Below are 56,594 nucleotides of genomic sequence, written 5' to 3' on the forward strand. Positions count from 1 at the left end.
TCCGAGGATGTCGACCCAGTAGAACCGCGAGCCGTCCCACAGCGCGCTCTCGCCGAGCTCGCAGGGGATGTCGTCGAACACGGTCACGTCAGTCATGAGCCTTCTCCCGGCCGTAGGCGAACAGGATCGCGAGGATGACCAGGCCGTAGATCATGAGGCGGCCGTACTCGGGGACGCGCTGCGCCTGGAGGAACGTCGTCACCGCCACCAGGGTCAACGAGCCGGCGATGACACCGAGATAGTGGCCGCGCCCGCCGAGGATGGAGACGCCGCCGACCACGACGGCGGCGATGGACTCGAAGAGGTACGGGTCGCCGAGGCCCAGCGACGGCTGCCCGCCGTAGGCGACGAGCGCGATGCCGGCCAGTGCCGCGAAGACGCCGCTGAGTGTGTAGAGGGCGACGGTCACGCCGCGTACGCCGACGCCGGACAGGAACGCGGCGCGGGGGTTGACGCCCACGGCGTACACCCGGCGCCCGAAGGTGGTCAGGGTGAGCAGCACGGTCATGAACAGGCCGACGCCCGCCCAGAGGAACAGCTGCGCCGGCAGCGCTCCGTCGAACAGGCCACGCAAGGGCTCCGGTGCGTACGAGCCGCACGACGCGCACGTCAATCCCTTGGAGAGGCCCAACGTCAGGCCCTGCATCACGCCGTTCATGCCGAGCGTCATGACGACGGCCGGCACCCCGAGCCAGGCGACGCCCAGCCCGTTGCCGAGCCCGACCAGCGCGCCCACCCCCAGCGCCAGCACGATCGCCAGCGGTGCCCGCGAGGTCTGCCCGAGGCTCGACGTGGTGAGGACGATGGCGGCTCCATTGAGGACCCAGGGGATCGACAGGTCGATGCCGCCGACGAGCACCACGAGCATCTGCCCGGCCGCGACGAAGCCGGTGAAGCTGGCGACGACGAGCATCACCCGCAGGCTCGACCAGGACGCGAAACCGGGGTGCAGGATCGCGCCGACGAGCAGGACGGCGACGGTGCCGCCGAGGGCGTACAGGACGCGTCGGGTGCTCATGCTTGCCTCCGGCGGCGGGCGGCGAGGGCGGCGACGGTGCCGAGCAGGACCGCCACGACGAGGAACAGGCCCTGGAACAGCGACTGGTAGAGCGGGTCGATGCCGGAGAAGAACAGGATGTCGATGACGAGCGTGAGCGCCACGGCACCGGCGACGGCGCCGAGCGCGCTGCCCCGCCCGCCGGCGAACGCGACGCCGCCGACGACGACCGACGCGATCGAGGTGAGGATGAACGGGTTGCCGGCGTTGGCGTCGCCGGAGGTCGTGGTCGACACGTAGAAGACGGCCGCCAGGGCGGAACAGAGGCCCGAGAGCGCGTACACCTTGAGCTTCACGGCCGCCGCCGGCACGCCGACCGCGCGGGCGCTGGCCTCGTCGCTGCCGATGGCGTACACCCGCATGCCGAATCTCGTGCGGCGCAGCACGAGCCAGCCGACGACCGCGAGCCCGAGCCAGATCAGGCCTGTCGGCGTCGCCGGGTTGGTCAGGACCAGCCGCACCTCCTGCGGGATCGAGCCGCCGGGCACCGGCATCACCCGCAGCGCGAGGCCGGTGAAGATGGACAGCGTGGCCAGCGTCGTGAGGATCGGGGCTATCCGCCCGTACGCGACGATGAGGCCGTTGAGCGCACCGCAGGCGGTGCCCAGCGCCAGCACCACGACGAGCCAGAAGACGGACGACGACACCGTCGTGGCGGTCACGGCGACGCAGACGCTGACCATGCCGCCGACCGACAGGTCGATGCCGCCGGTGAGCACGACGAGGCTCTGGCCGATCGCGACGAACACGAGCGGCAGGGTGGTGTTGAGGATCGACAGGTAGTCGAACGAGGTGGGGAACCGGCCCAGCCGCGAGGTGTAGACGACGAGGTAGGCGACCGCGGTCGCCGCCAGCACCAGGTAGCCGATGCTCACCCGGCGCAACGCTTCACGCATCGTGATTCTCCTTGATGGACGCCGCGACGATCCGTTCCGCGTCGCCGACGGGCCCGGCCAGCTCGGCCGCCACGCGGCCCTCGCGCAGCACCAGGACCCGGTGGCACAGGTGGGCGATCTCCTCGGTCTCGCTGGAGTAGTAGAGGATCGCCCGGCCCTGCGCGGCGAGCTTCCCGACCAGCTCGTAGATGTCGTGCTTGGTGGCCGCGTCGACGCCGCGGGTGACGTCGAACAGCAGCAGGATCCGTGCGTCGGTGAGCAGCCAGCGGGCCATCACGACCTTCTGCTGGTTGCCGCCCGAGAGCGTGTCGACGGCCCGGTTGGTCGACCGCCCTTTCCCGATGCTGAGCTGGTCCACGATGGACCCGACGGCTGTTCTTTCGGCTCCTCGTCGGACGAACCCGGCCGTGTTGCGGCGCGACAGGGTGGCCGCCGCGATGTTGTCGCGGATCGACAGCGGCAGGAAGAGGCCTTCGGCCTTGCGGTCCTCGGGCACGTAGGCGATGCCGGCCCTGATCGCGTCCTTCGTCGAGCGGATCGCGACCGCCTTGCCGTCGAGCGTGATCGTGCCCTGCCTGGCCTTCTGGGCACCGAACAGCGTCAGGAACAGGTCCCGCTGGCCCTGGCCCGCGAGGCCGCCGACACCGAGGATCTCGCCGCGCCGCAGGTCGAGGTCGACCCCGTGCAGACGTCCACTATGGAGGCCCTTGACGCGCAGCGCGCTCTCGCGCTGCGGCACGGTCGTGAGCTCCGGGTACGCACCGGCGAAGGACCGTCCGCTCATCAGCGTGACCGCCTCCGCCTCGGACAGCGTGTCCCGGGTCGCGACGTGGGTGCCGTTGCGGAACACGGTCACCCGGTCCGCGAGTGCCTCGATCTCGCGCCAGCGGTGCGAGGTGAAGATGACGCAGCTGCCCGCGTCCCGCAGCTGCCGCATGTGCCCGGCGAGCCACTCGACCTGCCGGTCGGCCAGCGCGGCGGTCGGCTCGTCGAGGATGACCACCCGGGGTTCGCCGGCCAGCACCCGCACGAGCTCGACCACCTGCCGCTGGGCGACCGACAGGTCGGCGGCCGTGGCCCGCGGGTCGATGTCGTCGACGCCGTACCGGCCGAGGATCTCCTCGGCGGCCGGCCCCAGGCCGCGCCTCTTGACCAGCCCGAGCCGACCCCTCGGCGGGTTCTCCAGCAGCAGGTTCTCCGCGACCGTGAGGTCGGGGAGCAGCGACAGCTCCTGGAACGCCGTCGCTACCCCCATCCGGCGTCGGGCGGCCGGTTCGACAACCCGGCTGACCTCGGTGCCGAAGATCTCGACGGTGCCCCGATCGGCCTTGATGAGCCCGCACAGGACCTTGATGAGGGTGCTCTTGCCGGCGCCGTTCTCTCCCGCGAGGGCGTGGATCTCGCCGGGACGCGCCGCGAACGACGCGTCCCGGAGCGCCTGGACCCCGCCGAAGGCGCGGTCGACGCCGGATGCCCGTACCGCCAGGGTCTGGGAGCCGGACTCCTGCTGCGCCGGCGCCATCGACGAGGTCTCGGTCATGGTGTGCCGAGGTTGACGTCGAGGGTCTTGCCCGGGCACGGGGTGCCGTCCGTCGCCGCCTCCTGGCAGAGGATGACGGTGGCGTTGGGTCCCGAGTCGGTGAAGTCGGCGAAGAAGCTGTCCGGCAGGTCGGGGAAGACCGTCTCGCCGGGCACCATGTTGTCCGACGTCGCCACCGGGAACGGGATCGTGATGCTCTCCTTGGGATGCTCGCCCTTGACCACGGCGCGGGCGAGCTCGAGCGAGATGACCGACAGGAACGGGGGCTGCCCGATCGACATGCCGTTCACCTTCGGCGTGAGCAGGCCCGCCATGAACTTGCGGAACCCGTTCTCGGCCTCGCCGCCGACGACCGGCATCGGGCGCTTGGCCGCGACGAACGCCTTGATGACGCCGTCGGTGCCGCCGGACACCCAGACGCCGTGGATCTCGGGCAGGTTGGGCAACTGGGCGCTCGTCGCGCGCTGAGCGGTGGCCGAGTCCCACATTCCCGTGTACGTGGAGACGACCTTGATGCCGGGGTTGGCGGCGAACACGTCCTTGGCGCCCTTGTTGCGGTCGTTGTCGGCGCCGGTGCCGGCCACGCCGGTCACCATGATCACGTTGCCCTGCCCGTTGAGCTCGTCGACGATGAACTGCGCGAGCTGCTGGCCGAATTTGATCTGGTCGGTGTTGACGGTCAGGCCGCACTTGTTGTCGACGATGTTGTCGAACGACACGACCACGATGCCGCGATCGCACGCCTGCTGCACCACGCCGTTGAGGCCGCTGGTCGAGGCGGCGTTGATGACGATCGCGTCGACGCCCTGCGAGATGAGGTTGGAGATCTGGCGCGACTGCGTCGAGACGTCGTTGCCGGCGTTGAAGACGCTGCACTCGACCTGGTCGACGTACGGCGGCATGGCACAGGCGGCCTTGTAGACGTTCTCCATCTCGACGCGCCACTGGTTGCCGATGAAGGAGTTGGAGAGGGCAATCTTGATCTTGCCGGCTTTCTTTCCGCTCGCGGCCGGGGTGGCGGCGTCGCCGCACGCGCCGATCGCCAGCAGCAGCGTCGCCGCGATGGCCGCTCGTCCTAAGGATCGAGGTAGATTCATGGTTGCTCCACCGGGTGAAGGCGCGACGGGTCCGACCCGCGGCGCTTGGCGTTCGGCCTGCGGCTGCAACCGCCGGCCAAATGTGGTGTGAGTGCCCGCACTGGCGTGTGGCTGGGCGGCCAGGGCCGCGTTCGTGGTCCTGGCCGTTCGGGCTTGTTCTTACTGTTTTTTGCTGGGCAGCGGGAACCGTTCGGTGTCCCGCAGCACCGCCGCCGCGGCGCCCAGGACGACCACTGTGTGTTCGTCCAACGCGCCGACGACGACCGGAGGCAGCACTTCCCCGGCGTGGATCGCCCGCCGGGCCATCGACTCGCGCAACGGAGCCAGCAGGAGCTCGCCCGCCGGAGCGAGGTTCCCGCCGAGGACGATCAGCTCCGGGTCGAGCAGGTTGTACATGTTGGCGGACGCGAGGCCGATGTGCCGGCCGGCGTCCGCGATCACCCGCCGGCAGCCCACGTCGCCCATCTCCGCCATCTTGATCACTTCGGCGATGGACAGGCGGTCGCGGTGGCTGCGCCACAGGTTCTGGGTGATCGAGTCGGCGTTGGCGAGGGTGTTGAGGCAGCCGCGGCCGCCGCACTGGCAGACCTCGCCGTTCTCGTCGATCGTGGTGTGGCCGAGCTCGCCGGCCGTGCCGTTGGCGCCCACGTAGAGGGCGCCGCCGAGGATGAACCCGACGCCGATGCCCGACGCCGTGTAGATGTAGGCGATGTCCCGCATGCCGCGGGCGACGCCCCAGGTGGTCTCGGCCAGCGCGGCGAAGTTGGCGTCGTTGCCGACCAGCAGCGGCAGGCGAAAGGCATCGGACGCCGTCGCGTACGGGTTGACGTTGACCCACGGCTTGAGCGTCGTCGCCCGGCCGTTGACACCGGTGTTGCGCTGGATCGGCCCGGGCATCGCGACGCCGACGCCGAGCACGCGGTCCTTGCCGAGCCCGAGCCGGTCGAGCATGTGCTCGACGAGCGTGCCCGCCGTCTTGAGCGTCGCGGCGGGCGGGGTGTGGTCGTCCATCGGCACCGCGTCGTGCGCGAGGAGCTGTTGGGCGGTGTCGCAGACGGCCGCTCGCACGACGCCGTTGGCGATCTCGATGCCCACGGCCACGCCGAGATCGCCTTTGAGCCCGACGAGCGTGGGCGGTCGCCCGGTGCCCACCCGCCGGTCGGCGTCGGACACCTCCATGATCGTGCCGTCGTCGAGCAGTTCCTCGATGACGCTCTTGACGGTGGAGCGCGACAGCCCGATCTCGGCCAGCGCGCGGCGGCTCTGCGCCCCACGTTCCCGCAACGCACGAACGACCCGGGCCCGATTGGCCGAGCGCTGTGCGGAGGGGACCGGAGACGACATCGCACCTCATTCCCTTGGTGTTCCCTTGGGGTGGGACGAGTATCAGCGCGGATGCCGATAGCAGTCAATACTCGGGCGCGCTTGGCGCGAATTCGCCGTCTCATTAGGACTGGTCTATTCAAAAGGGCGCCCAATTTGCCGGCTAGGTTGGCTATTTGCGCCTGGCAAGATCCATCGTGGTACAGGATGGGCGTGGGTTTTGCCTGCTGCGGGCCGAACTGGCCTCCAGAGAGCGTGATCCGGCTGGCGTTATTGCCTGGTGCGGTGGCACGAAAAAGGGCCGGCGCTGTGCCGGCCCTTTCGCTCAGGCTCAGAGGATGACGACCGACCGGAGTACGTCGCCCTGGTGCATCTTGTCGAACGCCGCCTCGACGTCGGCCAGGCCGATCTCCTCGCTGACGAACGCGTCGAGGTCCAGGCGGCCCTGGCGGTAGAGGTCGACCAGCAGGGGGAAGTCGCGGCTCGGCAGGCAGTCGCCGTACCAGCTCGACTTGAGCGCGCCGCCGCGGCCGAAGACGTCGATCAGCGGCAGGTCGGGGACCTTCATGTCGGGGGTCGGCACGCCGACGAGGACCACGGTGCCGGCCAGGTCGCGGGCGTAGAACGCCTGCTTCCACGTCTCGGGGCGGCCGACCGCCTCGACGACGACGTCGGCGCCGTCCGCACCCTCGTACACCTGGGCGCAGATGCTCTTGATCTCCGCGACCGGGTCGGTGGTGGAGGAGTCGATCGTGTGGGTAGCGCCGAGGGCTTTGGCCTTCGCCAGCTTCTTCGCGTCGATGTCGACGGCGATGATCGGGCTCGCACCGGCCAGCGCGGCACCGGTGATCGCGGCCGCGCCGACACCACCACAGCCGATGACCGCGATGCTCTTGCCCCGGGTGATCGCACCGGTGTTGATCGCGGCACCGATGCCGGCCATCACGCCGCACCCGAGCAGCCCGACCGCCGCGGGCCGCGCCTCGGGGTCGACCTTCGTGCACTGCCCCGCGGCCACCAGGGTCTTCTCGGCCAGCGAGCCGATGCCGAGGGCAGGCGTGAGCTCGGTGCCGTCCTCGAGCGTCATCTTCTGCTTGGCGTTGTGGGTGGCGAAGCAGTAGTGCAGGTCGCCGCGCTTGCAGGCCCGACACTGCCCGCACACGGCACGCCAGTTGAGCACCACGAAGTCACCGGGCGCGACCTCGGTGACGTCGTTGCCGACGGACTCGACGATGCCGGCCGACTCGTGGCCGAGCAGGAACGGGAAGTCGTCGTTGATCCCGCCCTCGCGATAGTGCAGATCGGTGTGGCAAACGCCGCACGACAACACCTTCACGACGGCCTCACCGGGCCCAGGATCCGGCACATTGATCGTGACGATCTCGACCGGAGCGCCCTTCTTGCGCGCCACCACACCCTGCACCTGCTGCATGTCGCTGCTCCTCGCCCGCTAGTCCACCCGGCCGCTTCATTGAACAGGAACCCCCGTGCCACGCGCGACAGCCGAGGGTCAGCTGTCGCCCGCGCGGCGAGCGCGAAACTCCGCGAGCCAGCCGCGCACCTGCTCGTCGTCGTGGAGGAACATGCCGGTGCGGTCCACCTGCAGGTCGATGCCGTGCAGCAGGTCGAGCGCCCACCGGACCGCCTCGTCGTCGGCGTCCCACTTCGCGGCCCACCGGTCGGCGTCGTCGCGGGACCGGCTGCCGTCCAGCACCCCGACGAACCAGGCCTCGACGGCGTCGCGGGTCGGTCGGACCCGGTCGAGGAGGGCGGGAACCCAATGCGGGCCGTAGCGCGCCTGGAGGTCGGGTCTGGTCCAGTCGCGACCGGTGACGACGCCTCGGCAGGCGGCGGCTCCGCACCGGCAGGGCATCGTGAAGGCCGGGTCGCCGGTGCTCGTGGCGTAGTCGTTGGTCAGCTCCGTGCCGGCCGCGATGCGGCGGCGGGCGACCAGGGTGTACGGAGCGCCCCACCACAGGTTCGGGTCACAGCTGTGGTTTCCCTTGCCGTTGAGCTGTCCGGCCGGGAGCACGAGGTGCACGTCGTCGGCCACGGTGATGGTGTCGACGTAGTCGTGAGCGGCGTCCAGGAGCCACCGGAGTTCCTCCCCACTGACGAGGCGCCCTCCGATGCGGGAGACCACGGTGCCCGCCGGCAACGGCTCGCGGGCGAAGAGCCCTTGGCCGGCGAGGGAATCCGCGCGCACCTCGACCGCCGGGTGCAACCAGCAGTCGGGTTCGGGCGCGGGCCACGTCATCAGGACTCCAGGTCGGGGATCTGAGAGGCGCGGTCTTCCGGTCGGGCCGGTTCCATCGCGATCGCCCCGTGGGCGTCGACGAACGGAGGGCGGTGGCGGTACGTGAGCTCGGCGGGCGGCACGACCTCGGGCAGGTCGGCGCGCGGCTTGGGGGCTTCGCCGAGGCGCACCAGCCCTGGGCTGACCAGCGTCGCGTAGGGGCCGCCGTACCAGCTCAGCCACATGGGCACCGGCGGCAGGCCTTGCCAGTCGGTCCCGCGCAGGAAGTACTCGCCACTCTGCATCGAGTCGGTCTGCCACGGGCGGTTGCGGGACACGGTGTAGCCCGGCTCGTCCTGAGCCGCCGCGAAGAAGGCGCCGAACCGCTCCGCGCCGGTGGTGAACAGGTCGACGACGCCCTCCCGCCACCGATCGTCGGCCCGGACGAGGCCGCCGTCGAACGTCAGCGTGATGCGACCGACCGGGAACGCGCCGTCGCCGGGACCGTAAGCCCAGCCGCCGAAGCAGGGCCGCGTCGACCGCCAGAACACCTTCGGGCCGTGGACGGCTCGCGTGAACTGCCCCCGCTCGAACCGATGCGGCAGTGGTTCCCACTCGCCGTAGCGCGTCGGCAGCGCCTCCGGACAGAAACGCGCGAGGAGGTCGACGAGCCCGCCCGCGGTCTGAGCCCAACGGCTGGGAGCGACGAACCAGTCGAGCGTCAGCATCGAGGTCTCCCGCTCGCCGGCGGGAACCGTCGCCTTGCGCACGCCACGCGGCCAGATCAGCCCATCCTGACGCGGGTCGAACGCGGCGCCATCGGTCTGCTCCGCGAGGTGCCGCGCGAGGCTCCGCAGCTGGGCGATCGCCGCTTTCGGCGCCGTAGCGGCGGTCGAGACCTGAACCATCCACCGCGGTGCGAGACAAGCGGCGGCAAGCGCCTCTTCGAAGTCGTCGGCCTCGGCCGGATCCGGACCCCACACCTCAAGCTGCGCGCGGCCAGACTCGAGGACGAGGTGGTCCGGCTCGCGGGTCACCACCCAGGACCGCGCGGCGGCCCAGGACTCCACCAGTTCGACCGTCAACGCCCGATGCGCAGCGATCGTGATGTCGTAGCTCACGGGGCACAGGCTAGATCGCTACAGCCTGGCCACGGCGCCCCGAAGGACCCTGGTGCGACGTCCAGCGACTGATTCAGGAGCTCACCGATGCATCCCGATGTGCGCCGTGTGGTGCTCGTCCGCACGCTGCGCGGGTTTGCCGACGGGTTCGTCAGCGTCCTGCTCGCCCGCCATCTCGTGGAGGTCGGATTCACACCGCTGCAAATCGGCCTCATCGTCACGGGGACCCTGGTCGGCTCGGCCACGCTGACGCTCCTGGTCGGTCTCACCGGCGTGCGGCTGGGTTTCCGTGCCCTCCTGCTGGGCGCCAGCGCGCTCATGGTCGCGACGGGACTGGGCTTCTTCGCGATCACCGCGTTCGTCCCGCTCCTAGTGATCGCCTTCGTCGGCACCCTCAACCCGTCAGCTGGCGACGTCAGCGTATTCCTCCCCACCGAGCAGGCCTTCCTTGCCGACCACGCGGCCGGCGGGGCCCGCACCCGTATCTACGCCTTCTACAACGTCGGTGGGAACCTCGCCGGCGCACTCGGCGCGCTGGCATCCGGTGCCATCACCGGCCGGATCGGCTTCCTGCTCTACGTCGCCGTCGCCGCGATCATCGCGCTCGTTTACCGAGGCCTGCCACCCGACGAGCCGCCGCCGCCCACCCCCACCAAGCCCCTCGAACACTCACGGACCGTCGTCCTGCACCTCGCCGCGTTGTTCAGCCTCGACTCCGCCGGCGGCGGCCTGGTCGTGCAGTCGCTGCTCGTCGTGTGGCTCTACCTCAGATTCGACCTGTCGACCGCGTCAACCGCCACCGTGTTCTTCTGCGCCGGCACCCTGGCCGCCTTCTCACAGCTCCTGGCACCCCGCCTCGCCAGCCGCATCGGGCTGGTCCGCACCATGGTCTTCACCCACCTGCCGGCCAACGTCTTCCTCATCCTGGCCGCCCTCGTACCCCACCCTGCGCTTGCCATCGGGTTCCTGCTGCTGCGATCGCTGCTGTCTCAAATGGACGTACCCGCTCGCCAAGCACTAGTCATGGCCGCCGTACTCCCCGCGGAGCGGGCCGCCGCGGCGAGCGTCACCAACGTGCCCCGCAGCCTGGCCGCCGCCGCGACACCGGCCCTCGCCGGCTGGTTGCTCGCCAGCGGGTACCTCGCCGCACCACTGGTGCTCGCCGGATCGGCCAAAGCGGGCTACGACCTGCTCCTACTGTGGCGCTTCCGATCGACCGTCCTCGACCACGATCGAACGACCTGACCTGGTCCTACAGACGCGTTGCCACACCGAACGCCACCATCGGATGAGCATGTGCAGATCGTGCTGCGGTTCTCTGAGGTCGGCCGAGCTGCTCGATGTCTTTCGCCCACCGACGAATCAGCGCCGTCGCGCGGTGGCTAGCAGTGCGGCGAGCCAGTTGAGCAGGTAAGCGACGGCTAGGACCAGGAGGACGGCTCCGCTTCAGCCATCAAGCCAGGCGGGCTGGGGAACCGGGGTTACCAGGCCATCCGGCGACGGCCCAGCCTCCACGCACACTCAGCTGGCCGGATTCTTTCCTTCCCCGCTTGATCACGATGTCATGGTGACCTACGACCGCCATCCGGTCGGAACGCGACCACGGCGTCGTCGTAGACGGCGCCACGAGGCCAGCGTTCGCTGCCGCATGGCGCGTTGCGCATGTAGTTGGTGAGCGCGACCACGAGCCAGCCGGACGATCGGTGCACTCACCGGTCGGCGTGTCCTACAGGGTTGCGCACCTAGGCCAACGGACCTCGGCAGCAGCCGACGCCGAGATTCGAACCACCGTCTTCCAAAATGACGGTGCGGGTTCGATTCCCGTCGCCCCCTCTCCGCGTTTTGCCAGGTCAGGCCTGTTGCTCGCGGTTCGTGGTTGAACTCGCTCTAAGACTTTTCGATCTTGCGTGCCATTGGCGTGCCAGTAGAGCCGGCCTTGCGCCGTTGGCGCCTGATCCTCTTGTCCATGGCGTCCGCGATCTCGCGGTCGCCTTCGGTGGCCGTGTGTTGGTAGCCGAGTGCGACCCGCATGCTTGACTAGCCGAGGCGGGTCATCAGTTCCTTGGCGCTGGCGCCGGCCGCCGCCGCGAGGGTGTTGCCGGTACGGCGGAGATCGTGGAAGTGGAGGTCGCCGCCCGGGCTAGCCGCACGCGTCGACTCGGCCCAGCGGGTCGCACGCCGGAAGTTGCCGGACCGGAGCAGCGCACCTCTGTCACCGGTGAAGATCAACGCTTCCGGGTCGTCGAGGACGTATCCCGCGCGAAATGATCTCTGAGCGCGTCGACAGCGGCTCCCGGTAGGGCGACCGAGCGGACGCCCCCGATGGTGTTCGGTGGACCGAACTCCAAGATTGGTCCAGTAAGGACATTTGGACCAAGTCTACGGCGAAGTCACGACCCATTTCGGTGTCGACTAGGTCAACGTGCCGCGTCGACATGACCAAGTACCCCATACCTACTGGCCAGACCGTTGCCAGTCGTCGGACTCTGGCGGCGTGTCCGCCGGTCGCGAGCGAGATCATCTCCCAGATTTCTCCCCAACGAACGCGACCCTGCCCTCGGTAGTCGCCCTGGCTGTACGGCCGACAGGTGCCTCACATCGGGCCGAAACCTACCGTGGTGCCCAGACAGTTCATACTTCATTGACAAGTATCGGTCAAAAGACTGTACAAGGGTCAGCCCTCACGACATCGTCCGACGCGCACGGGCTGGCGGCTTCGTCTTGGCCGAGGCCCGCCGACGCCGACGGTCAATGAGGAAGCGTATGGCCCAGAAGATAAACTTTACGGGCGGCTGGCTAAAGGCTCTGTTATTGTCTCCCGTTGTCCTGCTCTTTGCCTCAGCCGTACGACTTCTGATCATATCGAATTACGACGTGGCAACCGCAACGACGATCGCGTCCTCAGGCGGTTTCGTAAATACTCTTCTGGGCACGACCATCCCACTCCTGCCGCCCTTCCTGCCCGCGTTGACCATACTCCTGACTATCGTGCGGAAATATGCGTTCGCGGCGCTTGCGGCGGGCGCAACGGTCGTTGTATCTCCAGCGTACGCGAAATTGACGGACGCTTGGGACACGACTTGGGAATCTGCAAATGATGTCCCAGCCTTACTGCAAGGCCAGGAGTGGCACACTATCTGGGTTGACTACCGGTGGGCGACGATTGCGGGCGGAGCGAGCTTGGTGCTGGCCTTCTGGGACCCACCAACTCGGCCAATCGGGCCCTTTAATGAGTGGGTGAAGGACACCAAGAAGAGGCCTGACAAGTTCTTCAAGTTCATACTGTTATGGGGACCTCTAAGGTTGATCGTAGTCGTCGCGATCGTTGTGGGTGCTACCTGCGTATGCATGCTTGCACAGAGCCTTTACAACATTCCGCGGGGCTCCGACACTGCCGCACAGATTGTGCGGCGCCCGTGGATGCCGCTGGAAAAAGTTGAAGTGGGGATGGACCCTCCTCGGATTGGCTACACAATTGCAACAAAGGATGGCTGGCACACCTTCCTGAGAGAGAAGGACCGGACCATCGAAATCCTCAAGGCTAATAAGGTTAGGTCAAGGACAATCTGCGTGCTGCCGACGCCAGGCGGTGGCGGACAGCCTTATCCAGCCAACACCAGGCGATATCCGCTACTCGGCATTGCTGGAGTGAGGTATGTGGACCGTCCATCGTGCCTCGCTTGATCCTAATCTGGCGTACAGGCCGAGGCGTCCGTCACCGTCCTGGCGTCCGCGCTGGTCACCATGGTTGAGCTGCAGTTTCGTACGACAGTGCTGGTCGACGTTGGTCGAAGTCGGGTGGCGTTTGACGGCCCAAATGACGGCCCGGGCTAGCACGGACGGCCCACGGGAGGTCGTATACATCGGCCTGCCGACGGGCCTTTGACCTTCGCGCTGGAGGCGGTTGTGGGGCTCGGTGGGCCATCCCGTCGCGCAGGCTCCCCCGCTAGTTGGGCTGCGGCTCCTGCGGGTGGCCGAGCTGCGCGATGTCTCTGCCCACTGACGAATCAGTGCCGTTGCCGCTGAGCGGGCCGTTAGCCGGCGCTGATGTGGCTGGTCGCTGCCCTGGTAATTCTCGCCAGGTGGGGTGCGAGCGGGGTGGGCGACGACCAACCAGCGGCCGGACACCGTTCGGCAAGGCCACGTCGCGGGGTGGCGAGCCAGTTGAGCAGGTAGCCGACAGCCAGCACAACGAGGATGGCCACCACGATGATCTCGAACGGCCCCTGAGCCCCGCTCCAGCCATCAAGCCAGGCGGGCTGAGGGGAACCGGGGACACAAGGCCAGCCGGCGACGGCCGAGCCGCCACACACTCAGCTGACCAGATTCGGTCCTTCCCCGCTTGATCACGACGTCATGATGAACCACGACAGCCAACCGATCGAACCGATGCGGCAGCAACGAGCGATGGCGGTTGAATGATCGCGTGGCAGAGCAGAGCTGGGAGTTCAAGCGGGCGACCGCCTCGTCGGAGGTTGGTCCTCGAGAGCCATGACATGTTCTGGTCCGACTGCCGCTTTCAGTCAGGCCCCCGGCTGGCCCGAAATCAGACCCCTCTTCGAAAGATCATGCGACGCGTGGCGGAGCGACGACAGCGACGCCGCGATCGAGGACTTCCTGCTGCGGATCAGCGGCGACACGGCCCGATTTCGTTGGTGATCAGCCCCGCGTCGACCGGAGGGTGTCCACGACCCCGCGGCGGGTGGCCAGTAGCGCCGGGACAGCGGTCAAGGCGGCGATCGCCAGCAGCACCCCGAACGCGGTGGCGAGCAGCCACGAGCCGGGTGGTCGCTGGACCTCGTCGCGGCTGATCAAGGTAAGGAGGGCGATGCCAGCCGGGATTCCCGCGGCGACGCCCGGCACCGCGGGCAGCAGTTGTGCCACCGCCAGGCCCACGCCCGCCTGGGCGGGCGTGGCACCCAGCGTTCGCGCGACCGCCAGCGGCTGGCGGGCGTCCAGGACCGCGGTCCAGGTGCTCACGACGGCGTTGAGCAGGGCCAGGGCGACCAGCACGACCATGACCACGAGCAGCGCCTGGTCCTGTCGTTCGCCGCGCGGGTTGGCGAGGTCCGTGTAGCCCAGATCGAAGTCCGGCTGCGCCCGGATGTTGAGCATCAGAGTTCCGACGATCGCCGTCGTGGTGATCAAGGTGTTGACCGTGACCAGGCGGGCCCGGCGCGGTCGGCGGGCGTTGATCCGCACTCCGATCAGCAGGGCCGTCGGTAACCGCCGAGACAGCCAAATGCGCCACCGCCGGCGGCGGGGTGGGGTCGCGGCGTCCGCCAGCGCGTGGACCGTGCTGGTGGTCGCGGCCCGCACCACCGGCACCACGGTCGCCGCGACGGCGATGGCCAACGCGAAGGCCGTCACCGCCAGCACGGTGCGCGCCGCGGGTGGCGCGGCGGTGATCGAGCCGATCAGGCCCGCGCTCGGGCGGATCAGCACCGGTGTGGCGAACCAGCTCGCGGCCAGGCCGGTGGTGGCGGCGGCCAACCCGATCACCAGGTACTCGGCCAGGTGGACGGCGGCGATCATCGCCGGCCCGGCTCCGGCGGCCTTGAGCAGGCCCACCCTGCGGCGTTGGCCGATGATCCGGCCCGCGACGATGGTCGCTACGCCCGCCAGGGCCAGGCCGCTGAGCAGCCAGCTTCCGACGAGCAACGTCGTCTGCGCGTCCCCGTACAGGCGGCTGTTGAGGTCGTCGATCGCCCGCCACGTGGTGAGTTGGTCTCCGACCCGGTACGCGGCGAGGGCGTTCGGGTCGGTGAGTTTCAGATTCAGGGTGTACGACAGCGGCTGGCCGCCGGCCAATGCGGCGATGTCGCGCTGGTCGACCCAGACCAGGCCCCCGCGTTCGACCAGGATGCTGCCCGGGTAGTGCCATCCCGCGTACGGGTACGTCGCCCGCGCGGCCGTGACTGCCGTCCCGGACACCCGCAGCGGATGGCCGTCGACGCTGACCGTGTCTCCCACACCGATGCCGAGGCCGTCGGCGAAGGCGCGTTCGACGACCACGCCGCCGGGGCGTACCCACGTGCCGGCGGTCACCGCCGGCTGGTCCACCGACACCGGTGCGGCGGACCGGCCCTCGACGACCACGTGCGCCGTCGTCTCCCCGGCGGTCATCGTCAGGTAGGCGATGGGAAACGGTCCACTGTGGTCAGCGACACCGGGCGCCGACACCCGCGATGCCAGCTCGTCCAATGCTGCCTGGCCCGTCGAACGGGGCTTGAGGATCACGTCCGGGCCCGCGGTGGCTGCCCGGGTCTGCGCGAACGGCCGGGCGGCGACGTCGTGCAGCGTGAGACCGACGGTCAGCGTGGCGGTCGCGGCGCTGACGGCGACCAGCAGCAGGACGGTCTCGGCCCGGCGGCGGCGCAGGTCCCGGACCAGCAGCCGGCAGACCAGCAGGAGGCGACCGGCCACGTCAGCGACGCCCGTCGTACACGGTGCCGACGAGCCGGTTGTCGTCGGCGAACGCGCCGTCGCGCATCGCGATCACCCGGTCGGCTACGGCGGCGATGCGGGCGTCGTGGGTGACCACCACGAGCGTCTGGCCATGGAGACGCAGGTCGTCGAACAGCCGCAGCACCTCCAGGGTGGCGGCGCTGTCGAGGTTGCCGGTCGGCTCGTCGGCGAACACCACCAGCGGCTCGTTGCTCAGCGCGCGGGCGATCGCGACCCGCTGCCGCTGCCCGCCGGACAGCGCCGACGGCAGGTGCGTGGCGCGGTCGGCGAGCCCGACGCGGTCGAGCAGGTACAGCGCCCGCTTGCGGGCCCGGCTCGGCGATCGGCCGGCCAGCAGCGCGGCGAGCTCGACGTTCTCCACCGCAGTGAGCTCGTCCATGAGGTGGAACGACTGGAAGACGAACCCGACGTCGTCTCGCCGCAGCCGGGCCAGGGCCCGCTCCGACATCGTGTCGATGCGGCGGTCGGCCAGCCACACCTCGCCGCGCGTCGGGCGTTGCAGCCCGCCGAGCAGGTGCAGGAGGGTGGACTTGCCGCAGCCGCTCGGCCCCATGATCGCCAGCGTCTGGCCGGTCGGCACATCCAGGTCGATCTCGTCGACGGCGCGCACGAGCGTGTTGTCCGAGCCGTACCGTTTGGTCAGCCCACGCGCCCGCAGCGCCGTCATGACGAGGCCTCCCGCTCACGCGCGGCCCACGCCAGTTCGCACGCCTCCAGCCACTCCAGGTCGGCCCGCAGCCGCAACACCACGCCCTCCAGCAGCAGCCCGGCGACCGGATCCACCGCGCGGTCGAGCGCCGCTCGCTGGGCGTCGCGCAGCCGCCGCAGCACCTCGCGCCGTTGCGCGTCGACCAGCGCCACCGGATCGGCCAGCCGGCCGGCCGCGGCGGCCACGAGCTTCAGGTGGAACTCCGCCAGGTCCGGCTTCGGCCAGCTCACCTCGGTCAGCCAGCCCGCCACCCGCTGCTGACCCGACGGGGTCAGGGCGTAGACCCGGCGGTCGGGCCGGTCCGGCAGGCCCTCGTCGCGCTCCGAGGTCACGAGCCCGGCCTTGGCCAGCCGGGCCAGCGTGACGTAGATCTGCCCCGCGTTCATCGCCTCGCCGAGCGGGCCGAGCGCGTCCCGCATCCGGGCGCGCAGGTCGTACCCGTAGGCCGGCTCTTTGGCCAGCATGGCCAACACGACGTCCTGCACGCCGTTATGGATAGCGGTTAGCTATGGCAGTGTCAACAGGCGCCCGCGCAGCCAGGCCGGGTCGGGGTTCACGTGCGGCTCGCCGTCGAGCACGACGGTCGGGACCGTCTCGTTGCCCCCGGCGACCGCCCGGACCGCCGCCGCGGCGGCCGGGTCGGTCCAGATGTTGACCCAGTGCGCGCGGCGCCCGTGCCGGCCGAGCCGGAGCCGCAACCGTTGGCAGTACGGGCATCCGGGCCGCCAGTAGATCACCGGTCGCCCGTCGGCAGCGCTGCGCTCGACCGCTGCCGCCGCACCGACAGAACGAGGGAAGGCCAACGGCGACAGCAGGAAGGCCAGCGCGGCGAACACGACGATTTTGGCGATCACGAGCGCGGACCAGCCACCCGCGGCGAACGAGGTGCCCGCTGCGAACACGCCGACAGCGAGCGCCACGCCGGCCCACCGCCAACTTCTCAACATGGGCGTCACGCTACGCGGCGGAACGAGAGCCTAACGAGGCTGGTGGTCCGCGAGCTCGTCGATCACCAGCAGGTCCGCGCGGTGCTCGCCCGACCGGTACGCGACCCGGCCGATCATGTGCGCGGCCACCGGCGCCGTGGCGAGCGCGAACACGCCGATCAGCACCAGCGTCGTGATGTCGACCGTGTTGCGGAACCGCAGCGCGCACCCGAGCAGCACCAGCAGCAGGCCGAGGACCTGGGGCTTGGTCGCCGCGTGCATGCGCGACAGGATGTCCGGGAACCGGGTCAGCGCGATCCCCGCCGCCAGGCTGAACGCGGCCCCGGCGATCAGGCACACCGACGCCACGACGTCGAGTGCGCTCACCGGTCGGTCCGGACGAAGCGGGCCACGCTCACCGACCCGGTGAAGCCGAGGATGGACAGCACCACGAGGACCGGCAGCGCCGTGGCGTCCAATGTGTACGCCGCTTCCGTGGCGATCGCCGCCACGATGATGGCCAGCAGCACGTCGGTGGCGACGACTCGATCCAAGATGGACGGTCCACGGACCGCGCGGATCAGGGCGAGCCCCGCGGCGGCCGCGAGGATGACGGTCACGGTGATGGCGACAGCGGTCATGGGCCTCAACTCTCGGATCGGTTGACAAGCTGGAACTCCGACGGTGAGCCGACCGCTGAGACGATCCGCCGTTCCAGGGCCAGCACGTCGCGCCGGAAGCGGTCGGCCTGGGCGCGGTCACTGACATCCAGGACGTGCACGTAGAGCACGCCGAGCGAACGATCCACTTCGAGGATCAGGCTTCCGGGTACGAGCGAGAGCGCCTCGGCGGTCAGCGTCAGGTTGAGGTCGGTGTTGACGCGCAGCCGTACCCCGATGATCGCGCTGTGGGGTTGGGGTCCGGGGCGGCAGGCCAGCGCGGCCACCTGGACGCTGGCCACCACCAGGTCGTAGGCGAACCAGCCGACGAACCGGGCCAGCGCGACCGGGCGGAGGCGCCCGCCGAACACCACCGGCGGCAGCGGGAACGCGATCAGCACGACGGCGGCGACGCCCAGGCCACCGAGCAGGTTCGCCCAGGAGAACGTGCCCCACAGCAGGATCCAGACGAGCGTCAGCCCGAGCAGAGCGAAGATGGTGCTGTCGCGGCGGGTCATCGCACGCCCTCGCCGCGCACCGCGTCGACGTAGGGCGCGCGCTCCAGGAGGTCAGCCGCGGCGTCACCGGTCAGGTCGAACAGCGGGCCCGCGATGCCGGTCAGCGCGATGCCGAGCACGACCAGCGCGATGGTCGAGCCGACCATCAGGCGGGGCAGCGCAGGAGCGTCCAAAGGGCCGGCCGCGGCGCGCATCGTCACCGGCTTGCGCCAGAAGGCCAGGTTCCAGACCCGGGCGACCGCGTACAGCGTCAGCAGGCTCGTCGCCAGGGCACCGGCGACCAGGGCCCAGCGCAGCCCGCCTCCCACGGCCGCGCCCGCCTCGATCAGGCCGAGCTTGCCGAGGAAGCCGGAGAACGGCGGAATGCCGGCCAGGTTCATCGCCGGCACGAAGAACAGCACCGCCAGCAACGGCGACAGCGCCGCGAGTCCGCCGAGCCGGTCCAGGGCGGTCGCGCCGCCGTACCGCTCGACCAGGCCCACGACGAGGAACAGCGTGGTCTGGATCGTGATGTGGTGCACCACGTAGAAGATCGCCGAGGACACACCGAGCTCGTTGGCCAGGCCGATCCCGAACAGCATGTAGCCGATGTGGCTGACCAGCGTGAACGACAGCAGCCGCTTGACGTCCGACTGCGCGATGGCGCCCAGGATGCCGACCAGCATGGTCAGGAGCGCGAGCACGAGCAGCAGGTCGCGGGTCGGCCCGCCGGGGAACAGCAGGGTCTCGACGCGGATGATGGCGTACAGGCCGACCTTGGTCAGCAGGCCGGCGAACACGGCGGTGACCGGGGCGAGCGCCGTGGGATAGCTGTCCGGCAGCCACGCCGAGAGCGGGAACACCGCCGCCTTGATGCCGAACGCGAGCAGCAGGACGCAGTTGAGCATCAGCCGCAGCCCGTCCGGCAGCGCGTCCAGGCGACCGGCGAGCTGGGCCAGGTTCAGCGTGCCAGCCGCGGCGTAGACCAGCCCGATCCCGGTCAGGAACAACACCGACGAGAGCAGACTGACGATGACGTACGTGGTGCCGGCGCGAATCCGGTCCTCGGTGCCCCCCACGGTGATCAGCACGTAGCTGGCCACCAGCAGGATCTCGAAGCCGACGTACAGGTTGAACAGGTCGCCGGAGAGGAACGCCGTGGTGACGCCGGCCGTGAGCACCAGGTAGCTGGGGTGGTAGATGGACAGCGGCGTGTCCTCGCTGCCGTCGGCCAGGCCCTGGCCGACCGAGTAGACGAGCACGCACAGCGTGACGGCGGCGGAGACGACCAGCATCAGCGCGGAGAAGTGGTCGGCGACCAGCACGATGCCGATCGGCACGGGCCACGCCCCGACGGCGACCACCTGGGGGCCGTCGGTGCAGACCACCACGAGCAGCGCGACGCACACGCCGAGCACGGCGGTGAGCGCGACCAGGCTCACGATCCGTTGCGCCCGCGGGAAGCGGGTCAGCATCAGCGTCACCGCGGCGCCCAGCAGCGGGATCACCACCGGGAGCGGCACGAGCGCGGTCACGACGTACCCTCGTCGTCGTCCTCGACGTCTTCGACCTCCAGGCCGGCGTCGCGCTCGGCGAGCTCGACGATCCGGCGGTCCTCGATGTCGTCCTGCACCTCGTCGTGCCCGACCAGCCGCCAGCTCCGGTAGGCCAGCGCGAGCAGGAACGCCGTCAGCCCCAGCGTGATCACGATGGCGGTCAGGATCATCGCCTGCGGCAGCGGGTCGCTCATCTCGCCCTCCGGCGTGGTGCCGACGATCGGCGGGCCGCCGTACCGGCCACCCGCCAGGATCAGCACGTTGACGCCGTTGGCCAGCAGCACGACGCCCATCAGCACCCGGGTCAGGCTGCGTTCCAGCAGCAGGATCACCCCGGCGGCGAAGAGCACCCCGACCACGGCGACGTACGTGAGGTTCGGGCTCACCCCGCGGCCACCTCCTGCCGGTCGATCTCGGCGCCGAGGCTGCGCAGGATGTCGAGGATCAGCCCGACGACGACCAGGTACACGCCGATGTCGAAGAAGATCGAGGTGACCAGGTGCACGTCGCCGAGCACGGGCAGGTGCCGGTCGACGATCGCGGTCTGCAAGACCTGGCCGCCGGCCAGCATGGCCAGCACGCCGGTGCCGACCGACACCAGCAGCCCGGCGCCGAGGACGATGCCGGCGTCGATCGGGGCGGCGGCGGTGAGCTCGGCCTGCCCGCCGGCCAGGTAGCGGACCGTCAGCGCCAGACCGGCCACCAGCCCGCCGGCGAACCCGCCGCCCGGCGCGTTGTGCCCGGAGAACAGCAGGAAGACCGAGAACAGCACGACGGGGTGGAACACCAGGCGGGTGACGACCTGCAGGATGATCGACTGTCCACTCGGACCGACCCCCGGCCCGGCCACTCCTCGTCGTCGCTGCAGCGCCTCCGTGCGGCGGAAGATCAGGCTGGCCACGCCGGTGGCCGCGACGACCAGCACCGAGATCTCGCCCATCGTGTCCCAGGCGCGGATGTCGACGAGGATCACGTTGACCACGTTGTCGCCGCCGCCAAACGTGACCGCGAGCTCCGGGAAGATCTCCGAGACCGGCGTCGCCTCGCGGGCGCCGACGGCCACGTACGTCATGCCCGCCGCGACCACCCCGACCCCGATGCCGAGCGCGATCCGGCCGACTCGACTGGTGCGGATCGGCCGCTCCGAGAACTTCGCCGGCAGCCGGCGCAGCACCAGGACGACCATCACGATCGTCGCGGTCTCGACCAGGAACTGGGTCAGCGCGAGGTCCGGCGCGCCGTGCAGGATGAACAGCACGGCGACGCCGTAGCCGGACAGGCCGACCAGGATCATCGCGGTCAGCCGGCGCAGTGCCCGCACGGCGGCGACGGCCGCGACGACGATCCCGACCGCGACGACGAGTTGCAGCGAGGTGTCCCAGGCGCGCGCGTCGTCGGGCCACGGCGCGGAGCCGATCAGGATCCCGCCCAGGCCGGCGACCAGCGCGAGCAGGATGACACCGAGGTAGAACGGGAGCGAGCCGCGCTGGGTGGCACCGGTCGTCTCGACCGCCGCGCGGTCGAGGCCGTTCATCACCCGCCGGTACGCGGTGCCACCGTCGAACGGCAGCTTGATCGGCGGCAGCCGCTGCCGGTAGTGGAACAGCGCGCCGCCGGCCACCAGCACGAGGACGGAGAGGCCGAGCGGTCCGGTGAAGCCGTGCCACACCGCGAGGTGGTACGCGGCGCCCACGTCCGGGAACAGGTCGGCGTAGTGGTCGAGGCTGCCGCCGAGCGGTTTGGCGGCGGCACCCACGGCGAGCCCCGCGACCGCGAGGATGCCCGGCCAGACCAGCCAGTCTGTTGCGATCGTGGTGGGGCGCGTCTGTTGTTGGTGCTTGTCGGCGAAGGCACCCCAGAGGAACCGCAGCGTGTACGCGACGGTCAGCGTCGAACCGATCACCAGCCCGGCGAGGACGGTCAGGTCGGCGGCGCCGGTGCCGTGCAGGAACGCGTCGAACGCGGCCTCCTTGCCGACGAAGCCCGCGAACGGCGGCAGCCCGGCCATCGACGCGCCGGCCAGCACGGCGATCGCGGCCAGGGCCGGCGCCCGCCGGCCGAGACCGCTCAGCTCCCGCAGGTCGCGGGTGCCGGTGGTGACGTCGATGATCCCGACGACGAGGAACAGCGTGGACTTGAACAGCGCGTGGGCGAGCACCAGCGCCGCGCCGGCCAGACCCGCGTTGCGGCTGCTGCCCCCGAAGACGGCGGTCAGCAGGCCGAGTTGACTGACGGTGCCGTACGCGAGCATGAGTTTGAGGTCGTTCTGGCGCAGCGTGGTCCAGCCGGCGAGCAGCATCGTCAGCACGCCGGTGGCCAGCAGCAGCGGGCGCCAGGGCGGGTCGGCGCCGAGGGTCGGCCCGAGTAGCGCGACGAGGAAGACGCCGGCCTTGACCATCGCCGCGGCGTGCAGGTAGGCGCTCACCGGCGTCGGCGCGGCCATCGCGGACGGCAGCCAGAAGCTGAAGGGGAAGATCGCCGACTTGCTGAGCGCGCCGATCAGGATCAGGACCACGGCGGCCGCGAGATGTCCGCCCGTCGGGGGGTTCGCCTCGAGCTCCGACCAGCGGTAGGTGCCGGCGGACTCGCCCAGGACCACGAACCCGGCCAGCATGGCCAGGCCGCCGAGGGTGGTGACCAGCAGCGCCTGGGTGGCCGCCCTTCTGTTCGTGCGCCGCGTCGGGTCCTGCGCGATCAGCAGGTACGAGAAGACGGTGGTGAGCTCCCAGAACACGTACAGCAGGAGCAGGTTGTCGGCGACGACCAGCCCGAACATGGCGCCGGCGAACGCGACGAAAACGGCGGCGTACCGGCCGAGGCCATTCTGATCTGGTTTGAAGTAGCGGACGCTGTAGGCCAGCACGATCGCGCCGATGCCGGCCACGAGCACGACGAGCAGCCAGTTGAGGGTGGCCATCCGCAGGTCGAGGCCGATGCCGAGTTGGGAGACCCAGGCGTACGACTCGGTCACGGTGTCGTTGGTCCGCGCGAGCGCCCAGCAGAGGGTGGCGAGCGGGGCGAGCGCGACGACGTAGAGCGCGCGCCGGCCGAGCCACCGCACCAGCCCAGGTGCGACCACAGCCATCACGGCGTGGACCCCCACCAGCACCAGCACACGCCCAGGGTAGGCGCAAGCGGGCATTTAGGACGTTAGGCGGGCGCATGCCCCGGTCGGGCGACCCCGGTCCGGGTGGGTGACCGTTCGACGGCGGTGGATCGGTCGTTGACCCAGTGGGGTGGTGTTCGCCGCTCCATCGCCGATCTCTCGAGGAGTCTCCCGTGTTGAAGCGTGCGTTGGGTGGTGTGGTCGCCGCTCTGGTGGTGACAGGCGGGTTGGCGGTGGTGTCGTCCGCGGCGGTCTCGGCTTCTTCGGCTTCTCCCGCGAATCGGTGTTCGACGTCGACGCTCCCGAACACTCGGGGGTGGACGACCAAGGCCGGCGGCACGGTGAAGATCGTGCCGAACGGGGCTCAGGTCGCGACGCCGGTGCAGGAGTCGTCGGTGCAGTACCGCGTCAACCTGCCGACGCGGGTGAAGCTGTCGGACGTGTCGGCGCTGAGCTACGAGCTGACCAAGCTGGACGGGACCACGGTCGACGGGACAGCGATCCCTCAGGGCAACCATGCCGCGCTCCCGGCGTACCGGCTGTTCCTCGACCTGACCAACAACGGCTCCGAGGACGGCGCGATCGTCTACGAGCCGTACTACCAGATCAGCGGCAACCCTGTGCGTGGTCAGACCGCCACCTGGGATGTCGACGCGGGCAACTTCTGGACCGGCGCGTCGATCCCGGGCATGGTCTCCGAGGGCGGCGGGTCGTACGCGAACAACCGCACCCTGGCCCAGATCCGCGCGGCGAACCCTCAGGCTCGGGTGGTGGCGTTCGCGGTCGGACAGGGCACGTACAACGACGGCACGGTGGCCCGGGTCAACCACGTGCGCTTCGTCGGCGGCAAGGTGTGCCAGGAGGTCGTCTGGAAGGCGCCCGCGGCCCCGTCGTGGCAGGTCGCTTTCACACCGGCGCGGTGCGGCGAGCGATGGAGCACGGTGACGGTGCGCAACACGGGCCGAGTCGCCATCACGGTCCGGTTCGGCAACGGCCGGTCCGTCACGGTGCAGCCGGGTCGGTCGGCGGTGGAGCGGTTCCGGTCGGGTCGACTGACCGTGTACGTCAACGGGCGTGAAGCCGGCCAGTTCCGGCACCAGCAGGTGCCGTGCCGAGCGGACAGCCGGCACTAGTCTTTCGGCGCCGCCCGGGCCTTTACAGCCCCCACCCGGTCTGCCACGGTGACTGACTGTGCGGGACGGGTAAGGAAGCATTGGCCTGGGCGGCGACGTGTGTCGACCGGCGGGCCCGGGTGGTGGGCGTGCGAGCGCTGCACGCGGGCGCGGGTCCGTGGCTGCTGCGGGTCAGGTCGTCGTCCGGGCGGCCGGTCGAGGTGGTCCTCCGGGCGCCGACTCCGCGCATCGACGCCGACATGATCGCCACCAACGTCGCGGCGCTCGAGGTGGCCTTGCGCCATGCGTTGCCGGCTCCGCGGCTGCTCGGCACGTCCGTGGTCGCCGGTGTCCCGGTCAGTGTGGAGACCGTCGTGCCGGGCGCCAGCGTATGGCCGGAGCGGGTCGGTGCTGACTGGTTCCGAGCCGCGGGTGCGGCTATCGCGAGAGTTCATCGGGTCTCCCTGGCGCCGTCGGACCCTCTGCCGTTGCGAGCACGGCCCATCGCCGTCGACGACTTCGCCTTGGACCGGCGCCTCGGGCGGATGGCGACTACACCGCTGCTAGCGCGGGCCGACGCACTGGTCCAGGGTTTCGCACCGAGCGGGTCGGTCTTCGTACACGGGGACGTGTGGCCAGGAAACATGCTCTGGAGCGACGAGTCGTGCCAGGCGTTGATCGACTGGAAGACAGCGGGCGTCGGCCACCCGGGCGTAGACCTCGGCGAACTACGCAAGCAGGCGTTCTTCGCGGGCGGCTCGCCGCTGCTCGTTCTGGAGGGATGGGAACGCGCCAGCGGCAGCCGCGCGTCGGACGTCGCCTACTGGGACGCGGTCGCGGCCCTCAACACACCGACCGAGTCCGACCCCCCCGGGGCACACCAGCCGCCGAGACCAGTTCCTCCGGGACGCGGTGGCCAGGCTGTAGCGATCTAGCGAATGCCCAGTGAGCTACGACGCTACGGTCGCCGCCATCGGACGTTGGCGGTCGGCCTCGGTGGAGGCATGGGGCCATCGAGCGGTCCTAGTCGCTCCACAGCGCGCATGTGGCGGTCGCCGGAGTGGCGAGAAGGATAACGGCTCGCGCTCGCTGGTTGGCTTCTTTGTCGCTGAGGTGGGCGTCTATCAGGCTTGCCGTTTCATCGCCTTTGGCAGTAGCGGCAAACCATGACGTAGACCGACCGAGACGCAAGCACACATCGGCACCACGCGCGAGGTGGTCCCACCTTTGCCCTTCGTCTTCGACCGGGCAGCGGACAGGGGGCCTCTGTGTTCCGGATGCTCGAACGTAGAACCTGACCGTCGCTGCCGTCACCGTTTGCGGATAACGCCGACCTGTTGCTGGGTATGAAGGCGGCGCCACTCTGCGGGTGTCTGGCGCTCCGAATGCGTGGACAAACCACGACATGTGCTTGCTTCAACCCCGCGCGCATGAGGCCGGACGCCGCGCGCATACCCACCTGGTTTCCACACCTTCAGGTTGGAAGGCGTCGACGGGCCAGGCCACCGAGCATAAATCAGCCCTGTGTCTATCTGGATCAGTGCTTGTCTTCGATAGGACGGCCAGCGTAGAGCCAGCGACGCCCAAATGTTCGAGACTGAGGATCTTAGCGTAGCGTTGCCAAAGTTGGCAACACTCGGGTACACTGCCGCTATGGCCGGGAAGGAGACTGCAGCTGAGGCTCTTCGCGCACTACGCGAAGAGCGGGGTAAGAGCGTGCGCGTGGTCGCCGGCGAGGTTGGCATTGCTGCGTCGCAGTTGTCTCGGATCGAACGCGGTGAGCGGAGTTACACGCGGGACGTTGGCAAGCGGCTCGCGAACTACTATGGCGTTTCGCCAGAATCACTGGACTTGCTAGAAGGTCGAGTTCCCGCCGATATCGCGGCCATATTGCGTGATCACCCGGATGAGGTCACCAGGCTGCGCGAGAGATACGGCGGCCGAGGAGCCGGAGAACACGTTGACGACGGATCAGCGGACTGAGGCTTGGATCAAGCATTTTCAGGCGAATCCGCTTGGCCCATATGAGCTGCATGACTACTGCGGTGGAGGTAACTTCGGCCTAGTATTTGAAGCGTTGGATACGCGCAACAGGCAGTCTGTGGCGGTCAAGGTCCTCAGTCCGACTGCGTCGAGCGATGGAGTCCAGGAATTCGCAGACGAGGGCCGGCTCCTTAAGAAGCTCTCCCGCTCGTCGGGGGTCGTCGATCTCATTAATTCTGGGACCGAGAGTATGGTCCTGCCCCACGTGAACCTGGAAATACCGATCCAATTTCACGTTATGGAGTTGGCTGCTGGGGCGCTTAGCGAGCTGCTGCAGGACGAGTCTCGCCGCAACAGCTTGTCTTGGATCGAGCGCATTGGCCTGTGGCGCGGCGCGATAAAGGGAATACACCAGATGCACCTCGCAAGGTGTGTTCACAGGGACCTAAAGAGTAGCAACCTGTTGCTGTTTGTCCATCCGTTCAATAGGACGGTTTGCAAGGTTGCCGACCTCGGGCGGGCAAGGGACCTCTCAGAGCCGGCGAGACTCTCTGTCCAGCAGTACGCGATCGGCCGGGGCGACTTGCGTTTCGCGGCGCCGGAGAGCATCTATCTCCAGAATTCGGGCGATGCCGTCGCCTTCAGGCTGGAGGACTTATACGGGCTGGGATCGATTCTTTATGAGTTGGCGACAGGACAGGGTATAACCTCCGTTGCGCTAGGTTTTGGTCCAAAGCTATTAGAAATGAGCATGAAGGATTTTGCTGCGGGTCAGCGAAGAGACCTATCAGGGCTACGGTCTGAGTTCAACAGAGCGCTAACCGTTTTCGAGGCCGAGATGCCAAAAGTTATTCGTGAGCGTGCGACTTCTCTGGTCAGGCAACTATGCAACCCGGTTCCTGAGCAACGCCGTCCGACGTTCCTCGGGCGGCCTAGGGCGGTTGACTCGGATCTCACCTGGTTAATGCGTCAAGCAGACATAATGATCAAGACGCTGTCAGTGCCTAGCGAGAAACGTGGACGCTACAGGAAGGCCGGAGGGTCAGAGAAATGACGACGTTCAGCACCGTCATCGACAAGGACCCGATCGTCGGTGGTCTCAGAGGACCGGATCTGCCTGCATTTCCGCGCATCATTTCGCATCCATCCTCTCACACTAAGAGCTCGTTCCGTAAGTCTCGGTCGATCAGTGACGAGGACGTTGACGAGCTTGCCATCGAATGGTATCGGGCGGCTAAGGTAGCGTTGTGGAAGGCCGTGGAGGCAGCGGAACGTTCGCCTACCTCCATGACTTCGAACGCACACGTCGCGGACCTTGCGGCACTGGCGGATGAGGCCGATATCGCCGTTGAATCGGCTCTTAAGGTATTGCGACTCGGGCAGTCTCGAATCCAAGGCTCGACGGCGTCCAGCCTCGACATTCCCTCGGCATATCATGCTCTCCAAGTATTGATCCGGATGGGCAAGGCTGATGCTGCGGAGGAGCATTTCCAGTCGTGGGATGTTTCTCCCGTTCTCGCCGTTGCCTGGGCGTCGGTCCTAGTGAAGCAGTCGCGGCTCGATGAAGCATTGCAACTTCTCGCCATTGTTGACCAGAGTCAACCTGGCGTAAACGGTCTTCAGGGCTATGTCTTCGTGCTTCAGAAGAAGTACGACAAGGCGCTTAGGCAACTACGTGCTGCGAATCGGATTGACCCGAACGATGTGGATGCCGCGTTGAATATGGCGGTCGCCATGTTCCACTCCGGTTCACCGCAGAAGGCTGTCAATTGGGCACGCTATGCAGCACGGCTGTCGCCGGGAAGTCATGGCGCGACCATGGCCCTTGTGCACTATCTGATCGAGACCAAATCGTTTGGAGCAGCTGAAGCCCAGGTCCGGCACCTTAAGGAGCACTACGGCCTGGTCGATACGCCGCACTTCGTTTACCTGCAGGTGAGACTTGCCGCCGCGCGGTCCGATCGACCGCGTGTCTCCACTCTCCTTCGACGAGCCCGTGGGTTGGCGTTAGCGTCCGGTAATGATCTTTCTGTGATGGAGATTGACGGACATATAGCCGTTTATGACTATCTCCAGAAGCGCATCACTCGCGTCGAAGCGCAGGGTAGATTGCGGCGCCTGATGAAAAAGGCGCCCACCAGCCTGGTTCTTCTCAACCTTTTAACCGACATAGTGACCAGGAACTCCGAGGCAGCAGAGATCCGTCGGCGCTTCGACGGCATCGACAAAACTGAAGACGACGATGTTGCCAAGGCCATCTCGACCCGCTTGGCCTACCTCGAAGGTCGATTCGATGATGCCGTAAACACAGCTGCGGAGTGGATCTCTCTAGATCCGGCTGCGGACTTCCCTCTCGTTTTCTGGACATTGACTCATGGCGCCCTAACGGAAGACTGGAACACGTCCGCAGAGGCGGCACTTACCCGGCTAAGAAGACAGAAGGAATCTACGGACGATTTGCTCAACTCGGCGGCTTACGCTCTCTCGTTGGCTGGCAGGGGTTCGGAGGCTGTGACCGTACTGAACGGTGTGTCGGACTGGGACTTTCGCCTGAAAGCTACATCCGGCCTCGCTTACCTTGCTGCGGGTAACGTACGGAGGGGCCTCCAGCTTTACCGAGACGCGGCAGACCTCGCAGACCAGGAAGATCCGGAACTCCACCTCCGCTGTCTTATGACTCTCCACCAGGCGATGGCGATTCGACGACTTGGTTTGTTGGATGGTCCGCATGCCTCCGAGGTGCTAGCGGGGGCCCTGCCTGAGGTGGAGCTACCGACCATATGGACCGATACCCCTGAACTGCGGTTCCTTGCAGAAGTAGCGCGCAGGAGAGGCTGGGAATGGCCTTGCATGGTCAGATAACTTAACGGCCGGCCTCCTGGCATGGGATATGGCGCGTCTTCGCTGCCGAGTCCCGTGCCAGGAGCGGCCCTGTTTTGCATCGCTCCGAACCACGTTCAAATGTCATGTGCGCCCCGGACGAAGGGATTCTCAACCATCAGGCGCGTTAGGGTCGCGTACCGACGCGAAACCCTTCATCTGCAACCGCCTGTCGGCAAGCCAACTTCCGGCTGGCTCGTAGTTGCGCCCTACCAAGCATTTGCCATACCCGGCGAACGCCCAGCGTCGCGACGCCACCATGGCTGACCCAGCGCAACGCGCGGTTCCCAGGCTGCTCATTCACCGTCCGCCGAGGCATAGGCACGTATGAGTCGGACTACCGCGGTCCGGTCACCTTCGACGTGTACGCCGTGGTCGCGTTCCGCGTCGGCCAGGGCCATTCCGCCGAACAGGACCTCGCTCCATACTGTCGAGTCGGACGTGACCGTCGCGGCGGCGGGGGTGCCCGCGTCGTACGAGTGCACCGGTGGGTCGGGGCGGCGGGCGTCGTAGAGGCGTAGTGCGACGTCCCCCGTGGCCGTGCCCATCGTGCGCATCGCGACCACGATGCCGTCCGGGGTCATGCCGCCCGGTGTGTTGGGGTCCGGGCCCGCGGAATACCAGCGTCCCAGGGCGGCCAGGACTGGCTCCAGGCCGCGGCCCCAGTCCGTTGCCGCGTAGGCGTGCGTGCGGGCCAGGTCCGACAGGATCACCTGTTCGACGATCCCGGCCTCGCGTAGGAAGCGTAGGCGGTCCGTTAGGACCGCTGGGGTTATGCCGCGTACCGACTCCTGTAGGTCCGCGAAGCGTTTCGGGCCCAGAATCAGTTCGCGCGCGATGATCAGCGTCCAGCGGTCGCCCACCAGGTCCAGGGCGTTCGCGGCGCGGCAGGCGTCTCCGTGGTCTCCGTAGCTGCGTTTGATCGGCAACGGACGGCCTCGCTCTCTTTACCCGAGTGCTGACTATGTTTAGCATAGCCAGCATGTCCGCACCCGAGATTGTTGACCGGCAAGCATGGATCCGTGAGCGCGAAACGCTGCTCGTGCACGAGAAGGCACACACCCGGGAGGGCGACGCGATCGCCGCTGCTCGTCGCCGGCTTCCCATGACCGAGGTCGCGCCGATCTCGCTCGTCGGGGCACGGGGCCTGACGCCGCTGGAGGAGATCTTTCAAGGGCGCGACCAGCTCGTCGTCTACAAGCACATGTGGCACGACGGCAAGGACTTCGCCGATCAGTGTGAAGGCTGCACCGCCAGCATCTGGGACTTCCACGACGCCTCCTACCTCGAGGCGCGCGGCATCTCCTTCGCCGTCTTCGGGCAGGGGCCCTACGCCGAGATGGCGCCCTACCGCGAGTTCATGGGCTACACCCACCCCTGGTATTCGACCCACGGCGTCACCGACCCTGCCATCGCCGGCGGTGGCGACATCGCCTGCTTCCTTCGCCAGGGTGATCGGTTCTTTCTGACCTACGAGACCACCGGCCGCGGCGTCGAGGCGATCATGTCGTCGCACAGGCTCCTCGACCTCACGGCGTACGGGCGCCAGGAAGTGTGGGAGGACTCGCCCGACGGCTGGCCGCAGGACCCCACGTGCACCCACTGGCGCAGGGACGGTCGCCCCGTGCCGCAGTGGACCCGGCCAGGCGTCGCCTAACCTGGCGGGGTGTCGCTCACCCTCAACGAAGCCCGCGCCCGGGCCGCCATGCTCTCCGAGGTCTCCTATGACCTCACCTTCGACATCACCTCCCCGGACGACTTCCGCAGCCAGGCCACCGTGCGCTTCACCACCAGCGGCGGCGACACCTTTCTCGAGCTCCACCAGGCCATAGAGATCGACGTGACTCTCGATGGCAGGACCATAGCGCCCCCGTACGACAAGAAACGCATTCCGCTCGAAGGGCTGGCCCCGGGCACGCACGAGGTGAAAGTCGACGCACGGCTCCGCTACGTCACCGACGGCGAAGGCATGCACACCTTCACCGACCCGGTCGACGGGGAGCGCTACGTCGGCGGCTACCTGGGCCTGGACATCACCCAGCGCCTGTTCGCCTGCTTCGACCAGCTCGACCTCAAGGCGCCGATCACGGTGACAGTCCAAGCCGATCCAGAGTGGACGGTGCTGTCGAACGGGAGGCTCACAGAGAACAACGCAGGCCGCTTCGAGTTCGCCACCACCGCGCCCATCCCGTGCGACCTGCTGGCGATCGCGGCCGGGCCCTACGCGAGCGTCACCTGGGAGCACCGCGGCATCCCGATGGGCTGGCACGCCCGCCGCTCACTGGCGAAAGAACTGAACCGCGACGCCGCCGAGCTGAAGCGCGTCACCGAGGTCTGCTTCGACCACTACGCCGAGATCTTCACCGAGCCCTTCCCGTTCGACTCGTACGACCAGGTCTTCGTGCCCGAGCTCAACTGGGGCGCGATGGAGTGCCCCGGCTGCGTCACCTGGAGCGAGCTCATGCTGCCGCGCGGCCGGGTCACCGACGACAACAGGCGGCGCCGCGCGATGGTGGTCGCCCACGAGATGTCGCACATGTGGTTCGCCGACCTGGTTTCGCCGGTGTGGTGGGAGGACGCCTGGCTCAACGAGTCGTTCGCCGACTACATGGGCTTCGAGGTGGCCGAGTTCGCCGCCGGGTACGCCGGCACCCGCGTGTCGTTCGAGGCCGCCTACAAGCCGGGCGCCTACCTCGCCGACCGCCGCCGTTCCACCCACCCCGTCGCGCCGGCCACCGAAGACGTGCCCGACGTCGACACCGGGACCACGATCTTCGACCGCATCTCGTACGGCAAAGGCAACGCGGTCCTCCGCCAGCTGGTGACCTGGCTGGGCCGGGAGGACTTCCTGGCCGGCGTCAACGCGCACCTGACCCGCCACCGGTTCGCCAACGCCACGCTCGAAGACCTGCTCGAAGCCCTCGACAAAGCCTCGCCACGGGACGTACGCGGGTGGGCGCAGGTGTGGCTGCGCCAGTCGGGCCACGACACGATCAAAGTCACGCGCAAAGACGACATCCCGGTGCTGACCCGAGACGGCGTACGCCCGCACCGCTTCACCGTCGCCGCGTACACGGAAGCGTTGGAACCCGTCGGCACACGGCTGGTCGACCTGGCCGACGAGGCGGTGGCCCTGCCTGAGTGGGCCGGGCTGGTCGTGGTGCCCAACGCGCACGGCGAGACCTTCGCCCGGATCGAGCTGGACCCGCTGTCGTACGACGTCATCGTGCGCGACCTGGCCGCCATCAGCGACCCACTCGTGCGGGCGGTGCTGTGGGCGGCGCTGCTCGACCAGGTGCCGCCGGCCGCGCACCTGGACCTGCTGGCCCGCCAGCTCCCGCGCGAGACCTCGTCCACCCTGGTGGCCGCCGCCCTCGACCGCACGCTCAAGGACCTGGTGCGCCGCGCGCTACCGCCGGCGGACGTGCCGGCCGCGCTCGAGGTGGTCGCGACGGCGTGCGTGCTCCGCAAAGAACCGGACGAGCAGCGCGCGGTCGCCCTGGCCACCGGGTTGGCCTGGAGCACGAGCGACACCGCGCTGCTGCGACGCTGGCTGGCGGCGGACGCGACCGACGACGGCATCGCGCTCGACCCGGGCCTGCGCTGGGCCGCCGTGCGGCGGCTGGCCGAGCTCGGCGGCATCGAAGCGGCGGAGATCGAGACCGAACGGCTCCGCGACGGTACGGCCGACGGTGACCTCGGCGCGACCACCGCACTGGCGGCGCGCCCGACCGCCGAGGCGAAGGCGGCGGCCTGGGCGGCGATGACCGCGGACCCGGACGTCCCCGTCAGCCGGTTCCGGGCGCTGGCCGAGGGCCTCTGGGCGCTGTCGCAGCGCGACCTGGTCGCGCCGTACGTCGCCGCCTACGTCGCGGCGGCGCCGGCACTGGCCCGGCGGGGCTCGGCGTTCGCCGCCGCGGTCGGCGCGGCCTTCCCGGCGTTCCCACTGACGAACGACGAGCTGGATTTGGTACGCGACGCCCTGCGCGGCGACGTCCCCGCGGTGCTGCGCCGAGAATGGGAGGACGAGCTTGACGACCGCGCGTGAGAAGCGCCGGGTCGGCGTCTGGTTGTGGCCCCTGCTGACGGCCGTCGGCATGCTCGCCGCGGCGGCCGGCTTGTGCGTCTTCGGAGTCTGGATGGTGCTCCCGACCGACGACTACGACGGCGCGATCGGCCTCCTCAACCCGTTCTTCCTCGGTAGCTTCCTGCTGGCCGGGCTGCTGGTCCTGTTCACCGGGCACGTAACACTGCTGGTGTACGAGACGTTCGCCGACCGCTGACGGTCCGTTGTGCCGTAATGTCCAGAAAGTGCGCGCGGTAGACGCTCGGTGGCGGGCCATGACGGTCGCCCTGATCGCGGCGTTCATGACCCTGCTCGACGTGAGCATCGTCAACGTGGCGCTGCCGTCGATCCAGGCGGACTTGGGCCTCAGCTCCGGCGGCCTGCAGTGGGTGCTCTCCGGCTACGCGCTCGCGTTCGGCCTGGTGCTCGTGCCAGCCGGCCGGTTCGGTGACGCGCACGGGCGGCGGAGGTTGTTCGTCGTCGGGCTGGCCGGCTTCACCCTGGCCAGTGCCGCCGCGGGCCTGGCGGACAGCGAGCTGTGGCTGGTCTGCGCCCGCCTCGTGCAGGGCGCGTCGGCCGGCGTGGTCAACCCGCAGGTCTCGGGCCTCGTGCAGCAGATGTTCAAGCCGGCCGAGCGCGGCAAGCCGTTCGGGGCGCTGGGCGCGACGATCGGCATCTCCACCGCCCTCGGTCCGCTGCTCGGCGGCGCGATCATCGCGATCGCCGGCACCGAGTCCGGCTGGCGCTGGATCTTCTACATCAACGTCCCCGTCGGTGTCGTCGCGATCGTGCTCGGCACCAGGTGGATCCCAGGCCACACCGGCGAAGAGGCGCCCCGGCGGGGCATCGACCCGCTCGGCGTCCTGCTGCTCGGCGCGGGCGTCGCACTGGTGCTGCTGCCGCTCGTACAGGAGAGGGAATGGCACGGCCCGATCGTCTGGATCCTGATCCTGGCCGGGATCCTGGTCCTCGGCGTCTTCGTCGGCTGGGAACGGCTGCAGCTGCGGCGCCGCGGATCGCCCCTGGTCGACCTGCGGCTGTTCCGCCGGCGCTCGTTCGCCCTCGGCTCGCTGCTGGCCCTCGCCTACTTCGCCGGCTTCACGACGACGTTCTTCATCTTCACCCTGTTCCTCCAGAACGGCCTGCGCTACTCCGCGCTGGAGGCCGGCCTGACGGTGACCCCGTTCGCGCTCGGCTCGGCGTCGGGCGCGATGCTCGGCGGCCGGATCGTCAACCGCTACGGCCGGGTGCTGGTCGTCACGGGCCTGTGCATGGTGATCGCCGGGCTGGCCCTGGTGCTCCTCGCCCTGCACTTCGTCGAGGGTCGGGGAGCGGGCTTCGCGACCGCGCTGCCGCTGCTCCTCGCCGGCATCGGCAGCGGGCTGGTGATCAGCCCCAACCAGAACCTCACGCTGAGCCAGGTGCCGGTGGCCGAGGCGGGCAGCGCCGGCGGCGTCCTGCAGACCGGCCAGCGCATCGGCTCGGCCATCGGCATCGCCGCGATCGGCGCGGTGTTCTTCAGCCGGCTCGCGACCACCGGGGGCAACTACGCGGAGGCTTTCCGGACCGGCCTGTACGTGACGATCGGCTTCATGGTGCTCGCGCTGGCGGCGGCGACCGCGGACGTGGTCGCCGGCCACCGCGAACGCGTCAGGTAGCGCGTTTGCGGTTCTGGTGGTCGAAGTCGCCCGGCAGCGAGCGCATCACCCGGTCGTCGCAGTCCGGGCAGTCGGCGTGGGCCTTAGCGGACTGCAGAACACCCTTCACGAGGTACGAGCCTCCGATGAAGTTGGCATCCTTGAGCGCTGCCGCGAGTTCCTCGGACTCGGCGAATCGTCCCTGCTCGGCCAGCAACCAACCGAGCTGCCGATAGGACAGGTTGCCGTCGAGCCGCTCCCGTGCGACCTCGGTCGCCTCTGCCAGCCGGCCGTGCGCCGCCAGCAGCCGCATCAACCGGTCGCGAACGTGGTCCTCTCCGGCCTCGATCGCGACCCGGTACGCGGCCGCCGCCTCGTCCACGTGCCCGAACCTCTCGAAGATCGCGCCCAGCGGCCAGCGTGCGACTCCGTCCGCGCCGAGCGCCGCGCGGTAGGCCGCCACCGCCTCGTCGAACTGGTCGTTGCGTGCGTACATCTTCGCGAGTCCGGCGCCCGCCGCGACGTCACCCTCGGCCACCGCGGCGCGATACTCGACAATGGACTCCGGAATCCGGTCGGCCTTGCAGAGCAGGACGGCGAGGTCGACCCGGGCGCGCGGCTCGCCGGCCGCCAGTGCCTCCCGTCCCACGGTCACCGCCTCCTCGAACCGGCCAACCAGCGCCAGCATGAAGGCCAGACCGCGGTGTGCGTACGCCACGCCGGACTCGATGGCGGCCCGCCACACCGCTTCCGCCTCGTCGACCCGTCCGTGCTCGTGCAGCAGAGAGGCCAGGCGGTCGACGTCCTCGACCCCGCCGCCGGGAACCCGGCCGGCCAGGAAGGCGATCGCGTCGTCCAGGCGTCCCTGGTCGACCAGCGACTCGACGTGCTCGTAAGGGTCCACCACCTCGTCGATCATCCCGGCACGATACGGGCCGAACCCGAGCGGCCGTACCGAATTCGCGGCCGACCATCAGCGTCGGTGTCCACCTGCGCCCGCACCTCGTACACCTGCGCGATCCGGTCCGGGGTCAGCACCTCGGCCGGCGAGCCCGCCGCGACCAGCCGTCCGCCGTGCAGCAACACCAGGTGGTCGCAGTGCTGAGCCGCCAGGTCCAGGTCGTGCAGCGTGACCACGACGGTCGTGGGCGACGATGCCAGGAAGTGCAGCAGCTCCAGTTGGTGCTTGATGTCGAGATGGTTCGTCGGCTCGTCGAGCAGCAGCAGGTCGGGTTCCTGCACCAGCGCCCGGGCCAGGTCCACCCGTTGCCGCTCGCCGCCCGACAGGCTCGCCCACCGCCGCCGCTCGAACCCGGCCAGGCCGGCGTCGGCGAGCGCCTGCCGGGCCAGCGCGACGTCGGCCCCGGACTCCCCGGCGAGCCGCGGCCGGTGCGGGATCCGGCCCAGCAGAACGACTTCCAGCGCGGACAGGTCCACTTCGGTCGCCGCCTGCTGGGCGACCACCGCGATCCGCCGCGCCAGAGCCCGTTGGCGCAGCATCGACAGACCCACGTCGTCGAGCAGCACCTCGCCGGTGTGCGGCCGGGCCAGCCCGGCCAACAACCGCAGAAGGCTGGACTTGCCCGAGCCGTTCGGGCCGAGCACGCCGACGGTGGTGCCCGGCTCGGCCGTCAGCGCCACCTCGGCCAGGATCGTCACGGCACCGGCGTTCCAGCCCACCTGGTCGGCGCGCAACCGGGCGGTCGTCATGCCCGGCGCCGCATGACCAACGCGAACACCGGCACCCCGAGCAGCGCGGTGAGGACGCCCACCGGCAGCTCCTGCGGTGCGAACGCGGTGCGGGCCGCCGTGTCGGCCCAGACCAGGAAGATCGCACCGACCACCGCGCAGGCCGGCAGCAGAGAACGGTGCCGGGCGCCGACGACGAACCGCACCGCGTGCGGCACGGTCAAGCCGACGAAGCCGATCGCGCCACTCGCCGCGACCAGGGTGGCCGCCACGAGCGCGGTGACGCCGAAGAGCAGCAGCCGGGTGCGGCCGGGGGAGAAGCCGAGCGAGCGCGCCGCGTCGGTGCCGAACGCGAACGCGTCCAGCGCTGTCGCGGCGGCCCAGCAGACGAGCAGGCCGGCGCCGGCCACCGCCGCGCAGAGCGTGACGGCGGTCCACGAGGCGGCGGTCAGCGAGCCGAGCAGCCAGAACGTGATGCTGCGGGTGTCCTGGGTGTGCGCGTCGGAGATCACGATGAGGCTGGTCACCGCGCTGAAGAGCTGGGAGACGGCGACTCCGGCGAGCACGATCCGGGTCGGCTCGGCAGCGCGCCGGCCGGCCAGCGCCAGCACCGCGGCGAAGGCGGCCACGCTGCCGGCGAACGCGCCGGTGGCCAGGTCGACCGGACCGGTCCCGATCCGAATGCCGAGCACCAGCACCGCGACCGCGCCGGTCGACGCGCCCGACGAGATGCCGAGCAGGAAGGGGTCGGCGAGGGGGTTGCGGGTCAGCGCCTGCAGCACCGCGCCGCACACCGCCAGGCCGGCACCGACGAGCGCGGCCAGCAGCACCCGGGGCAGCCGCAGCTCCCACACGATGCTGTCCGGCAGGGGCGGCAGCGCCCGGACCGGCAGACCCAGATGGGCGCCGACCGAGCGCAGCACGTCCACGACCGACAGGTCGGCGGCGCCGACGGTGACCGCCGCGGCGATGCTCAGGAGCAGCAGGAACAGCAGCGCCGCCGCCTTCATCGGCGGGCGAACACGACGTAGTCGTCGAGGTACTGCCAGACCGTGCCGACCTCCGTGAACCCGGCCGTGCGCAGGGCGGCCAGGTGGAACTCCAGCGACGCCAGGGCCTGCGGCGGCCGGTCGGCGAACCGCCGTTCCCGTTCGACTGCCAGTGAGGCGAGCTCTGGGTGGCGGGCCGCCTCGGCGTACCAGGCGGAGTAGGTCAGCGCACCCGAAGCGAACGCCGCGTCCCGCACCTGGGTCTCGTGCTCGCGGGCGATCTCGCCCAGTGCGGGTGCCGAAGCCCCGAACCGCAGGTGGTCCGCGTTGAGCAGCACCCCGCCGGGCGGCAGCAGGTTCGCGGCGGCGGTGTAGACGCGCAGGAGCTGGTCGGGGGAGAGCCAGTGCAGAGCGGTCGAGCTCAGCACGGCGTCGAACCGGCGTCCGGAGAGCGCCGCGGACCAGCCGTCGGAAACCAGGTCGAGGTCGCGCACGTCGGCGCCGTCCAGCGCCGCGTCGGCGATCCGCAGCAGGATCGGGTCGTAGTCGACCGCCACGGCGGTGGCGTCCGGGAAGCGGGCCAGCACCCGTTGGGTGATCGCGCCGGGACCGCAGGCCAGGTCGAGCATCGTCAGGTCCGCGGGGCAGTGCAGCCGCAGGACGTCCAGCATCACCTCGAAGCGCTGCTCGCGATGGGCGACGTACGCGGACTGCTGCTCGTCCCAGAGCGCCAGCAGGCGCCGAGCGTCCGCCCGGTCCAGCGCGGTCATCGGGCGAGCTTTCGCAGGCCCGCGCCGACGGCCTCGGCGGCCTCGACGCTGCGGATCGACGGGTCCATCGACGACCCGGGCACGATCACGAACCGGCCCGCCGCAACCGCATCCAATGTGGACGTCACCGGGTTCTTGCGCAGGAAGTCGATTTTCGCCTGGGCGCTGTCGCCGTCGCCGCCGCGGGTCAGGTCGGCCAACACGATCACGTCCGGGTTCCGCTGGGCGATCTCCTCCCAGTTGCCGGCGGGCCACTTCTGGTCGGCGTCGCCGAACGCGTTGCGCGCCCCGACCAGCGCGCTGACCGCGTCCGGCACACCGCCGCGCCCGGCCACGTACGGGGTGGTGGTGCCGGAGTAGTACCAGAGCAGCGAGGTGTCGCTCGTGGGGACGGTGGCCGCCGCCAGCCGGTCCTGCTGCTCGTGGATCAGTTCCTCACCCCGCGAAGCCACGCCGAAGACGCCAGAGATGTCGCGGATCTCGCCGAACAGAGCGTCGAAGCTGAACGTGGCGGTCGCATCGGAGGCGTTTTCACAGGCGAACGGGGAGAGGTACGCGGGCACGCCGAGCTTGGCCAGGTCGGCGCGCGGACCGGCGGCGTCCGGTGCGTACGCGGACGTGTACGTGGAGTAGACGAAGTCCGGAGTGGCGGCCCGCACGGCCTCGCGCGACGGGTACAGCTTCGCGAGCACCGGCACCTTGTCGTACGCGGGCCGCAGCTTGGGAAGCACCGGGTCGGTCTGGTAGCTCGTGCCGGCCATCCGGTCGCCCAGACCGAGGCTGAGCATGATCTCGGTCGCGTTCTGTTCGAGGGTGACCGCGCGCTTGGGCGGGGCGGCGACGTGCAACGGCAGCCCGCAGTTGGTCAGGTCGACGGCGCTGGCGGCGGGCACAGGCGGGGCGGCGGAACCGGCGGAACCGGCGCAGCCACCGGCGGCCAACGCCGCGCACAGGCCCACCGAAATGAAAACCATTTTCATTTGGCGGACACTAACAGTGCCCCACCCGGGCAGCGCAAGTCGGGGCTCGCATGTCCGGCGGCCATCCGGGTACGCGGCGGGGAAGACCGAGGAGGGACGACATGAGCGAGCCTGAGGAAGGCCAGGAGAAGACCTCGAAGACCGACGCCATCCTGTTGAAGGACGTGCTCAAGGACCTCAAGGACCTCAAGGCGGGCGAGGACTTCGAAGAAGCTGAGCCCGTGGACCACAAGCCGAACAAGCCGAACAAGAAGAAGTGAACGGGTGGCGGGCCCGGACCGCCACCCGCTCTCATCCGCCGGCGGCCCGGCGGCGCCCGCGGTAGTCCGCGACCATCAGGTCGGTGAGCTCGGCCACCGAGGTCTCGGCGGTCGGGCGGTCGAAGGTGATGCGGCCCTGTTGCAGGATGGCGACCCGGTCGCAGACCTGGAGCGCCTGGGCGTAGTTGTGGGCGATGATGACGATCGCGACGTCACCCCGTGCCTTCAGGTCGGCGACCAGATCCAGGATGATCGTCGCCTCCTTCGCGCCCATCGCGGCCAACGGCTCGTCGAGCAACAGGATGCGCGCCGCCGAGTAGACCGACCGGGCGACCGCGATCGCCTGGCGCTGGCCGCCGGAGAGCTTGGCCGCCTCGACCGTGACGTCGGGGATGTCGACGCCCATCTCACGCAGGTGCTCCTCGGCCAGGCGGCGCATCAGGCGGTTGTTGAGCAGCGGCCCGATCCGGTGCTCCCGGTTGAGGAACATGTTGTGGTAGACGCTGAGCTCGTTGACCAGCGCCAGATCCTGGTAGACGGTGTCGATGCCGAGCGAGCGCGCGTGGTCGACGCTGCGCAACACGACAGGAACTTCGTCGACCAGGATCCGGCCCGCGTCCGGGCGGTGGAAGCCGCAGATCACCTTGATCAGCGTGGACTTGCCCGCGCCGTTGTCGCCGAGCAATCCGAGCACCTCACCGCGTCCAACATGGAGGTTGACGTCGGTCAGTGCCGTCAACGCACCGAACCGTTTCGCCACCCCCTCAACACGCAAGGCATCCATCTCAGCTCCCTCCCGCGCGTCGCAGCCGCGACAGGTACTGGTTCGCGATCATCGAGACCAGGATCGCCAGGCCCTGGATGAGGAAGAACGGGTTCGCGCTCACGCCGACCAGGTTGAAACCGTTCTGGAGCACGGCGAGCACGAACATGCCGAGCAGCGCGCCGATGACCGTGCCGGAGCCGCCGGCCAGCGCGGTGCCGCCGATCACCGCCGCCGCGATAGCGGTGAAGGTGATGCGCGTGCCGCCACCGATGTTCGGGTCGATCGAGTTGATCCGGAAGGCCTCCATCAGGCCGGCGAACGCGCCGAGCGTACTCACGAGCATGAAGTTGCCGACCTTGACGCGGTTGACCCGGATGCCGGCCTCGGTGGCGCCGAGCATGTTGCCGCCGACCGAGATCGTGTGCAGGCCCCAGCGGGTGCGGGTCAGCACGAGGTGGAAGAACACCACGACGAGCAGGCACCAGCTCAGCGATGCCCAGTCGCCGGCGCCGAGCCAGGTCTGCAGATCGCCTTTGACCGAAGAAGGGATGGCCACCGGGTACGCCTTCGAGGTCGTCAACAGGATGCCGTACAGCAGGTAGAACATCCCGAGCGTGGTGACGAACGACGGCACCTTCAACCTAGTCGTGATCAGCCCGTTGACCAGCCCGACAAGAGCCGCGAGCAGCAGCGCCAACAGGATCGCGGGCACGGCCGGCACACCGTAGAAGTCGATCGCGTAGTGCATCAGGTACGGCGCCAGCGCCGCGACCATCCCCACCGAGATGTCGATCTCCCCGCTGACCAGCAGGAACACGATGCCGACGGCGACGATCGCGGTCGGCGCGGTCGCCTGCGCGATGTTGCGCAGGTTGCCGTCGGTCAGGAACAGCGGCGTGGACGCCTGGAAGTAGACGACGAGCGCGATCGCGACCACCAGCACGCTCGCCTCGCGCCGCCGGATGAAACCGGTCCACGCCCGGCGGGCCAGCGCGGGCCCGCCGGGCTTGTCGACGGCGACGCTCATGGGTGCGCGATCGGGCCGGAGCGCTCCACCAGCTTCACCGCGGTGTCCGAACCCTCGTACCGCGTCTTGGTGCCCTGGTAGGGGTCGACGTTGTCCTTGGTGACGAACAGCAGGCCGGTGTTGGTCTGCGTCGGGAACAGCAGGCCGCCGGTCAGCTTGTAGAGGTAGAGGGCCAGCACCGGCAGGAAGCCCTGCAGGTACGGCTGCTGGTCGATCGTGTAGTCGAGGTCGCCGCTCTTGACCGCGGCCAACGTTTCGGGCACCAGGTCGAAGCCGCCGGCCACCTTGAGCCCCTTCTCGCGCAGTTTGTATTTCGCGACGGTCTGCCCGACGCTCTGGGTCGATCCGGCGTCGACGGCGAGCAGCCCGGCCAGGTTCGGATGACCCTGCACGTACGCGTCGATGATGGACAGTCCCTGGGTGACGTCGGCGTTCGTGGCGATCGGCGTGAACGTGACGGGCTTGCCGGAGTCCTTGAACGCCGCCTGCGCGCCGTCGATCCGGGGCTGGATGTTGAGCTGGCCCGGTGTCGCGATGAACCCCGCGACCTCGCCGCCGTCGAGCTGGGTGAGGGCCCGCCGGCCGAGCTCGTAGCCCGACTCGTAGAGGCCCTGCCCGATGTACGCGAGCCGGTTGGTGCCGGGGTCGTCCGGCGCGCCGTCGGCGTTGAAGGAGACGACCGGGATACCGGCGTCGAGGGCCTGGTCGACCGGCGCCTTGAACGCGGCCTTGTCGACCACCGCGACTGCGATGCCGTCGGACTTGGCGCTGACGGCGGTGTTGGTGGCGTCGACCATCTCCGCCACGACGGAGTTGACCGAGCCGGTCCACTGGAACTGGACGCCCAGCAGCTTGCACGCGTCCTCGGCGCCGTACTGGGTGGGCGTGAAGAACGGGTTGGTCGTGACGTGGCAGACGAAGACGAACTTCCACGACGGCGTACGCGGGAAGTTGCCGACCGCGCCCTCGGCGGCGACCGGGTCGTCGGTGCAGGCCGCGAGTAACGCGGACGCGGCGAGGGAGGCGCTGGCCAGGCCCGTGCCGCGCAGCAGGCGGCGGCGGGTCAACGAGTTGAGCGGGAGCGTTTCGACGGCCTTCTCGACCGTGGGATGGACGTCACGCATGGCGAAATCCTTCGGCAGACGGGATCGCACAGGGGTGGGGTACGCGGTCGTCCGCCGCTTGGTGGGACAGAGGTTAGGCCCGGCCCGCCGGTCGCGTCAACGGGTCAAGACATCGAACATCTCAATATGAAAACGAATGAGTGCAATCGTATGCGGTGCGGAGTAGCGTGCCGGCTTACCGGATGCCTCACGGTGGTCGTCCGCCCTCGTTCGGGCCGTCCGGACCCCCTCGGCATGGAGGAGGCGTGTGATGGTGAAGCACTGGCGGCCCGCGGTGGCCGCCCTGGCGACAATCGCGTTGGTCGGGGCGTGCAGCTCCGACCCGGAGCCGACCGAGGAACAGGCCGTCCAGCCCGCCACGACCTCGTGTGCGAGCAGTGGCGAGCTGACCATGTGGGAACGCTCGGGCGGCAACAAGCAGATGGTCGACCTGCTGGTCGAGGCCTGGAACACCAAGAACCCCGACTGCAAGGTCGCACTGACCTACATTCCGCACACCGAGATGGTCGGCAAGATCGCGCAGGGCATCGCGTCCGGCGAGGTGCCCGACCTGATGGGCATGGACCTGATCTACGCGCCGCAGTTCGAGAAGGCGCAGCAGCTCGTCGACCTGACCGAGCGCATCAAGAGCTGGCCGGAGCTCGCGACCGCCAGCAAGGGCCACATGACCGTGGCGACCTATGAGGACAAGCTCTACGGCGTGCCGCTCTACGCGGACGTCTCGGCGCTGTTCTACAACAAGGACCTGTTCACCAAGGCCGGGCTGGATCCCGAGAAGCCACCGACGAGCCTGGACGAGCTCCGGTCCTATGCCGACAAGATCACCGCGCTCGGTGGCGACGTCAAGGGCTACTACCTGCCGGGCAACTGCGCCGGCTGCAACATCTTCACCGTCGGCCCGCTGATGTGGGCCTCCGGCGCGAAGATCGAGGCCACCGCCGAAGGCGACGAACCGCTGACCGGCGACGGCGTCAAGCAGGTGCTCCAGTTCGCCCGCGACATGGTCAAGGCGGGCAACGTACACGAGGGTGACCGGGCGGAGAACGGCGAGACGTTCCACCTCCAGTTCGGCACCGGCAAGGTCGGCATGATGGGCACCGGCAACTTCAACATCACGCTGGCCCGGCAGCAGAACCCCAACATGAAGTTCGGCATCGGGCTGCTGCCCGGCGTCTCGCCGAACTCGTCCGCGTCGTTCATCGGCGGCGACCTCGTCGTCGTGCCCCGCGGCAGTGAGCGCGTGGCCGACGCGGTCAACTTCATGAAGTTCCTGCTGTCCGACGAGGTGCAGGTCGAGGTCTACGCCAAGGCGCTGAACCTGACCACCCGCACCGACATGGTCGACAACAAGTACTTCCAGGCCGAGCCACTCGTGCAGGACGTGGCGAAGGCGCTCGACGTCGGCCGCACGCCGTACACGCTGACGTTCTTCGAGCAGATCAACTCGCCGCAGGGGCCGTGGCTGCAGATGCTGCAGAAGGCCTACTACACCGACGAGAGCCTCGACACGATCATCGCCGACGCGAAGAAGGCGATGAAGACCGTCGCCAGCCAGGGTTAGGCGACGTGCGTCGGGGACGACGGAACGGCTGGGTCGGGCTGGCGTACCTCAGCCCGGCCCTGCTGTTCGTGCTCATCTTCACGGTCTATCCGCTGGTGCGGATGGCCTGGATGTCGCTGCACAACTGGTCGCTGCTCACCCCGCCGCGGTGGGTCGGCTTCGACAACTACACCCGGGCGTTCGACGACCGCCAGTTCTGGGTGTCGTTCGGGTTCACGTTGAAGTACACCCTGATCATCACGCCGATCCTGATCATCGGCGGTTATCTGCTGGCGTTGCTGACGGCCCACAACTCGCCGGTGCGCCGGCTGACCCGCACGGTGGTGTTCACGCCCGTGGTGATCGGGCTCGGCGTCTCCAGCCTGCTCTGGTACTGGCTGTTCAGCACGGACTTCGGCTTCGTCAACACGGTCCTGCTGGACCTCGGGGTTCTCAAGGAACCCGTGGTCTGGCTCGGCGTCGACGCCGACCGGTCCAACCTCGCGATCATCGCGTCCGTGGTGTGGAAGGTGATCGGCTTCGGCATGGTCTTGTTCGTCGGCGCCATCCAGGCGATTCCGAGCGACGTCAACGAGGCGAGCCTGGTCGACGGCGCCTCGTACCGCCAGCGGGTGACCCGGATCGTCCTGCCGCTCACGCTGCGCACCGTGCTGCTGGTCACGCTGCTCAGCGTCATCGGCTCGCTGCTGGCGTTCGACCAGTTCTACATCATGACCGCGGGCCAGCCGCAGAACGAGACGGCCACCTCCGTGTTCTTCGTGTACCTCAACTCGTTCCCGTACCTGAAGCTCGGCTACGGTGCGGCGCTGTCGATGGTGCTGGCCCTGACCATCCTCGCGTTCACCGTCGTCCAACTTCTGCTGACCCGGCGGAGTCACACATGAGGCGGCGCGGTTACCTGGTCGGCGCGGTGTGCCTGGCGCTGTGCGCGGTGATGCTGCTGCCCCTGCTGGCGTCCGTGCTCGCCTCGCTCAAGCCGACGGCGGAGGCGGCCGCGTCGCCGCCGACCTACCTGCCTGGCTCCTTGAGCCTGGACAGCTACCAGCGGCTCTGGGAATACCAGCAGGGGTTGCCCGTCTACCTGTTCAACAGCCTCGGCACGGCGGTGCTGACGATCCTGTTCACCCTGCTGCTGACCGTGCCGGCCGCGTACGGGCTGGCCCGCTTTCCCGTTCCTGCCAAGGAACTGCTCTTCGTGGTGCTGCTGCTCGCGCTGATCGTCCCGTACCAGGCGTTGCTGACGCCCATGTTCCTGATGTTCGCGAAGCTCGGCCTGACCAACTCGCTGATCGGGTTGGCGGTCGTGCACACGGCGATCCAACTGCCGTTCAGCCTGTACGTGCTGCGCAACAGCTTCGCCGCGGTGCCCCGCGAGTTGGAGGAAGCGGCCATCATGGATGGTGCGTCGTCGGTGCAGTCGCTGCGGCGGGTGTTCCTGCCGGCGACCGTCCCGGCCGTGGTCACGGTGGCGCTGTTCGCGTTCATCATGAGCTGGAACGAGTTCCTGGGCGCGCTGGTGATGATGAGCAAGAGCTCGAAGTTCACCCTGCCGGTGGTGCTCGCGGCGGCCCGCACCGAGACCAGCCTCGGCGGCACGGACTGGGGCATGCTCCAGGCGGGCATCACCATCTCGATCATCCCGTGTGTCGGCGTCTACCTGTTGTTGCAGCGCTACTACGTGTCCGGCCTGATGAGCGGAGCAGTCAAATGATCGAGGGCGTGGTGTGGCCTTCCCGTTCTCGGCTGCGGCCGCTGGGCGGCGACCAGGTAGCCGTCCATGATGGATTCTGGGCCGACCGGCTGCGGACCAACCGGGAGCGGACCGTCCCGCACGGCTTCGCCCAGCTGCGGCGAGCCGGCACGCTCGACAACCTGCGGCTGGCGGCCGGTGCCACGGGCGACTACCGGGCTTCGGCCGACTCCGGCGGCGCGGTCCTGCCGTTCCTCGACTCGGACGTCTACAAGTGGCTGGAGGCGGTCGGTTGGGAGCTCGGCACCGCGCCCGACGCCGCGCTGTGGGCCGCGGCGGACGAGGCGATCGAGGTCGTGGCCGCGGCCCAACGGCCTGACGGGTATGTCAACAGCTTCGTGCAGGTGGTCGGTGGCGGCGTGCCCTATCGCGACCTCGCCTGGGGGCACGAGCTCTACTGCGTCGGCCATCTCGTGCAGGCCGGGATCGCGTGGCATCGGGCGCTCGACGACGACCGGCTGCTGCGGATCGGGGTGCGTTCCGTTGAGCACTTCGCTGCTGAGGCTCCGGATGCGATCGACGGGCATCCGGGCATCGAGATGGCGCTGGTGGAGCTTTCCCGGGTGTGCTCCGAGCCGCGTTATCTGGCGTTGGCCGCGCGGATGGTCGACCGGCGTGGGCACGGGCTGCTGGGTGACGGCCGTTTCGGTCCGGCCTACTGGCAGGACCACGCGCCGGTACGCTCGGCGCCCGAAGTCGCCGGGCACAGCGTCCGGCAGCTCTACCTCGACTGTGGGGCGGTCGACGTGGCCGTCGAGCAGGACGACGAGGAGCTGTTGGCCGCGGTTCAGCGGCGGTGGAACGACATGGTGCGGACGCGGCGCTATCTGACCGGGGCGCTGGGCAGCCGGCACCGCGACGAGGCGTTCGGCGATCCTTACGAACTGCCACCCGATCGGGCGTACGCGGAGACGTGCGCGGCCATCGCCAGCGTCATGCTGGCGTGGCGCGTGTTGCTCGCCACCGGCGAGCCGGGCTACGCCGACGACATCGAGCGGGCGATGTACAACGGGGTGCTGTCGGGGCTGTCCCGGTCGGGCACGGAGTTCTTCTACGTCAACCCGCTGCACCGCCGCACGCACCGCACCTTCGAGTCGGACGGTCACGGCCGGCGCCGGCCGTGGCAGGCGTGTGCCTGTTGCCCGCCCAACCTGATGCGGCTGCTCAGCTCGTGGCGGCAGTACCTGGCCACGGGTGACGAGACCGGCATCCAGCTCCACCAGTACGCGACGGCTTCGGTGCGCACCGACGACGTGGAGCTGTCGGTGCGCACCGGCTATCCGTGGTCCGGCGGGGTCGAGGTCGAGGTGGTGCGGACCCCGTCCGCGCCGTGGACGCTGTCGCTGCGGGTGCCGGGCTGGTGTCGTGACGCGCGCCTGTCGGTAGCGAAGGACGAGCCGCCGGTCCAGGTCGCCACCGGGTACGTGCACCGCACGCGCGCGTGGCAGCCGGGCGACCGGGTCACCCTCGACCTGGCGCTGGCGGTCCGCCGCACGGAACCCGACCCGCGGGTCGACGCGGTCCGCGGCTGCGTGGCGTTCGAGCGGGGCCCGATCGTCTACTGTGTCGAGTCGGTCGACCTGCCGGCGGGTTTCGACGTGGAGGACGTCCGCTGGGACCCGGACCGGGAGGCGGTCGCGGTGCCGCGCCCGGACCTGGGCGACGAGGTGGTCGGCATCGACGTCCCGGTCGAGCCGGCCCGCACGGCGCCGCTCGTCCCCTACTACTCATGGGCAAACCGAGGCGCCATCGGCATGCGGGTGTGGCTGCCACGCTAGGCCCCTGTTTCGGGTCTTCGGTCGGTGTGGTCTGCGGCGGGCCCGGGCGCCGCCTGGCCGCAGGGCGCCTTTACCAGACGCGAAACAGGGCCCTGTTTCTGTCGTAGGTGCGGTCTATGGTCCGTCGCATGGAGATCGATCACGAGGTCGCGGTCATCGTGCTCACCGACGCGGTCGGGCGGGTGTTGATGCAACACCGCAGTCCGGACGCGCACACCGAACCAGGCCGGTGGGGCCCTCCGACCGGGCTGGTGGAGCCCGGCGAGTCCGCGGCGGCGGCCGCCCACCGCGAGCTGCTCGAAGAGGCGGGGTTGACCGCCGTCCTCGAGCCCGACCGGGTGCTGGAGCAGGCGCTCACCGACGGGCGCGGGGTCCGCTTCCATGTCTTCACCGGCCGCACCGAGGCCCGCCAGGAAGACGTCGTCCTGGGCGAGGGCCTGGCGATGCGGTTCCTCACCCCCGCCGAGATGGCCACGAAGGAGCTGGTGAGCAATGCCAACCGACTAATGAGCCTGACGTAGGGTCTGGCCCGAAGCGGCTGACGGGGTTGCGGCGGACTTGGATGTCGGTCACGACCTGGGGTGTGCGGCGTGTCCCAGCCGAGGTCCGGGCCTTGCGTCGCTCCGGCCGCCAGGTCGGAGCGGACCTTGAGGTCTGCCTCGATGTGGCTGACCGGGTTGCGGCGGACCTGGACGTCGGTCACGACCCGGGGTGTGCCGCGCGGCCCAAGCCGAGGCCTAGGCCTCGCCTCGCTTCCGCCGCCAGGTCAGACAGACCCTGAGGTCTGCCTCGCTGATCGAGCTGCGCGCGGCCCATGCACCGCTAGCGGGCCGTCCTACCTTCGGCTGGTATCGCGCATCGGTATCCCGGCGACCGCCCGGCGCACGTTTGGGCCTCGCCCGGCGACCAGTTCGAGGCGACCCTAGCGCCGGCGGGCTGGTTTGGCGGTCGACTCGCGGACGATGAGCTCGGGGGTGAAGATCTCGAGGTCGGGCTGGCGCGCCGCGTCCGGATCGCGGGCCAAGGTGACGGCCCGGTTGATGGCGTGACTGACGATCTTCGCCGTGGGCATCCGGGACGTGGTCAGGGCCGGCACCGTGTGGCTGGAGATCTGGATGTCGTCGAAGCCGACGACCGAGAGCCGGTCGGGCACGGTGGCGCCGAGGCTGTGGGCCGCGTGCAGCACGCCGACCGCGATCAGGTCCGTCGAGGTGGCGACCGCCGTGGGCGGATGGGGCAGGGCCATCAGCCGGCGCAGGGCGGCGTCGCCGCCGGCCATTGTGTTGGGGCAGCGCTCCAGGTAGCCGTCCGGCACGCCGCCGAGCCGCTCGCCCATGAAGTCGACGTAGGCGCGCTCCCGGACCCAGAACTCGCCGGGCAGCTCGGCGCTGAGGAAGGCGATCCGCTTGTGCCCGAGGGCGGTCAGGTGCTCGAGCCCGGCCTGGATGCCGGCCCGGTCGTCGGTGTCGGCGCTGGGGAAGTCCAGCGGGCTGGTGCCCTGCCAGAGCGCCACCACGGGGACGCGCGAGCTGCGCAGGTCGTCGAGCAGTTGCGGGTGCACGCGCACGTCACCGAGCAGGATGATCGCGTCGGTGTGCCGGGTCTCCAGCACGGAGGTGAGCGGGATGGCCTCATCGAGCCCGGGGTGCACGTGGCCGAGCACGACGTTGTAGCCGTGCGCCATCGACTCCTTGACCAGCGCCTCGATCGCCTCGGCGAAGAACGGGTCGCTGAAGTCGCGGACGACCACGCCGATCAGGTTGGTCGAGGCGCCGCGCAGCCCCCGGGCGAGCGGGTTGGGGCGGTAGCCGAGCTGCCGCGAGGCCGCCATGACGCGCTCGCGGGTGGCGGCCGCGATCGGCACACGGGTCTCGACGCCACTGAGCACCCGCGACACGGTGCTCTGCGAGACCTCGGCCGCGTCGGCGATGTCCTGCATCGTCGGCACAGCCCGGCGCTGATTGCCGCCGGCCGGCGGCACGCTGGGGGTCTCGGACGCCGGTCGGCGCCGGCGCGGAGCAGGGGACATGCGTGAAACATACCCCGTTCGATGCGGCCATACGATTGCATGCGTTGCACGCATGCCCCGGGCCGCGGTGGTGGCAAGGCCGTGTTGGGCCTTAGGCCGGATGCACGTCGGGGCGCGCGACCCGGCGGCGGCGGTGTGGCCGCGGTTTGCGCCGGACCGAAGGGCGTCGTCGTGAGCAGCCCACCTCCGTGTCCGGCCGCGGTGGCGGCCCGGGCGGACGGGCGTTGCGGCGCGAGGGCGGGCGGCGGTCAGGCCGTGGCGGATGCCGGGCCTGGGGGGCTGCCGCGCGCGGCAGGCAGCCCTTTCGGGCTGGCGTTCAGGCCGCGGTGGGCGCTGGGCCGGAGGCGCGTTGCAGTGTGCGGATCGGGGGCGCCAGTCTGGCCGCGGTGGGAGCGGGGCCCGAGGTGCGTTGCCGCGCGCGGTCCCCAGCTCGCCTCCGGCTGGCGGTCTGGCCGCGGTGGCGACCGGGCGGACGTGCTTTGCGGCGGGCGGGTCGGCGGCGGTCAGGCTGTGGCGGATGCCGTGCCTGAGGTGCGCTGCCTCGCGTGGCCCGCGGCCGTTTCGCGGGCTGCGGTTCAGGCCGCGGTGGGCGCAGGCCCGGCCGTACGTTGCGGCGCGGGGCCGGCCCCGGTGGGTGCCAGGCCGGAGGTGCGTGCCGTGGGCGGTCTGCGGCCCTTGACGGGCTGGCAGCCTTGGGCGCGGAGCCGCAGGCGACCGCCCTGCTCGTCCAAAACGGCCGGATCGCCTGGCTGGGTCCCGCCGCCGACGCACCGAAGTCGGACGTGCGTGGGCCCCGGCGGTGGTGCGGTCAGGCGGTTGCTGGCGCCCGGCCGAAGCGGAAGGTTACGTCTGGCATGCGGCGCAGGCTGCGGATGCCCCAGGCCGCGCAGATGCCGACGAACAGGATCGTCAGGGCGGTGCTGAACACGCCGCGCGACAGGATTGCGAAATCCACGCCCATGTGTAGGAAGCCGATGCTCATGCCCGCGTCGATCAAGCGGCCCAGGCCCCACAGGGCGGCCGTTTGGGCGAAGACTCGGTTGAGGCCCGAGTGGTGGTGCAGCTGGGCCGGGAGCGCTACGAAGTCTCGGGCTAGGCGTTGGGTGATCGGGCGGCCTAGTAGGGCGCTGCCCAGGAACAGGGCCGCCATGAAGAGGGAGCCGATCACCGGCTGCACGAAATAGACCAGGGCGCTGGACAGCGCCAGCGCCACGCTTGCTCGGGCGCACAGTGAGCCCGCACAGACGAGCAGGGTGCCTGGCAGGTGGCGGCCGGAGATCCAGCGGATCGCCACCGTGATCGTGCACCAGCCGAGTACCGACAGCAGCGCCGGCAGGAGGCCGGCGGTGTGCAGCAGGATGTAGAGCAGGCCGGTGGGGACCAGAACTGTTTCGGCGAACAGCCGCGCCGCACGGACCAGGGCCGGCTTGATGGCGCCGACCTCTATGACGTGCGGGGCTGCGTCCGCGGCTTCCTTACAGAGAGTCATAGTTCCCGGGGGGATCGGGGGCAGGTGCGCTCACCGTAACCCAGGTTCCTGAGGCTGGCGAGAGGGCGGAGCGCATCTTGACGCGGCCCTGACCAGGCACGGGACGGTCTCGGCCCGTCTGGGCGTTTCCGCACGCTAGGCAAAGACAAACCCGCCACCGGTAGCTCTCGGTGACGGGTTCGCGACGCGTCGTCTGTCAGGCGCAGGCGGTCTTGATTTTCGTGGTGATGCCGGCCAGCACGGTCGTCACCTGGCCGGTCGGCGTCGGGTCGTCCGGGCGGTTCAGCTTCGTCATCGTCGCGGCACCCTCGGTGAGCGCGGCCTTGACGGGCGCCTCGATGTCCGTCGCGGCGAGTTCGGTCAGCTTCTCGGTCCACTTCTTGAACTCGCCACGAATCGACGTCTCGAGCTCGGCGACCTTGGCTTCCACCGCCGCTTGTTCGACGTTCTCGCCGTCGCCGACCAGCGCCTTCAGCTCGTCCCACTTGGTGGTGAACACCCTCGCGGCCGCCTCGCCCCCGGCGACGGCCTCGTCGCACGCGGCCTTGGTGGCGTCGGGCGCGCTGGCGGTCGCGCTCGGCACAGACGACGACGGCGCCGCCGCGTCGGCCTTCCCGTCGTCGGACCCGCATGCCGCCGCAGCACCCAGGACAACCAGACCCAACATCATCGCGCCGACAAGGCGTCGCATGATCGCTCCCAGAAATTGATGATCAAAATCGGGGAATGCTAGCGCGGCGTCAGCGCCTCTTCCTCGGCTGCCCATCGACCTCGCAAGGTGGCCAGCTCAGCCCGGTAGCGCGCCGCGTTGGCGACCTTGACGTCCTCGTACCCGCGGATCTGGTCGGGCAGTTCGGCGATCTCGACGGCCAGGGCATGGCGGCCGGGGGTCAGCCCGGCGACCAGATCCGCGACGACCGCTTCGTACTCGGCCAGCAGCGCCCGCTCCAGCCGCCGGACCCGCGCGTAGCCGAACACGTCCAGCGGCGTGCCGCGCACCGGCCGCAGCGCGCGCAGGGCGACGAACGCCGGCCGGAACCAGCGGCCCAGGGTCAGCTTGCGGCGCATACCGAGGGCACGGAAAACCGGGGGATGCAGCTTGTACGCGTACCGCGCGCCCGGGCCGAACTCGGCGGCGACCGCCTCGTCGAGGGCGGGGTCGAGGTTGAGCCGGGCCACCTCGTACTCGTCCTTGTACGCCATCAGCTTGTGCAACTGCCTGGCCACGGCCCGGCTCAGCGCGCCGTCGGCGCCCAGGGCCGCCTCCCGCGAGCGCACCCGGGCGACCAGGTCGACGTACCGCCGCGCGTACCCGGTGTTCTGGTAGGCGATCAGCTCCGCCACCCGGATCCGCAGCAGCCGCCCGAGTTCGGGGTCGCCGGCCGTGTCGACGCGGGCGACCAGGTCGAGCACGGCTGGATCCGGTGCGGGGGCCGGCGGAGCGGCCGGCGTGACGGCGGCGCGCACCGCGTCCGGGTCGGCGACGACCGCGCGGCCCCAACCGAAAGCGGCCAGCGACGCGGCCGGGTTGCGAGTGTTCTCCTGGATGGCCCGTTCCAGCGCGGCCCGGGACACCGGCAGCAGCCCGCGCTGCCAGGCGGCGCCGAGCACGATCAGGTTCGCCGGCATGCCGTCGCCGAAGAGGCGCTCGGCCAGCGACTCGGCGTCGAGGTAGACGTTGCGGTCCCGGTCGGTGCGCGCGTCGATGGCGCCGACCAGCGCGTCGAGCTCCGGGAACCGCTGTGCCGGCGAGATGACCATCGCGCCGGTCGGCACGGCGCTGGTCGAGACGACCGCGACCGTGCGCTCCGCCGACAGCACGGCGAGGTTGTCCGGTGCGGTCGCGCCGAGCAGGTCGAGCGCCAGGTAGACGTCCGCGCCGCCGCGCGCGGCCCGGTTGGAGCTCGCCTCCTTGTCCGCGTGGATCCGCACGTCGGACACGACCGGGCCGCCCTTCTGAGCCAGGCCGGTCTGGTCGAGACCGCGGACGTGCCGGCCGTCGAGGTGCGCCGCCGTGCTGAGCAGCCGGGCCGCGGTGACCACGCCGGTGCCGCCGATGCCGACGAACCGAACCGTCACCGAAGCGAAAGCCGGCGCCACGGGGTCCGCGACGGCGGGAGGAGGGAGAGACGACCGGCCGGCGGGGTCCGCGACGGCGGGAGGAGGGAGAGACGACCGGCCGGCGGGGTCCGCGACGGCGGGAGGAGGGAGAGACGACCGGCCGGCGGGGTCCGCGACGTCGGGAGGAGGGAAGGACGACCGGGCGGCGGGGTCCGCGATGTCGGGAGGACGGAAAGACGACCGGGCCGCGGGCGCCGTGACCGTCACTTCGACGAAGGCCGGGCAGTCGCCGTGCACGCACGTGTAGTCGGCGTTGCACGAGGACTGGTGGATCTGGGTCTTGCGGCCGAACTCCGTGTCCACCGGCCGCACGGACAGGCACTGCGACTTGTGCCCGCAGTCGCCGCAGCCCTCGCAGACCCGCTCATTGATCATGGTGCGCCGCTTCGGCGCCGGCAGGTCGCCCCTCCCGCGCAGCCGCCGCTTCTCCGCCGCGCACCGCTGGTCGTGCACGAGCACGGTCACGCCGGGCGTCGCGGCGAGCTCCTCCTGGGCCCGCATCAGCTCGGCGCGGTCGCGGACCTCGGCGATGGGCGCCAGCCGTACACCTCGGTAGCGCTGTGGCTCGTCGGTCGTGACGATCACGCGGCGGACCCCCTCGGCCGCCAGCCACCGGGTCAGGTCGGGCACCGACAGCGCCGGCCGCACCTCCTGGCCGCCGGTCATCGCGACCGCCGAGTTGTAGAGCAGCTTGTAGGTGATGTTGGTGCCGGCCGCCACCGACGCCCGCACCGCAAGCGAGCCGGAATGGTGGAACGTGCCGTCGCCCATGTTCTGGAAGATGTGCCCGGCCTCGACGAATGGCGCCTGCCCGATCCACTGGGCTCCCTCGCCGCCCATCTGGGTCGCGCTGACCACCTGGTCGCGCCGCTCCGGATGCAGCAGCACCATGGTGTGGCAGCCGATGCCGGCACCGACGAGCGCGCCCTCCGGCGCGGCGGTCGACAGGTTGTGCGGGCAGCCCGAGCAGTAGAACGGCGACCGGGTCGCCAGCAGTGGCAAAGCGGCCCGAGTCCGCGGGCGCGCCACCGCCTCCGAAGGCAGCAGGCCGAGCCGCCGCAGCCGAGCGCCGACGGCCGTCGCGATCGTGTCGCTGTCGAGCCCGCCGCCGGTCGGCAGCAGGGGAGCGCCGTTCTCGTCGCGCTTCCCGCGTACGACCGGGCGCCGTTCCAGGTCGTACAACAGGTCCCTGATCCCGGTCTCGACGAACGGGCCCTTCTCCTCGATGACCAGGATCTCCTCGAGGCCGGACGCGAACGCGCGAATCGCCGACGGCTCCAGCGGCCACACGACGTCGAGCTTGAGCACGCGGATGCCGTCTGCCACGCCGAGCCGGCGCAGCGCGTCGCGGAGCTCCAGATAGGCCGAACCCGACGCGACCAGCCCGATGCGGTCCGAAGGGGACTCGCACACGACGCGGTTCAGCCCGTTGTCACGCAGATAGGCCAGCAGCAGCGCCAGCCGCGGGCCCTGCAGCGTCGCCTCCTTGTCGAGGGATGCCTGGCCGAGCACCTCGGCGCTGGGCCGGTGCACGTACGGCCGGCCCTCGTGGAGCACCGTCGGCACGACCGGCTTGACCCGGTCCGGACCCGCGATCACCGACTCGATGGCGTCGGCCACCTGCGTGGTGACCTTCAGCGCCGTCCAGAGGCCGCTGGCCCGCGACGCGGCGATCGCGTGGCGGCCGAGGTCGAGCAGCTCCTGCACGTCCGACGGCTGGAACACCGGCATGCCCAGCGCGGCGAGCAGGGTCTCGCTGGCGGACGGCAGCGTCGACGACTTGTTGGTCGGGTCGTCGCCGCACAGGGCGAGCAGGCCGCCCAGGGGATGGGCGCCGGTGAAGTTGCCGTGCCGGAGCGCGTCGGCGGCGCGGTCGACGCCGGGCGCCTTGCCGTACCAGACACCGAGCACGCCCTGCCGGCGCGGATTCGGCAGCAGCGGCGCGAGCTGGCTGCCCCAGACGGCCGTCGCGCCGAGCTCCTCGTTCTGTGCCGGCTCGTGCACCACGTGCAGGTCCGGCCACCCCTTTCGGGCGCGGGCGAGCTCCTGGTCGAAGCCACCAAGCGGCGAGCCCGGATAGCCGGACACCAGGGCGGCCGTGTCGAGTGCGGCGGCGGCGTCGGCGCGGAGCTGGTCGGCGACCAACCGGACCATGGCCTGGGTGCCGGACAGAACCTCGGCAACCGGTGGATCGGATTTCACGTCACCATTCCTAGCCCATAGCCGAGCGCGATGCTATTTGAGTAAACGTTAACTACGGAAAGATGAAGATAAATCAATTGGCGTTCCGCCCCGCGGAATTCTACGGGAATCGGGGTACGCGACGCGATTAGCGACTCTACCTTTCAGAAGTGATCGAACCTCTGTCGTACGACGTGCGCGGCACCGGACCCGGACTCGTACTCGTGCACGGCACCGGCAGCACCGGCCTCAAGAGTTGGGGGACCGTGCTGGACGGTCTCGCGGCCCGGCACACGGTCGTCCTGCCGAACCTGCCGGGCTCCGGCGACACGCCGCCCGTCGCGAAGCTGGACGTGGCCGGCCTGGCCGACCGGGTGGTCGCCACCGCCGTCGCGGCCGGGCTGGATGACTTCGCCCTCGGCGGCGCGTCGCTCGGCGCCCCCATCGCGATCGCCGCGGCCGCCCGGCACCCGCAGCGGGTCTCCCGGCTGGTCAGCGTCGTCGGCTTCGCCCGGGCGCGGCCGACCCTGCGGCTCAACCTGGAGCTGTGGGGCGCGATGTTCGCCCGCGGTGACGCCGACCTGGGCAAGCTGCTGGTCGGCATGTCCTTCGCGGAGGAGTTCCTGGCCACGCTGACCGACGAGCAGCTCGACCGGTACGCGGCGACGCTGACCGCCGACCCGGCGCCGGGCACGGTCGCCCAGACCGACCTCGGGGCGCGCCTCGACGTCCGGGAAGACCTGGCGCGCGTCACGGCACCCACCCTGGTGGTCGTCGCCACGGGGGACCGGTGCGTCGCGCCCGTCCACTCGCGAGAGATCGCCGACGGCATCCCGGGCGCCCGGCTGGTCGAGGTGCCCGGCGGTCACGCGGCCCGGTTCGAGGACCCCGAGCGGACACTGTCCGTCATCGTCGACTTCCTCGAAACCACCACATAGGACAGATCAGGTTCACCGCGCCGTGATCATGGTGTAATCGTCCTGTGATTGGCGGATCGCAGATTGGCTTTCACCTATTCATCGGTGCAAGGAGAGCCAATGGCGCCCACCCCGCCGACCGACGCCGAGCTGGATGTGTTCATCCGGACCCGGCTTGCCTCCCTCGGAATCGACCTCGACCAACTGCCGCCCGGCACCTCCGACGACCCGGAGACCGGCGCGCCCGGCCGCGACTCCGTGCTCGCCTCGCTGCGCTCCTTCGTCCGGGGCACG

General features: G+C 69.7%; 52 protein-coding genes (2 of these 52 cut by a window edge). 19 read left to right on the top strand and 33 right to left on the bottom strand.

Going from position 1 to position 56,594, the window contains the following annotated elements:
• The 9 genes from CHC05_RS26250 to CHC05_RS26290 form a co-directional block, all read right to left on the bottom strand.
• On the bottom strand, nt 1-96 hold the 5' portion of the coding sequence (locus CHC05_RS26250) for an SMP-30/gluconolactonase/LRE family protein (RefSeq protein WP_089253242.1). Its footprint begins 750 nt before the window's first position; the window shows 96 of its 846 coding nt (coding positions 1-96); the start codon lies at nt 94-96; the stop codon falls past the left edge of the window.
• Entirely contained in the window at nt 89-1,018 is a 930-nt protein-coding gene (locus tag CHC05_RS26255; protein ID WP_089253243.1) for an ABC transporter permease, read from the bottom strand. Before CHC05_RS26255 ends, CHC05_RS26250 begins: the two co-directional genes overlap by 8 nt.
• Nucleotides 1,015-1,953: an ABC transporter permease gene (locus CHC05_RS26260; protein ID WP_089253244.1), complete on the bottom strand. Its 939-nt coding sequence runs from the start codon at nt 1,951-1,953 to the stop codon at nt 1,015-1,017. The genes CHC05_RS26255 and CHC05_RS26260 overlap by 4 nt, the downstream gene beginning before the upstream one ends.
• Nucleotides 1,946-3,493, bottom strand: coding sequence for a sugar ABC transporter ATP-binding protein (locus tag CHC05_RS26265; protein WP_218824689.1), 1,548 nt, complete (start codon nt 3,491-3,493; stop codon nt 1,946-1,948). Before CHC05_RS26265 ends, CHC05_RS26260 begins: the two co-directional genes overlap by 8 nt.
• Nucleotides 3,490-4,590, bottom strand: a complete 1,101-nt coding sequence (locus tag CHC05_RS26270; protein ID WP_089253245.1) for a sugar ABC transporter substrate-binding protein — start codon at nt 4,588-4,590, stop codon at nt 3,490-3,492. Before CHC05_RS26270 ends, CHC05_RS26265 begins: the two co-directional genes overlap by 4 nt.
• A 159-nt stretch (nt 4,591-4,749) precedes the next feature.
• On the bottom strand, nt 4,750-5,934 hold the full coding sequence (locus tag CHC05_RS26275) for an ROK family transcriptional regulator (protein ID WP_089253246.1): 1,185 nt from the start codon (nt 5,932-5,934) through the stop codon (nt 4,750-4,752).
• Between the two features lie 310 nt (nt 5,935-6,244).
• Nucleotides 6,245-7,345 (bottom strand): S-(hydroxymethyl)mycothiol dehydrogenase, encoded by a 1,101-nt coding sequence (locus CHC05_RS26280; protein WP_089253247.1) that lies wholly within the window; start codon nt 7,343-7,345, stop codon nt 6,245-6,247.
• Between the two features lie 78 nt (nt 7,346-7,423).
• Nucleotides 7,424-8,170, bottom strand: coding sequence for an SET domain-containing protein (locus CHC05_RS26285; protein WP_089253248.1), 747 nt, complete (start codon nt 8,168-8,170; stop codon nt 7,424-7,426).
• A complete protein-coding gene (locus CHC05_RS26290; protein WP_089253249.1) occupies nt 8,170-9,270 on the bottom strand; it encodes a hypothetical protein in 1,101 nt (366 codons plus the stop codon). Before CHC05_RS26290 ends, CHC05_RS26285 begins: the two co-directional genes overlap by 1 nt.
• An 87-nt stretch (nt 9,271-9,357) precedes the next feature.
• Between CHC05_RS26290 and CHC05_RS26295 the strand changes: the two genes are divergently transcribed.
• Nucleotides 9,358-10,515 carry an MFS transporter gene (locus CHC05_RS26295; protein ID WP_089253250.1) on the top strand — a complete coding sequence of 386 codons (1,158 nt, stop codon included), beginning with the start codon at nt 9,358-9,360 and terminating at the stop codon, nt 10,513-10,515.
• Between the two features lie 792 nt (nt 10,516-11,307).
• Here the strand turns inward: CHC05_RS26295 and CHC05_RS41660 are convergent.
• Nucleotides 11,308-11,499, bottom strand: coding sequence for a hypothetical protein (locus CHC05_RS41660; RefSeq protein ID WP_089253251.1), 192 nt, complete (start codon nt 11,497-11,499; stop codon nt 11,308-11,310).
• 534 nt (nt 11,500-12,033) lie between these two features.
• On the opposite strand from CHC05_RS41660, the gene CHC05_RS40910 reads away from it, so the two are divergent.
• Complete coding sequence (locus tag CHC05_RS40910) at nt 12,034-12,954, top strand: hypothetical protein (protein ID WP_144022779.1); 921 nt, start codon at nt 12,034-12,036, stop codon at nt 12,952-12,954.
• A gap of 975 nt (nt 12,955-13,929) precedes the next feature.
• Here the strand turns inward: CHC05_RS40910 and CHC05_RS26305 are convergent.
• Genes CHC05_RS26305 through CHC05_RS26345 form a run of 10 tightly spaced genes read right to left on the bottom strand, consistent with a single transcriptional unit; the run spans nt 13,930 to nt 23,200 of the window.
• Nucleotides 13,930-15,696, bottom strand: coding sequence for an FtsX-like permease family protein (locus tag CHC05_RS26305; protein WP_089253252.1), 1,767 nt, complete (start codon nt 15,694-15,696; stop codon nt 13,930-13,932).
• A gap of 1 nt (nt 15,697) precedes the next feature.
• On the bottom strand, nt 15,698-16,405 hold the full coding sequence (locus CHC05_RS26310; protein WP_089253253.1) for an ABC transporter ATP-binding protein: 708 nt from the start codon (nt 16,403-16,405) through the stop codon (nt 15,698-15,700).
• A complete protein-coding gene (locus tag CHC05_RS26315) occupies nt 16,402-16,932 on the bottom strand; it encodes a PadR family transcriptional regulator (protein WP_089253254.1) in 531 nt (176 codons plus the stop codon). Before CHC05_RS26315 ends, CHC05_RS26310 begins: the two co-directional genes overlap by 4 nt.
• A gap of 21 nt (nt 16,933-16,953) precedes the next feature.
• The gene (locus CHC05_RS26320; protein ID WP_089253255.1) at nt 16,954-17,394 is read right to left on the bottom strand and encodes a glutaredoxin domain-containing protein; all 441 of its coding nucleotides are present in this window, start codon (nt 17,392-17,394) and stop codon (nt 16,954-16,956) included.
• A gap of 30 nt (nt 17,395-17,424) precedes the next feature.
• Nucleotides 17,425-17,760: a monovalent cation/H(+) antiporter subunit G gene (gene mnhG / locus CHC05_RS41665; protein ID WP_179266378.1), complete on the bottom strand. Its 336-nt coding sequence runs from the start codon at nt 17,758-17,760 to the stop codon at nt 17,425-17,427.
• Nucleotides 17,757-18,014, bottom strand: a complete 258-nt coding sequence (locus tag CHC05_RS41670) for a monovalent cation/H+ antiporter complex subunit F (protein WP_179266379.1) — start codon at nt 18,012-18,014, stop codon at nt 17,757-17,759. The genes mnhG and CHC05_RS41670 overlap by 4 nt, the downstream gene beginning before the upstream one ends.
• Nucleotides 18,015-18,019: 5 nt before the next feature.
• Nucleotides 18,020-18,550 carry a Na+/H+ antiporter subunit E gene (locus CHC05_RS26330; RefSeq protein WP_089253257.1) on the bottom strand — a complete coding sequence of 177 codons (531 nt, stop codon included), beginning with the start codon at nt 18,548-18,550 and terminating at the stop codon, nt 18,020-18,022.
• On the bottom strand, nt 18,547-20,064 hold the full coding sequence (locus tag CHC05_RS26335) for a Na+/H+ antiporter subunit D (protein ID WP_089253258.1): 1,518 nt from the start codon (nt 20,062-20,064) through the stop codon (nt 18,547-18,549). The genes CHC05_RS26330 and CHC05_RS26335 overlap by 4 nt, the downstream gene beginning before the upstream one ends.
• Nucleotides 20,061-20,471 (bottom strand): Na(+)/H(+) antiporter subunit C, encoded by a 411-nt coding sequence (locus tag CHC05_RS26340; RefSeq protein WP_089253259.1) that lies wholly within the window; start codon nt 20,469-20,471, stop codon nt 20,061-20,063. Before CHC05_RS26340 ends, CHC05_RS26335 begins: the two co-directional genes overlap by 4 nt.
• Complete coding sequence (locus tag CHC05_RS26345) at nt 20,468-23,200, bottom strand: Na+/H+ antiporter subunit A (RefSeq protein WP_089253260.1); 2,733 nt, start codon at nt 23,198-23,200, stop codon at nt 20,468-20,470. Before CHC05_RS26345 ends, CHC05_RS26340 begins: the two co-directional genes overlap by 4 nt.
• Nucleotides 23,201-23,364: 164 nt before the next feature.
• Here CHC05_RS26345 and CHC05_RS26350 point away from each other — a divergent pair, with 164 nt between their 5' ends.
• The 5 genes from CHC05_RS26350 to CHC05_RS40915 all read left to right on the top strand — a co-directional run bounded on the left by CHC05_RS26350 (nt 23,365) and on the right by CHC05_RS40915 (nt 29,148).
• On the top strand, nt 23,365-24,324 hold the full coding sequence (locus CHC05_RS26350; RefSeq protein WP_144022780.1) for a hypothetical protein: 960 nt from the start codon (nt 23,365-23,367) through the stop codon (nt 24,322-24,324).
• 128 nt (nt 24,325-24,452) lie between these two features.
• Complete coding sequence (locus CHC05_RS26355) at nt 24,453-25,238, top strand: phosphotransferase family protein (protein WP_218824690.1); 786 nt, start codon at nt 24,453-24,455, stop codon at nt 25,236-25,238.
• 718 nt (nt 25,239-25,956) lie between these two features.
• Nucleotides 25,957-26,286 (top strand): helix-turn-helix domain-containing protein, encoded by a 330-nt coding sequence (locus CHC05_RS26360; protein ID WP_179266381.1) that lies wholly within the window; start codon nt 25,957-25,959, stop codon nt 26,284-26,286.
• Nucleotides 26,264-27,340 carry a serine/threonine protein kinase gene (locus CHC05_RS26365; RefSeq protein WP_179266382.1) on the top strand — a complete coding sequence of 359 codons (1,077 nt, stop codon included), beginning with the start codon at nt 26,264-26,266 and terminating at the stop codon, nt 27,338-27,340. The genes CHC05_RS26360 and CHC05_RS26365 overlap by 23 nt, the downstream gene beginning before the upstream one ends.
• Nucleotides 27,337-29,148 carry a tetratricopeptide repeat protein gene (locus tag CHC05_RS40915; RefSeq protein ID WP_144022782.1) on the top strand — a complete coding sequence of 604 codons (1,812 nt, stop codon included), beginning with the start codon at nt 27,337-27,339 and terminating at the stop codon, nt 29,146-29,148. The genes CHC05_RS26365 and CHC05_RS40915 overlap by 4 nt, the downstream gene beginning before the upstream one ends.
• Before the next feature lie 314 nt (nt 29,149-29,462).
• Here the strand turns inward: CHC05_RS40915 and CHC05_RS26370 are convergent, their stop codons facing one another.
• Nucleotides 29,463-30,095: a winged helix-turn-helix transcriptional regulator gene (locus tag CHC05_RS26370; RefSeq protein ID WP_089253264.1), complete on the bottom strand. Its 633-nt coding sequence runs from the start codon at nt 30,093-30,095 to the stop codon at nt 29,463-29,465.
• 53 nt (nt 30,096-30,148) lie between these two features.
• Here CHC05_RS26370 and CHC05_RS26375 point away from each other — a divergent pair, with 53 nt between their 5' ends.
• Genes CHC05_RS26375 through CHC05_RS26390 form a run of 4 tightly spaced genes read left to right on the top strand, consistent with a single transcriptional unit; the run spans nt 30,149 to nt 34,890 of the window.
• The gene (locus CHC05_RS26375; protein WP_245871231.1) at nt 30,149-30,823 is read left to right on the top strand and encodes a DUF899 family protein; all 675 of its coding nucleotides are present in this window, start codon (nt 30,149-30,151) and stop codon (nt 30,821-30,823) included.
• A gap of 9 nt (nt 30,824-30,832) precedes the next feature.
• Nucleotides 30,833-33,214 (top strand): aminopeptidase N, encoded by a 2,382-nt coding sequence (pepN, locus tag CHC05_RS26380; protein ID WP_089253265.1) that lies wholly within the window; start codon nt 30,833-30,835, stop codon nt 33,212-33,214.
• A complete protein-coding gene (locus tag CHC05_RS26385; protein WP_089253266.1) occupies nt 33,198-33,449 on the top strand; it encodes a hypothetical protein in 252 nt (83 codons plus the stop codon). Before pepN ends, CHC05_RS26385 begins: the two co-directional genes overlap by 17 nt.
• A gap of 58 nt (nt 33,450-33,507) precedes the next feature.
• Nucleotides 33,508-34,890: an MFS transporter gene (locus CHC05_RS26390; RefSeq protein ID WP_089253267.1), complete on the top strand. Its 1,383-nt coding sequence runs from the start codon at nt 33,508-33,510 to the stop codon at nt 34,888-34,890.
• Here the strand turns inward: CHC05_RS26390 and CHC05_RS26395 are convergent.
• From CHC05_RS26395 to CHC05_RS26415, 5 genes are read right to left on the bottom strand one after another with little or no spacing between them, the layout of a single operon-like run.
• Nucleotides 34,883-35,788 carry a tetratricopeptide repeat protein gene (locus CHC05_RS26395; RefSeq protein ID WP_089253268.1) on the bottom strand — a complete coding sequence of 302 codons (906 nt, stop codon included), beginning with the start codon at nt 35,786-35,788 and terminating at the stop codon, nt 34,883-34,885. The genes CHC05_RS26390 and CHC05_RS26395 overlap by 8 nt on opposite strands.
• On the bottom strand, nt 35,785-36,579 hold the full coding sequence (locus CHC05_RS26400; RefSeq protein ID WP_089253269.1) for an ABC transporter ATP-binding protein: 795 nt from the start codon (nt 36,577-36,579) through the stop codon (nt 35,785-35,787). Before CHC05_RS26400 ends, CHC05_RS26395 begins: the two co-directional genes overlap by 4 nt.
• Nucleotides 36,576-37,568: a FecCD family ABC transporter permease gene (locus CHC05_RS26405; RefSeq protein ID WP_089253270.1), complete on the bottom strand. Its 993-nt coding sequence runs from the start codon at nt 37,566-37,568 to the stop codon at nt 36,576-36,578. The genes CHC05_RS26400 and CHC05_RS26405 overlap by 4 nt, the downstream gene beginning before the upstream one ends.
• Nucleotides 37,565-38,317, bottom strand: a complete 753-nt coding sequence (locus CHC05_RS26410; RefSeq protein WP_089253271.1) for a class I SAM-dependent methyltransferase — start codon at nt 38,315-38,317, stop codon at nt 37,565-37,567. The genes CHC05_RS26405 and CHC05_RS26410 overlap by 4 nt, the downstream gene beginning before the upstream one ends.
• The gene (locus CHC05_RS26415; RefSeq protein WP_089253272.1) at nt 38,314-39,297 is read right to left on the bottom strand and encodes an ABC transporter substrate-binding protein; all 984 of its coding nucleotides are present in this window, start codon (nt 39,295-39,297) and stop codon (nt 38,314-38,316) included. The genes CHC05_RS26410 and CHC05_RS26415 overlap by 4 nt, the downstream gene beginning before the upstream one ends.
• Before the next feature lie 101 nt (nt 39,298-39,398).
• On the opposite strand from CHC05_RS26415, the gene CHC05_RS41675 reads away from it, so the two are divergent.
• The gene (locus CHC05_RS41675) at nt 39,399-39,557 is read left to right on the top strand and encodes a hypothetical protein (protein WP_179266383.1); all 159 of its coding nucleotides are present in this window, start codon (nt 39,399-39,401) and stop codon (nt 39,555-39,557) included.
• Nucleotides 39,558-39,588: 31 nt separating this feature from the next.
• On the opposite strand, the gene CHC05_RS26420 is transcribed toward CHC05_RS41675, so the two are convergent.
• Genes CHC05_RS26420 through CHC05_RS26430 form a run of 3 tightly spaced genes read right to left on the bottom strand, consistent with a single transcriptional unit; the run spans nt 39,589 to nt 42,474 of the window.
• Nucleotides 39,589-40,341, bottom strand: a complete 753-nt coding sequence (locus CHC05_RS26420) for an ATP-binding cassette domain-containing protein (RefSeq protein WP_089253273.1) — start codon at nt 40,339-40,341, stop codon at nt 39,589-39,591.
• A 1-nt stretch (nt 40,342) separates the two neighbouring features.
• Nucleotides 40,343-41,350: an ABC transporter permease gene (locus tag CHC05_RS26425; RefSeq protein ID WP_089253274.1), complete on the bottom strand. Its 1,008-nt coding sequence runs from the start codon at nt 41,348-41,350 to the stop codon at nt 40,343-40,345.
• Nucleotides 41,347-42,474: a sugar ABC transporter substrate-binding protein gene (locus CHC05_RS26430; RefSeq protein ID WP_089253275.1), complete on the bottom strand. Its 1,128-nt coding sequence runs from the start codon at nt 42,472-42,474 to the stop codon at nt 41,347-41,349. Before CHC05_RS26430 ends, CHC05_RS26425 begins: the two co-directional genes overlap by 4 nt.
• 250 nt (nt 42,475-42,724) lie before the next feature.
• On the opposite strand from CHC05_RS26430, the gene CHC05_RS26435 reads away from it, so the two are divergent.
• From CHC05_RS26435 to CHC05_RS26455, 5 genes are all read left to right on the top strand, one after another.
• The gene (locus CHC05_RS26435) at nt 42,725-44,035 is read left to right on the top strand and encodes an ABC transporter substrate-binding protein (protein WP_089253276.1); all 1,311 of its coding nucleotides are present in this window, start codon (nt 42,725-42,727) and stop codon (nt 44,033-44,035) included.
• Nucleotides 44,036-44,040: 5 nt separating this feature from the next.
• On the top strand, nt 44,041-44,919 hold the full coding sequence (locus tag CHC05_RS26440; protein ID WP_089253277.1) for a carbohydrate ABC transporter permease: 879 nt from the start codon (nt 44,041-44,043) through the stop codon (nt 44,917-44,919).
• Nucleotides 44,916-45,746: a carbohydrate ABC transporter permease gene (locus tag CHC05_RS26445; protein ID WP_089253278.1), complete on the top strand. Its 831-nt coding sequence runs from the start codon at nt 44,916-44,918 to the stop codon at nt 45,744-45,746. Before CHC05_RS26440 ends, CHC05_RS26445 begins: the two co-directional genes overlap by 4 nt.
• Nucleotides 45,743-47,563 (top strand): glycoside hydrolase family 127 protein, encoded by a 1,821-nt coding sequence (locus tag CHC05_RS26450; RefSeq protein ID WP_089253279.1) that lies wholly within the window; start codon nt 45,743-45,745, stop codon nt 47,561-47,563. The genes CHC05_RS26445 and CHC05_RS26450 overlap by 4 nt, the downstream gene beginning before the upstream one ends.
• Before the next feature lie 128 nt (nt 47,564-47,691).
• Complete coding sequence (locus CHC05_RS26455; protein ID WP_089253280.1) at nt 47,692-48,084, top strand: NUDIX domain-containing protein; 393 nt, start codon at nt 47,692-47,694, stop codon at nt 48,082-48,084.
• 401 nt (nt 48,085-48,485) lie between these two features.
• Here the strand turns inward: CHC05_RS26455 and CHC05_RS26460 are convergent, their stop codons facing one another.
• The 4 genes from CHC05_RS26460 to CHC05_RS26475 form a co-directional block, all read right to left on the bottom strand.
• Entirely contained in the window at nt 48,486-49,592 is a 1,107-nt protein-coding gene (locus CHC05_RS26460) for a LacI family DNA-binding transcriptional regulator (protein ID WP_179266384.1), read from the bottom strand.
• Between the two features lie 808 nt (nt 49,593-50,400).
• A complete protein-coding gene (locus CHC05_RS26465) occupies nt 50,401-51,081 on the bottom strand; it encodes a DUF3159 domain-containing protein (protein ID WP_089253282.1) in 681 nt (226 codons plus the stop codon).
• A 196-nt stretch (nt 51,082-51,277) separates the two neighbouring features.
• Nucleotides 51,278-51,847, bottom strand: coding sequence for a hypothetical protein (locus CHC05_RS26470; protein WP_144022783.1), 570 nt, complete (start codon nt 51,845-51,847; stop codon nt 51,278-51,280).
• Nucleotides 51,811-55,404, bottom strand: coding sequence for an indolepyruvate ferredoxin oxidoreductase family protein (locus CHC05_RS26475; protein ID WP_089253284.1), 3,594 nt, complete (start codon nt 55,402-55,404; stop codon nt 51,811-51,813). Before CHC05_RS26475 ends, CHC05_RS26470 begins: the two co-directional genes overlap by 37 nt.
• Nucleotides 55,405-55,553: 149 nt before the next feature.
• On the opposite strand from CHC05_RS26475, the gene CHC05_RS26480 reads away from it, so the two are divergent.
• The gene (locus tag CHC05_RS26480; RefSeq protein WP_218824691.1) at nt 55,554-56,321 is read left to right on the top strand and encodes an alpha/beta fold hydrolase; all 768 of its coding nucleotides are present in this window, start codon (nt 55,554-55,556) and stop codon (nt 56,319-56,321) included.
• A 99-nt stretch (nt 56,322-56,420) separates the two neighbouring features.
• Nucleotides 56,421-56,594 carry the 5' portion of a hypothetical protein gene (locus CHC05_RS26485; RefSeq protein WP_089253285.1) on the top strand. It continues 129 nt past the right edge of the window, so only the first 174 of its 303 coding nucleotides appear in the window; it begins with the start codon at nt 56,421-56,423; its stop codon lies beyond the right edge, outside the window.

The sequence above is a fragment of the Asanoa hainanensis genome (genome assembly GCF_900188485.1).
In the GTDB taxonomy this organism is placed as follows: Bacteria; Actinomycetota; Actinomycetes; order Mycobacteriales; family Micromonosporaceae; genus Asanoa; species Asanoa hainanensis.

Excerpts from the sequence above, each read along its gene's own strand:
- CHC05_RS26255 (WP_089253243.1), bottom strand. The coding sequence starts at position 1,018 with ATGAGCACCCGACGCGTCCTGTACGCCCTCGGCGGCACCGTCGCCGTC.
- CHC05_RS26260 (WP_089253244.1), bottom strand. The coding sequence starts at position 1,953 with ATGCGTGAAGCGTTGCGCCGGGTGAGCATCGGCTACCTGGTGCTGGCG.
- CHC05_RS26265 (WP_218824689.1), bottom strand. The coding sequence starts at position 3,493 with ATGACCGAGACCTCGTCGATGGCGCCGGCGCAGCAGGAGTCCGGCTCC.
- CHC05_RS26270 (WP_089253245.1), bottom strand. The coding sequence starts at position 4,590 with ATGAATCTACCTCGATCCTTAGGACGAGCGGCCATCGCGGCGACGCTG.
- CHC05_RS26275 (WP_089253246.1), bottom strand. The coding sequence starts at position 5,934 with ATGTCGTCTCCGGTCCCCTCCGCACAGCGCTCGGCCAATCGGGCCCGG.
- CHC05_RS26280 (WP_089253247.1), bottom strand. The coding sequence starts at position 7,345 with ATGCAGCAGGTGCAGGGTGTGGTGGCGCGCAAGAAGGGCGCTCCGGTC.
- CHC05_RS26285 (WP_089253248.1), bottom strand. The coding sequence starts at position 8,170 with ATGACGTGGCCCGCGCCCGAACCCGACTGCTGGTTGCACCCGGCGGTC.
- CHC05_RS26295 (WP_089253250.1), top strand. The coding sequence starts at position 9,358 with ATGCATCCCGATGTGCGCCGTGTGGTGCTCGTCCGCACGCTGCGCGGG.
- CHC05_RS40910 (WP_144022779.1), top strand. The coding sequence starts at position 12,034 with ATGGCCCAGAAGATAAACTTTACGGGCGGCTGGCTAAAGGCTCTGTTA.
- CHC05_RS26310 (WP_089253253.1), bottom strand. The coding sequence starts at position 16,405 with ATGACGGCGCTGCGGGCGCGTGGGCTGACCAAACGGTACGGCTCGGAC.
- CHC05_RS26320 (WP_089253255.1), bottom strand. The coding sequence starts at position 17,394 with ATGTTGAGAAGTTGGCGGTGGGCCGGCGTGGCGCTCGCTGTCGGCGTG.
- CHC05_RS41670 (WP_179266379.1), bottom strand. The coding sequence starts at position 18,014 with ATGACCGCTGTCGCCATCACCGTGACCGTCATCCTCGCGGCCGCCGCG.
- CHC05_RS26330 (WP_089253257.1), bottom strand. The coding sequence starts at position 18,550 with ATGACCCGCCGCGACAGCACCATCTTCGCTCTGCTCGGGCTGACGCTC.
- CHC05_RS26360 (WP_179266381.1), top strand. The coding sequence starts at position 25,957 with ATGGCCGGGAAGGAGACTGCAGCTGAGGCTCTTCGCGCACTACGCGAA.
- CHC05_RS40915 (WP_144022782.1), top strand. The coding sequence starts at position 27,337 with ATGACGACGTTCAGCACCGTCATCGACAAGGACCCGATCGTCGGTGGT.
- CHC05_RS26375 (WP_245871231.1), top strand. The coding sequence starts at position 30,149 with ATGTCCGCACCCGAGATTGTTGACCGGCAAGCATGGATCCGTGAGCGC.
- CHC05_RS26390 (WP_089253267.1), top strand. The coding sequence starts at position 33,508 with ATGACGGTCGCCCTGATCGCGGCGTTCATGACCCTGCTCGACGTGAGC.
- CHC05_RS26395 (WP_089253268.1), bottom strand. The coding sequence starts at position 35,788 with ATGATCGACGAGGTGGTGGACCCTTACGAGCACGTCGAGTCGCTGGTC.
- CHC05_RS26400 (WP_089253269.1), bottom strand. The coding sequence starts at position 36,579 with ATGACGACCGCCCGGTTGCGCGCCGACCAGGTGGGCTGGAACGCCGGT.
- CHC05_RS26405 (WP_089253270.1), bottom strand. The coding sequence starts at position 37,568 with ATGAAGGCGGCGGCGCTGCTGTTCCTGCTGCTCCTGAGCATCGCCGCG.
- CHC05_RS26410 (WP_089253271.1), bottom strand. The coding sequence starts at position 38,317 with ATGACCGCGCTGGACCGGGCGGACGCTCGGCGCCTGCTGGCGCTCTGG.
- CHC05_RS26415 (WP_089253272.1), bottom strand. The coding sequence starts at position 39,297 with ATGAAAATGGTTTTCATTTCGGTGGGCCTGTGCGCGGCGTTGGCCGCC.
- CHC05_RS41675 (WP_179266383.1), top strand. The coding sequence starts at position 39,399 with ATGAGCGAGCCTGAGGAAGGCCAGGAGAAGACCTCGAAGACCGACGCC.
- CHC05_RS26420 (WP_089253273.1), bottom strand. The coding sequence starts at position 40,341 with ATGGATGCCTTGCGTGTTGAGGGGGTGGCGAAACGGTTCGGTGCGTTG.
- CHC05_RS26425 (WP_089253274.1), bottom strand. The coding sequence starts at position 41,350 with ATGAGCGTCGCCGTCGACAAGCCCGGCGGGCCCGCGCTGGCCCGCCGG.
- CHC05_RS26430 (WP_089253275.1), bottom strand. The coding sequence starts at position 42,474 with ATGCGTGACGTCCATCCCACGGTCGAGAAGGCCGTCGAAACGCTCCCG.
- CHC05_RS26435 (WP_089253276.1), top strand. The coding sequence starts at position 42,725 with ATGGTGAAGCACTGGCGGCCCGCGGTGGCCGCCCTGGCGACAATCGCG.
- CHC05_RS26445 (WP_089253278.1), top strand. The coding sequence starts at position 44,916 with ATGAGGCGGCGCGGTTACCTGGTCGGCGCGGTGTGCCTGGCGCTGTGC.
- CHC05_RS26450 (WP_089253279.1), top strand. The coding sequence starts at position 45,743 with ATGATCGAGGGCGTGGTGTGGCCTTCCCGTTCTCGGCTGCGGCCGCTG.
- CHC05_RS26455 (WP_089253280.1), top strand. The coding sequence starts at position 47,692 with ATGGAGATCGATCACGAGGTCGCGGTCATCGTGCTCACCGACGCGGTC.
- CHC05_RS26460 (WP_179266384.1), bottom strand. The coding sequence starts at position 49,592 with ATGTCCCCTGCTCCGCGCCGGCGCCGACCGGCGTCCGAGACCCCCAGC.
- CHC05_RS26465 (WP_089253282.1), bottom strand. The coding sequence starts at position 51,081 with ATGACTCTCTGTAAGGAAGCCGCGGACGCAGCCCCGCACGTCATAGAG.
- CHC05_RS26470 (WP_144022783.1), bottom strand. The coding sequence starts at position 51,847 with ATGGGCAGCCGAGGAAGAGGCGCTGACGCCGCGCTAGCATTCCCCGAT.